Here is a 55,093-nt window from a genome sequence, read left to right on the forward strand (position 1 = left end):
CGGCAAGGGCGTGTGCGGCACGGCCGCGCAGACGCGCGAGACGCAGGTCGTGCGCGACGTGCATGACTTCCCCGGCCATATCGCGTGCGATGCGGCATCGGAATCGGAAATCGTCGTGCCGCTGGTGGCCGGCGACGGCACGCTGATCGGCGTGTGGGACGTCGACAGCCCGGTCGCCGCGCGCTTCGACGACGAGGACCGCAAAGGGATGGAAGCGCTGTGCCGCGTGTTCGTCGAACACGCATGGCAGAAGGCGCGCGGTTAAGCATCCCGCGGCCGGTCGCCGCGATCGCGCGTGAATCGCGCCGCGCGACCTCGAACGAAACGGGCCCGCGACGGGGCCCGATCAATTGCACCGCACCGCCGTGCGCGGCGCCTTGCTCGCGTCAGGCCGCGTGCGTGCCGGAAAGCGCCGCAAATGCCTGCGGCTTCGCATCGTCGGTCAGCACCTCGAAGCCCGTTTCCGTCACCACGACCATGTGCTCCCATTGCGCGGACAGCGAATGGTCCTTCGTGACGACCGTCCAGCCGTCCGGCAGCACGCGCGTGTCGCGCTTGCCCGCGTTGAGCATCGGCTCGATCGTGAAGATCATCCCCGGCCGCAGCGGCACACCGGTGCCCGGACGGCCGTAGTGAAGCACCTGCGGCTCGTCGTGATAGACGTCGCCGATACCGTGCCCGCAGTACTCGCGAACCACGCTGAACCCTTCGCGATGCGCGACCTGCTGGATCGCATAACCGACATCGCCCAGCGTCGCGCCCGGACGCACCGCGCGGATACCCGCATGCATCGCCTCATAGGTCGCCGCGACGAGGCGCCGCGCGAGCTCGCCCGGTTCGCCGACGAAATACATGCGGCTCGTATCGCCGTACCAGCCGTCCTTGATCACCGCGATGTCGAGGTTCACGATGTCGCCGTCGCGCATCGGCCGTGACGACGGAATGCCATGACAGACCACATGGTTGACCGACGCGCACAGGGTCTTCGGATAGCCGTGGTAGCCGATGTTCGCCGGTATCGCGCCAAGCACGTCGACGATGTATTCGCGGCAGCGCGCGTCCAGCTCGTCGGTGGAGACGCCCGGCTTCACATGCTCGGCGATCATCGTCAGCACCTGCGACGCGAGCTTCGCGGCCTCGCGCGACTTGGCGATTTCCGCATTGCCGCGGATCGGGATTTCGCGCTTCGCCATTACGCCACCTGCTCGATGCCGTGCGCGACCGGCTCCGCCGGCGCCACATCACCGCCCCGTGCTTCGGCCTCGATCAGCATCCGGCAAATGTCGCCATAGGACAGCGCCGGATTGAGTTCCGCCAGCATGCCGACGCGCAGCCAGTGTTCGGCCTGCGCGTTGATCGAACGGCTCAGCGCCGTGCTGGTCGAGCGCAGCCGTTCGTGCATGTGCTCGGAAATCTTGATGATACCCATATATCCCCAATTAAACGAAACGTAGTCGATTCGTATATTACGCTGCGCGCGACCGTCGGGCAAGCCGCGCGGATCCCGTCGAGCCATCGCCCGGCCACCGTGAATGTCGTTGACATCGAATTCCAGCTTGCTGGAAAATAAATCCACCATGCAAGAATCAGTAGCCATCCCTCCCGACGACACCGGCATCAACGAGCGCATCGCACGACGCGTGCGCGACCTGCGTACTACTCGAGGCTACACGCTCGATGCGCTGGCCGCGCGCTCCGGCGTCAGCCGTTCGATGATCTCGCTCATCGAACGCGCGTCGGCCAGCCCGACGGCCGTCGTGCTCGACAAGCTCGCGGCAGGTCTCGGCGTGTCGCTGGCCGGGCTGTTCGACGGCGACCGGGACGACACGCCCGCGCAGCCGCTGGCACGGCGCGCGCAGCAGGCCGAATGGCGCGATCCGGCGTCCGGCTATGTGCGGCGCAACCTGTCCCCGCCCGGCTGGCCGTCGCCGATCCAGCTCGTCGAGGTCGATTTCCCGCCCGGCGCGCGCGTCGCGTACGACAGCGGCGGACGCGAAAGCGCGCTGCATCAGCAGGTGTGGATCATCAGCGGCCGCGTCGACGTCACGTTCGGCGGCGAACTGCACGAACTTCACGAAGGCGACTGCCTGGCCATGCGACTCGATCAGCCGCTGATCTTCAGCAATCCGTCGTCGCATGCCGCGCGTTATGTCGTCGTGATCTGCGACGCGTCCGCGGCCGGCACGCGGAGCGCGTGATGCGCGCGCCGCCCCGTCATGCGATGCACGCGCCGTGTGCGCGACCCGTTCAATATCTACCGGAGCCGTTATGAATTCCCCGAAACAGCGCGACGACGTGCGCCTGATCGATTGCAGCGAGGCCGAACACGCAGCGGCCATCCTCGAGATCCTGAACGACGCGATCGCCAACTCGACCGCGCTGTACGACTACCGGCCGCGGCCGCCGGAAGCGATGGTCACGTGGTTTGCCACGAAGCGCGCGGGTGGTTTTCCCGTCGTCGGCGCGGTGGACGCGTCGGGCACGCTGCTCGGCTTCGCGAGCTGGGGCACGTTCCGCGCGTTCCCCGCGTACAAGTACACGGTGGAACACAGCGTCTACGTGCACCGCGACCAGCGCGGCCGCGGGCTCGGCGAGCTGCTGCTGCGCGAAGTGGTCCGGCGTGCGCGCGAAGCGCAGGTGCACGTGCTGGTCGGCTGCATCGATGCGACCAATGCCGGAAGCATCGCACTGCATACGAAACTGGGCTTCGTGCACTCGGGCACGATCACGGAAGCGGGATTCAAGTTCGGCCGCTGGCTCGATGCGGCGTTCTATCAGTTGAAGCTCGACACGCCGGCGCAGCCGGTGGATGGTTGATCGTCTGCACGCCGTTGCATGCGCAACGGCCGCGAAGCCATGCAGAAAAAGAAAAGCCCCGCCGAAGCGGGGCTTTTTCTCTTCCTACCTGGAGGCGCGAGCCGGAGTCGAACCGGCCTAAACGGCTTTGCAGGCCGCTGCATAACCGCTTTGCTATCGCGCCAAAAGCGGACTGTCCGGATGCCGTGAAGGCCAAGCGGCAGATTTTTTATTCGAGGACCGTAAGTCCATCAAATAAAAAGGGAAGCGTGGCTTCCCCATTACTTGGAGCGGGAGACGAGTCTCGAACTCGCGACCTCAACCTTGGCAAGGTTGCGCTCTACCAACTGAGCTACTCCCGCATTGTCCTGCATCTGCAGCGCTTTGCCGAACAACGCGCTGCCTGAAAAATCCTGGAGCGGGAGACGAGTCTCGAACTCGCGACCTCAACCTTGGCAAGGTTGCGCTCTACCAACTGAGCTACTCCCGCATTTGTCCTGCATCTGCAGCGCTTTGCCGACCAACACGCTGCCAGAAAAAATCTGGAGCGGGAGACGAGTCTCGAACTCGCGACCTCAACCTTGGCAAGGTTGCGCTCTACCAACTGAGCTACTCCCGCGTATTGCTGCGCTACTGCTTCCCTGCCGCACTTACTTCGCCGTGCAGCGGAGAAGCGAGATTATGTCGAAGGTACATTCGTGTGTCAAGGGCTTTTCCTGCCCTTTTTCCAAAAACCTGCGCCGACGAGTACGTGGCGCAGGTCACGCGCCGCCGCGTTCGCGAATCTGCGGCCACGCGAGCTTCATGTAGTACAGCATCGACCAGATCGTCAGCACCGCCGCGAGATACATCAGCCACTCGCCCCACACGCGCGTGTCGATCGTCGCGACGCCGAGCGGCAGCGGCCCGTAGAACAGCAGCATCGGGATCGCGACCATCTGGCACGCGGTCTTGAACTTGCCGAGCTGGTTCACCGCGACGCTCTTCGACGCGCCGATCTGCGCCATCCACTCGCGCAGCGCCGAGATCGCGATCTCGCGGCCGACGATCACGAGCGCGATTGCCGCGTCGACACGCGAAATCTGCACGAGGATCAGCAGCGCGGCCGTCACCATCAGCTTGTCCGCCACCGGATCGAGAAACGCGCCGAACGACGACGTCTGGTTCCACTTGCGTGCGAGAAACCCGTCGAACCAGTCGGTCAGCGCGGCGAGGATGAAGATCGCCGCCGCCGCGAGATTGCGGTGCGCGCCGCCCATCACCGTGTCCGGCAGATAGAACACGCCGACGACGAGCGGAATCAGCACGATCCGCACCCACGTCAGGAAAATCGGGAAATTGAACGGCATGGCATCCAGGACAGTAAAGGATTCGCAATTGTGCCGTGTCGACCGGCCTGCCACAAGAACGCGAAAACGCGGGCAAGGCAGCCGGCCGCACGGGCACGTCAGTGAAGCTGCTTGTAGATCTGCTCGGCGAGCGCGTGCGAGATGCCCTCGACGCTCGCGAGCTCCTCGACGCTCGCGGCAACGACACCGCGCAACCCGCCGAAACGCGCGAGCAGCCGCTGCCGGCGTTTCGCGCCGACGCCTTCGAGTTCCTCGAGGCGCGACGTCTGGCGCGCCTTCGCCCGCTTCGCGCGCATGCCGGTGATCGCGAAGCGGTGCGCCTCGTCGCGAATCTGCGCGACGAGCATCAGCGCGGCGCTCTCCTTGCCGAGTTCGAGCGGCGTGCGGCCGTCCGCGAACACGAGTGTCTCGAGGCCGACCTTGCGCCCCTCGCCTTTCGCGACGCCGACCAGCATCGACGTGTCGAGCCCGAGCTCGGTGAACACCTGGCGCGCGATTTCGACCTGACCCTTGCCGCCGTCGATCAGCACGAGGTTCGGCAGCAGGCTCGACGCCTCGGCCTGGCGCGTCGATTCGCCGTCGATGCCCGCCGCATCGTCGGCGGCGGCCGCCTGTGCGGCCTGTTCGACCATCTTCTCGTAGCGGCGCGTCAGCACCTGCCGCATCGCCGCGTAATCGTCGCCCGGCGTGATGCCGGCGATGTTGTAGCGACGGTACTCGCCCGACTGCATCTTGTGATGGTGATAAACGACGCACGACGCCTGCGTCGCCTCGCCCATCGTATGGCTGATGTCGAAGCATTCGATCCGCAGCATCGCGAGATCGTCGCATTCGTAGCTGAGCGTCTCCGCGAGCGCGCGCGTACGCGCCTGCTGCGAGCCCTGCTCGGACAGCAGCCGCGCGAGCGCGATCTGCGCGTTCTGCTCGGCCATCGACAGCCACGCGCGCCGCTGCCCCTGCGGCTGCCGTATCAGCGACACCTTGTGGCCGGCCTGCTCGGACAGCAGTTCGAGCAGGTCGCGGCTCGCGGGCGCATGACTCACGACGAGCACCGGCGGCACGCGGTTGCCGAGATAGTGCTGCGAGATGAATGCGTCGAGCACCTCGGCCTCGACCGACGCCACCACGTCGCCGCGCGCGCCGCCCCCCTCTTCCGCCGGCCGGTCGGACAGCACACCGTCAGTCGCGTCGGTCGCGTCGGCAATTTCCGCCACCTCGGCCTCGTCGCCGAGACCGCCTTCGGCGAGCGTCAGCGCACTTTCGACGTGCGTCGGGAAATACGCCTTGTCGCCGAGATGCCGGCCGCCGCGCACCATCGCGAGGTTCACGCACACGCGCCCGCCCTGCGCGACGACCGCCAGGATGTCGACGTCGCTGTCGCTGCCGACCTCGATCGCCTGCTGGTGCAGCACCGTCGCGAGCGAGCTCATCTGGTTGCGCACGGCCGCCGCCTGCTCGAATTTCAGCTCGGCCGCGAACGCGTGCATCTTCTGCTCGAGCTCCTTCATCACTTCGGACTGCCGGCCGAGCAGGAAGCGCGCGGCGTTCGACACGTCAACCGCGTAATCCTCGTCGGAGATCGCGCCGACGCACGGCGCCGTGCAGCGCCCGATCTGGTGCAGGAGGCAAGGCCGCGTGCGGTTGTTGAAGACCGAATCCTCGCAGGTCCGCAACTGGAACACGCGCTGTAGGATCTGGATGCTCTCGCGCACGGCCCACGCGCTCGGGAACGGCCCGAAATACTGGTTCTGCTTGTCGACCGAGCCGCGGTAGTAGGCCATCCGCGGAAAACGGTGCGCGGTGAGCTTCAGGTACGGATACGACTTGTCGTCGCGAAACAGGATGTTGTAGCGCGGCGCGAGCGCCTTGATCAGGTTGTTCTCGAGCAGAAGCGCCTCGGCTTCCGAGCGCGTGACTGTCGTCTCGATGCGCGCGATGCGCGTGACCATCATCGCGATGCGCGGCGACAGCTGCGTCTTCGTGAAATAGCTCGACACGCGCTTCTTCAGGTCGCGCGCCTTGCCGACATAGAGGACGGCGCCCGCCGTGTCGTAATAACGATAGACGCCCGGCATGTGCGGCAGCTGCGCAAGGATCTTCTTCGGTTCGAACGGAGTATCGGAGGCTTCTGGGGATGTCATGCGTGATCCGGGCGCCTTGTAACGCGGAACGGGTCTATTAGAATCGCCAGTTTAGAGCATTCACCGGCCCGCTTCGATGCCACGCACCACCGCTGTCCCCCAATCTACCGCGCCGCTCGCGCCGGGCGAACCGATCGCCTGCGACCTCTTCTGCACGGTGATCGACAATTTCGGCGACATCGGCGTGTGCTGGCGCGTCGCGCGCCAGCTCGCACACGAGCACGGCTGGCAGGTTCGCCTGTTCGTCGACGACCTGCGCACGTTCGCACACCTGCTGCCGGAGGTCGATCCCGACGCGGGACGGCAGACGGTCGACGGCATCGTGATCGAGCACTGGCACGCGGAAGCCGGCGACGCGCTCGAGATCGCCGATGTCGTGATCGAGGCGTTCGCGTGCGAGCTGCCCGGCGCGTATCTCGCCGCGATGGCGCGCCGCGCGCGTCGCCCGGTGTGGATCAACCTCGAATACTTGAGCGCCGAGGACTGGGTCGCCGATTTCCATCTGCGGCCGTCGCCGCATCCGCGCTACCCGCTGCTGAAGACGTTCTTCTTCCCGGGCCTGTCGGCCGGCACGGGCGGCGTCCTGAAGGAACACGACCTCGATGCGCGCCGCACCGCGTTCGAAACCGACGCGGCCGCGCGCGCCGCGTGGTGGCAGCGCGCGACCGGCGGCGCGCCGCCGGCGCCCGGCACGACTGTCGTCAGCCTGTTCGCGTACGAGAACCCGGCCGTCGACGCGCTGCTCGCGCAGTGGCGCGACGGCCCGTCGCCGGTCGTCGCGCTCGTGCCGGCCGGCCGCGTGTCGCCTGCCGTGGCTCGCTTTTTCGGGGTCGAGTCGTTCGGCGCGGGCGCGCATGCGAGCGGCGGCAACCTGGTCGCTCACGGGCTCGCGTTCGTTCCGCAGACCGACTACGACCCGCTACTGTGGGTCGCCGACATCAATTTCGTGCGCGGCGAGGATTCGTTCGTCCGTGCGCAGTGGGCACGCAAGCCGTTCGTGTGGCACATCTACCCGCAGGCCGACGATGCGCACCTGCCGAAGCTCGACGCCGCGCTCGCGCACCTGTCGGCCGGCCTCGCCGACGCGCCTCGCGCGGCGCTCGAGCGCTTCTGGCATGCGTGGAACGGCGTCGGCACGCCCGACTGGGCAGATTTCCTGCAACACCGTGCCGCACTCGACGCCAACGCGGCCCGCTGGGCCGATGCGCTCGCGGCCATCGGAGATCTCGCCGGAAAGCTGGCCGAATACGCAAAATCTCAGTTAAAATAAGCGGTTATCCGACGGCTGACCAGGCAAGCGCTCGCTTTTGGCGTCCACCGGAACGCGCCGCTTGCGCCGTCAGCCGTTGCGCAACGCTCAGGCACCTATTTATTTGATTTGATCAGGACAGTTTTTATGAAGACCGCACAGGAACTCCGCGTAGGCAACGTTGTGCAGATCGGCAGCGATGCTTGGGTCATCGCCAAGGCGGAATACAACAAGTCGGGCCGTAATTCCGCCGTCGTCAAGATGAAGATGAAGAACCTGCTGACCAACGCAGGCCAGGAATCGGTCTACAAGGCAGACGACAAGTTCGACGTCGTCGTGCTCGACCGCAAGGAAGTGACGTATTCGTACTTCGCCGATCCGATGTACGTGTTCATGGACGCCGACTACAACCAGTACGAAGTCGAAGCCGAAATGATGGGCGAAGCGCTGAACTACCTCGAAGACGGCATGGCGTGCGAAGTCGTGTTCTACAACGAGAAGGCGATCTCGGTCGACCTGCCGACGGTCCTCGTTCGCGAGATCACCTACACGGAACCGGCCGTCAAGGGTGACACGTCGTCGGGCAAGGTGCTGAAGAACGCCAAGCTCGCAACGGGCTTCGAACTGCAAGTGCCGCTCTTCTGCAACACCGGCGACAAGATCGAAATCGATACGCGTACGAACGAATACCGTAGCCGCGCGTAATCGTCAGCGATTCCCGCATCGAACAAAGCGCCCTTCGGGGCGCTTTTTGTTTGCCTGTCGCCAACAGCGGCCGCAAACCAGTGCCATATCAAGCACAAAATCCACCGGTAAAGATATTCAATTTGTATCATCGGTAACTGTTTTATAGCGCCGGAGAAATAATGCGCGTTACACGTTCAGCGGGGCATAAAATCAGTTTTTAATCTGACATGCGGCTGCGGCTCCGATGGCCGACAGCCCGCCTCTCTTGACTCGACTCGCGTCCACCATGCCACACGCCCTGATTGTCGAAGACGATCCCAACAGTCTCTCCGGCCTCACCGCGCTGCTCGCCGCAGACGGCTTCTCGGTCGACACGGCCACGTCGCTCGCCGAAGCGCGCACGGCGCTCGGCCGCTCGATTCCCGATGTCGTCCTCGTCGACCTGAACCTGCCGGACGGCAGCGGGTTCGACCTGCTCCAGCACCTGCCGCAGCAGCAGCCGAACGGCTCGCTGCCCGTCATCGTGCTGACGGGCAACGCGACGGTCGAAAGCGCAATCGAGGGCCTGCGTCACGGTATTTGGGACTACCTGCTGAAGCCGATCAACATTCCGCGCCTGCGCAGCCTGCTCGCGCGAATTCCCCGCCCGTACGAACTGATCGACGAAGTGCAGGCGCTGCGCGCATCGCTGCGCCATCTCGGCCGCTTCGGCGCACTGGTCGGCCGCAGCGACGCGATGCAGCACGTGTACGACATGATCGAGCACAACGCACGCACCGAAACGGCCGTGCTGTTCGCGGGCGAAGCCGGCACCGGCAAGAAGCTGGCCGCGCGCACGCTGCACGAACTGAGCCGGCGCCGCAAAGGGCCGTTCGTGTCGTTCGACTGCCGGACGATCACGCAGGCAGGCCGGCACGGCGCATCGCTCGACAGCGTGCTGTTCGGCCATGAGCGCGGCGCGTTCGACGGCGCCGAGCGCCGCGAATCGGGCCTGTTCGAACAGGCGGGCGGCGGCACGCTGTTCCTCGACGAGATCACCGCGCTGCCGCTCGTGCTGCAGGAAGCACTGCTGCAAGCGCTCGATTCGCAGAACTTCATGCGGATCGGCGGCACGAGTGCGATCACGAGCGATTTCCGGCTGATCGCGACCACGCGCCGCCCGGCGCGCGAAGCGGTCGCGAACGGCACGCTGCGCGAGGATCTGTGGCTGCGCCTCGACGCGGCATCGATCACGATGCCGCCGCTGCGCGAGCGCGACGGCGACGCGCTCGCGATCGCGGACGCGCTGATCGACGAACTGAACCGCGAAGCGCGCGCGACCGGCCGCAGCACGACCGACAAGCGCGCGGCACCGGGCTTCGTGCGCGAATGCGTTTCCTACGAATGGCCCGGCAACGTGCGCGAGTTGCAGGAGCGCGTGCGCTTCGCGTACGACGCATCGGGCGATTTCATCGAGACGCTGCGTGCAGGCGAGACCAGCTTCTCCGCCGGCGCCGCGCTGAACGGCAGCAGCGTGCAGATCAAGGTCGGCACGCCGCTGGCCGACGTCGAGGATCTGCTGATCCGCGCGACGCTCGACGCGGTCGGCGGCACGCGCCACCGCGCGGCGACGCTGCTCGGCATCAGCCCGAAGACGCTGTACAACAAGCTGCAGCGGATGAAGGTGAACTGAGCGGCCGGCGATGTATGCAGGCGCTGGCAGGATTTGACCGTTAGTTGCGTCATAAGGTTGCCGCGGCGGCATGCCTGATTTCCGCCGCAGTCCGGTTCATGCGTGCCGCACCTCATGCAAAAAGCCGCGCTATTGCGCGGCTTTTTGTTCCAGCGCCCGGAATGGCGCGGTACTGCGCGCGCCCTCCCCCGCTTACGCCAGTGCGCTGCTCAACAGCGCCTGCGCCTGCAGATACTCGGGCTGCACGATCAGCTTGTCCCACTTGAGCGCCTTGCCGCGCGCGCGCATCCGCTTGAGGCGTCGCACCGACTCCACCGATGCCTGCTCCTTCAGCTCGTTCAGCACGACCTCGGCCGCGTCCGGCTGGTTGCAGACGAGCACCATGTCGCACCCGGCGGCGAGCGCCGCTTCGGCCGCCTGCGTGAGCGTGCCGCCTTCGCGGGCAGCCTCCATCGACAGGTCGTCGCTGAAGATCGCGCCCGTGAAGCCGAGCCGGCCGCGCAGGATGTCCTGCAGCCACACGCGCGAGAAACCGGCCGGCCGCTTGTCGACCTGCGTGTAGATCACGTGCGCGGGAATCACCGCGGACAGCGACAAGCCGAGCCAGTCGTACGGCGCTACGTCCTGCTTGAGGATCGCGTCGAGCGCGCGTTCGTCGGTCGGCAGCGCGACGTGCGAATCGGCCTCCGCGAAGCCGTGCCCCGGAAAATGCTTGCCGCAGTTCGCCATGCCGGCAAGCGACAGCCCGTGGTTCAGGCTCTTCGCGAGCAGCGTGACGACGCGCGGGTCGCGATGAAACGCGCGATCGCCGATCACTTTCGAGTGCCCGTAGTCGAGATCGAGCACGGGCGTGAAGCTCATGTCGATCCCGCACGCGCGCAGCTCGGCAGCCAGGATGTAGCCGACGGCGGTCGCGACCTTCGTCGCGAGCAGCACGTCGCGATCCCACAGCTCGCCGAGGCGGCGCATCGCGGGCAGCACCGTGAAGCCGTCGGTGCGGAACCGCTGCACGCGCCCGCCTTCGTGGTCGACCGCAATCAGGATGTCTTCGCGCACCGCGCGGATCGAGTCGGTCAGCGCGGTCAGTTGCGCGCGATTCTGAAAGTGCCGCGCGAACAGGATCACGCCGCCGGTGTTCGGATGCGCGAGGCGCCGCGCATCGTCGCGCGACAGGGTCGTGCCGACGACGTCGAGCATGACCGGGCCGGGAGTCGTTTTCATCGAATCGGGAATTCCGTCAGGAGGGGGTTCGGGAAACAGGTGCAGGCGCGGCGTCCATCTCGGCGATCACGAACGACACCGCATAGTCGCGTTCGTCGCTGACCGTCACGCGCGCCGTGATGCCGCGCGCCGCAAGCCAGTCGGCCAGCTCACCCGACGCGACCACGTACGGCTCGCCGCTCGGGTGGTTGAGGGTCTGCAATGCACGCCACGTCATCGGCCAGTGCATGCCGAGCCCGATCGCCTTCGAGAACGCTTCCTTCGCGGAAAAACGCGTCGCGAGAAACGCGATGCCGCGCGCCTCCGAGCGTGCGCGGCGCGCATGGAACACGCGCAGTTCGTCGGGGCCCAGCACCTTCTCGGCAAACCGGCCGCCGGTGCGTTCGAGCACGGCCGCGACGCGGCTCACCTGGGCGATGTCGGTACCGATACCGTAGATCGCCATGTCAGTACGCGCCGGAGCGCCCCAGCGGGGCCGGGTGGCGAACGGCGCACGCGGCGCGATGGCATTTCATCTTCAGCGCGCGCCGCCATGCAATGCGGCAACGCGCGCGGCGACCATGATCGCCTTCATCTCGCGCACCGCGTTGTCCCAGCCCGCGAAGATCGCGTGCGCGACGATCGCGTGGCCGATGTTCAGTTCGACGATGCCGTCGATCGCGGCGATCTGCTGCACGTTCGTGTAATGCAGGCCGTGACCCGCGTTGACCTTCAGGCCGAGCTTCGCGCCGGCCTGCACGCCCGCGACGATGCGCTCGTATTCGCGCTGCTGCGCGGCTTCGTCGTGCGCCTCGGCGTAGCGGCCCGTATGCAGCTCGATCACCGGCGCGCCCGCTTCGTGCGCGGCGCGGATCTGCGTTTCGTCCGGATCGATGAACAGCGACACGCGCACGCCCACGTCGGCAAGCTGCTTGCACGCCGCGCGCACGGCCTCGAAGTGGCCGGCGACATCGAGGCCGCCTTCGGTCGTCAGTTCCTCGCGCTTCTCGGGCACGAGGCACGCGTCGTGCGGACGTACTTCGCACGCGATATCGAGCATCTCGGCGGTCACCGCGCACTCGAGGTTCATGCGCGTCTTCAGCAGCGGGCGCAGCTTGCGCACGTCCGCGTCGACGATGTGGCGGCGATCCTCGCGCAGGTGCAGCGTGATCGCGTCCGCGCCGGCCTCTTCGGCGGCAAGCGCCGCGCGGATCGGATCCGGATAGGCCGTGCCGCGCGCATTGCGCAGCGTCGCGACGTGGTCGATGTTCACGCCGAGGTCGATGGCGGTGGGCGTTGTCAGGAAGAAACTCATAGGTTTTGCAGGTCGATCAGGATCTGGCGCGTGGCGAGCGGCGTACCGCCGAGATAGGTGTTCAGCAGGAAGCGCATCAGCGTCTTGCTTTGCGCAACCGTCTGGGCTCGATGGTAATCGTCCTGCTCCATGTCGAGCAACGTCTGTCCGGTGATGACCGGCCAGTGCGACGGCACATCGTCGTCCGCATTGCGCACGCCGCGCTCGGGATCGAACACGTACCGGCGGTCGGGCTCGACCGCGCGACGCGCGACCGTGCGGTTCAGCGCCATCGCATAGCCGGTCTCGCGCAGCAGCACGCGCTCGAACGAGCGCAGCACCTGCACCGCGGGCTCGCCGTGCGCGAGGCGCGTGAGCGTCAGCACGTAATGATTGAACAGCGGCGGCTGCGGATCCTCGCGCGCGCAGAATTTCACGAGCAGTTCGTTCACGTAGAAGCCGCACAGCAGCCCGTCGCCGCCGAGCGGCAGCATCCCGCCGACCCACTCGGCGCCCGTCAGCGTGCGGACCTCGGATTTGCCCGACCAGGACAGCAGCAGCGGCTGGAATGTCTGCAGCACGCCGCGCAGCGCGGAGTGCGGGCGCTTCGCGCCCTTCGCGACGAGCGCGAGCCGGCCATGATCGCGCGTCAGCACGTCGACGATCAGGCTCGTTTCCCGGTACGGATAGCTGTGCAGCACGAACGCCGGCTGCTCGGCGACGCGGAAATCGGACGTGCGAGACGTCGCGCGCCGCGCCTTGCGCGGCGGTTCGGGCGGGGCCGGCAGCGGCGCGTCGTTCGCGCCGGCCGTCACCGCGTCTTCAGTCGACGTCAGCGCGTCATTCGTACCCATAGGCGCGCAGCCCCGCCTCGTTGTCGGCCCAGCCGCTCTTCACCTTCACGAAGGTCTCGAGGTACACGGGGCCGTCGAACAACTTCTCCATGTCCATCCGCGCCTCGGTGCTGATCTGCTTGAGCTTCTCGCCCTTCTTGCCGATCACCATCGCCTTGTGCGAATCGCGTTCGACGAGGATCGTCGCGAAGATGCGCTTCAGGCGCCCCTCCTCCTCGAACTTTTCGATGATGACGGTGCTCGTGTACGGCAGTTCGTCGCCGGTCCAGCGGAACACCTTCTCGCGCAGGATCTCGGCCGCGAGGAAGCGCGAGCTGCGATCGGTGAGTTCATCCTCGCCGTAGATCGGCTCGCCTTCCGGCAGGTACGGCTTGACCGTCTCCAGCAGGCGCTTGATGTCTTCCGGCCGCTGCGCCGACAGCGGCACGAGTTCGGTGAAGTCGCGCAGCGCGCTCATCTGCTGCATGAACGGGAACAGCGTCGCCTTGTCGGTCACGCGGTCGATCTTGTTCGCGATCAGCAGCGTCGGCATGCCGGGCGGAATCAGGTCGAGCACCTTCTGGTCGTCGGGCCCGAAGCGGCCCGCTTCGATCACGAACAGGATCACGTCGACCGACGTCAGCGTCGACGTGACCGCGCGGTTCAGCGAACGATTCAGCGCGGTGCTGTGACGGGTCTGGAAACCCGGCGTGTCGACGAACACGAACTGCGCGTCGTCGAACGTGTTGATGCCGGTGATGCGATGGCGGGTCGTCTGCGCCTTGCGCGACGTGATGCTGATCTTCTGGCCGACGAGTGCGTTCATCAACGTCGACTTGCCGACGTTCGGGCGGCCCACGATCGCGATCATGCCGCAACGGAAACCGGTAGGAGCGGGAGTGTTCATATCGTTTGGGAGACAGGTTCGGAAACGGCCGCGCGACGCGCGGCACGATCGATGGGCAATTCAGTGGTCGGCATCGGCCACGCGCGCCTGCGTGGCTGCGAGGCTCGCACCGCCCGGCGGCGTATCGGCATCGGGCGCCGCGGCATCGCGAGCGCGCACGGCTGCACGCGAAGCGGGGTCGGAGCCGGCGGACGGCTTGTCGGCGGACGGCTTGTCGGCGGACGGCTTGTCGGCGGACGGCTTGTCGGCGGACGGCTTGTCGGCGGACGACGATGCCGGATCGGCTGCGTGGCCGGCCGGCTTGTCGGCTGCGCGCGGCGTGCTCTCCGCGGGCCTTTCCGCAACTTTGTCGGTGCGCTCGACCGGCTTTTCGGCAACCTTGTCGGTCGCCGGCTTGGCCGCCCGTTCGCCCTTGTCGGCAGCCGCCTCGACGTGTGCCGCGCGAATCGCGGCCATCGGCGCCGCGGCGGGCTCCGCACCGGCACCGGTCGCAGCGGTTGCCGCGGGCACCCCACCGGCCGCCTTGGCCTCACGCGCCGCCGCACGTTCCTTCCGCTCCGGCGAGCGCAGGTCGAGCGCTTCCTGCACGCCCTTCACGCCCGGCACGATTTCGGGTTCGACATGCTTCGACCCGCGCGCGTTTTTCGAGCGCTTCGGCTTCGCGGCCAGCATCGGTGCGGCCGCCATGACCTCGTCGAGCGCCTTCTTCGCCGCTGCCTGCTCGGCCGCGCGCCGGCTCGCACCGGAGCCCGACACCTTCACGTCAAGCTTCGGCACCGTGCATTCGACCTCGAATTGCTGATTGTGCGCCGCACCATGCGTCGCGACGACCGTGTAGGTCGGCAGCGCGATCTTGTGCCCCTGCAGGTATTCCTGCAGCAGCGTCTTCGCGTCCTTGCCGAGCGTGCGCGGATCGATGTGGTCGAGAATCGGGATGTAGAGGCGCTTGATGACCCCTTGGGCGGCTTCGAAGCCGCCATCGAGGAACACGGCCCCGATGATGGCTTCGAACGCGTCCGCGAGGATCGACGGGCGGCGGAAACCGCCGCTGCGCAACTCGCCCTCGCCCAGCCGTAGCCCGTCCGAGATATTCAGGGCCTGAGCAATTTCGTACAGCGACTGCTGTTTGACGAGGTTGGCGCGTACGCGCGACAGGTCACCTTCGTCCAGCTTGCTGAAACGCTGGAACAAAAGGGCGGCCACCGCGCAATTCAGAACGGAGTCGCCGAGAAACTCGAGCCGTTCGTTGTGCGTGGCACTGTGACTGCGATGGGTCAAAGCCTGGCGCAACAATTCCGCATTGCGAAATTCGTAGCGCAGCCGGCTTTCCAACTGGGATAGGGGCATGTGCAGGAGTATAACGCGGGCGCCGGTCGGGCCGAAACGGCACAGCCGGACACGAAAAGGCGTGACGAGGCGGTGTTACCGCCGGTTCTTAAAGTAGTTCGGCAATACGCGATGCGGCCCGTGCGTCGCGTATTGCGTGTGCGTCGAATGCGATCAGTTGAAGGAACCGATGCGCTTCAGGTCGCTGAAGTTCATCCAGATGAAGAACGCGCGGCCGACGATGTTCCGGTCCGGCACGAAACCCCAGTAGCGGCTGTCCGCACTGTTGTCGCGGTTGTCGCCCATCATGAAGTAGTGACCGGGCGGCACCTTGCAGATCACGCCGCGGCTGTTGTACGTGCAGTTGTCGCGATACGGATAGTCGTATGCGCCCATCACGAACGGCGGCACCGCGGGGTTGTTGAGGATCGCGTTCTTCTTGTTGCCGATCGTCTCCTCGAACTGCTTCGCGTAATTCTGGCGCTCGTCGTCGAAGAAATCGGGCAGCGGCGTTTCGGGCACCGGCTGGCCGTTGATCGTGAGTTGCTTGTCCTGGTACGCGACCGTGTCGCCCGGCAAGCCGATCACGCGCTTGATGTAGTCGACCGACTCGTCCTTCGGATAACGGAACACGACGACGTCGCCGCGCGACAGCGGGCTGCCCTGCGTGATCTTCGTGTTCGTTACCGGCAGGCGCAGCCCGTACTCGAACTTGTTGACGAGGATGAAGTCGCCGACGAGCAGCGTCGGCACCATCGAACCCGACGGAATCTTGAACGGCTCGACGATGAACGAACGCACGACGAACACCGCCAGGATCACCGGGAAGAAGCTCGCGGTGTACTCGAGCCACCACGGCTGGCGCAGCTTCTCGTCGCGCAGCTTCGAACGCGTCTGCACGGCGTTTTCGTCCGCGAAACGCTTGTCGATGCGCGACTGCTGGCGATCGAACTCCTCGATCGCCGAGTCGGCCGCCAAGCGTCGCCGCGGCATGAACACCAGTTTGTCCAGCACCCACGCTACACCCGTCACGACGACGAGCACAAAAAGAATCAGCGCAAAATTCATAAAAGGAACAGTCCTGTTATTTGTCTTCGACGCGCAAGATCGCAAGGAACGCTTCCTGCGGGATCTCGACCGAACCCACCTGCTTCATGCGTTTCTTACCTGCTTTCTGCTTTTCGAGCAGCTTCTTCTTGCGCGTGATGTCACCGCCATAACACTTCGCCAGCACGTTCTTGCGCAGCGCCTTGATGTTCTCGCGGGCGATGATGTGCGCACCGATCGTGGCCTGGATCGCCACGTCGTACATCTGGCGCGGAATGATCTCGCGCATCTTCGCCGCCACTTCTCGGCCGCGATACTGCGATTGCGACCGGTGGACGATCACCGACAGCGCATCGACCTTGTCGCCGTTGATCAGCATGTCGACCTTCACGACGTCCGCCGACCGGTATTCCTTGAACTCGTAGTCCATCGACGCGTAGCCGCGCGACACCGACTTCAGGCGGTCGAAGAAATCAAGCACGATCTCGGCCATCGGGATTTCGTAGGTCAGCTGCACCTGGCGGCCGTGATACTGCATGTTGATCTGCGAGCCGCGCTTCTGCGTGCACAGCGTGATCACCGAGCCGACGTAGTCCTGCGGCATGTAGAGATTCACCGTGACGATCGGCTCGCGGATCTCCTCGATCTTCGGCGGCTCCGGCATCTTCGCGGGATTCTCGACCATCACGATCGAGCCGTCGCTCATCAGGACCTCGTAGACCACGGTCGGCGCCGTGGTGATGAGGTCCATGTCGAATTCGCGCTCCAGCCGCTCCTGCACGATCTCCATATGCAGGAGACCCAGGAAGCCGCACCGGAACCCGAAGCCGAGCGCCTGCGACACTTCCGGCTCGTACTGCAGCGACGCGTCGTTGAGCTTCAGCTTCTCGAGCGATTCGCGCAGCGCGTCGTACTGGTTCGCTTCCACCGGATAGAGGCCGGCGAACACCTGCGGCTTCACTTCCTTGAAGCCCGGCAGCGCTTGCGCCGCCGGCTTGGCCACGTGCGTGACGGTATCGCCGACCTTCGCGGCCGTCAGTTCCTTGATGCCGGCGATGATGAAGCCCACCTGCCCCGCCGACAGCGAATCGAGATTGCGCGACTTCGGCGTGAACACGCCGATGTGCTCGACCGGATACTGCGCACCGGTCGCCATCATCTTGATCTTGTCCTTCGGGCGCAGCGTGCCGTTGACGATGCGAACCAGCATCACGACGCCGACGTAGTTGTCGAACCACGAATCGATGATGAGCGCCTGCAGCGGCGCGTCCGGATCGCCCTTCGGCGGCGGCACCTTCGCGATCAGCGCTTCGAGCACGTCCTCGACGCCGAGGCCCGTCTTCGCGCTGCAGCGCGTCGCGTCGGTCGCGTCGATGCCGATTACGTCCTCGATCTCCTCGATCGCGTTCTCGGGGTTCGCGGCCGGCAGGTCGATCTTGTTCAGCACCGGCACGACCTCGACGCCGAGCTCGATCGCCGTGTAGCAGTTCGCGACCGTCTGCGCCTCGACGCCCTGGCTCGCGTCGACGACCAGCAGCGCGCCTTCGCACGCGGACAGCGAACGGCTGACCTCGTACGAGAAGTCGACGTGCCCCGGCGTGTCGATCAGGTTCAGGTTGTAGACCTTGCCGTCGCGCGCGCGATAGGACAGTGCAGCCGTCTGCGCCTTGATCGTGATGCCGCGCTCGCGCTCGATATCCATCGAGTCGAGCACCTGCGCTTCCATTTCACGGTCGGCGAGACCGCCGCAGACCTGGATGATGCGATCCGCGAGCGTCGACTTGCCATGGTCGATGTGCGCGATGATCGAGAAATTGCGAATATGATCCATTCAGTGCCGATCAAGCGAAAAAGGCGCGCTCGACGACTGCGGAGCACGCCTTGTGTAAGTCGGTGAAAAAACAGCCTATTTTAGCCGAAAAGGCCTTCACCGGGCGGTATTTCGGACGCCTGGCCGCGCGGCACCCGGCCGGGGCGCCTGCCGGGCGAAGTCCCGTGCGACGCGACGCCGGCCAGCGACAGGCTCAGCGCCGGGCCGCGAGCGCGTCGCGCACCCTCGCGTCGTCGAACCGGTGGCGGCACACTTCCGCGCCGTCCAGCAGCAGCACCGGCACGTCCTCGTCGTAGCGGGCGACGAGCGCCGCATCGGTGTCGATGTCGACATAGTCGACCGCAACGCCGAATTCGGCCGCCACCGGCGCCAGTGCGTCGCGCATGTCGTCGCACAGGTGGCACCAGCCACGGCCGTAGAGCGTGAACATCGGCGCGTTACTTCTGGCGCGGCCGCACGGGCACGAACTGCGTGTTGTCGCCACGCCGCACCAGCACCGCGACTGCCTTCTGCGGATCGAGCTGCGCGGTCACTTCGGCAAGCTGCTTCGCGCTCGTGATGTCGGTATCGCCGACGCGCAGCACGATGTCGCCGCGCTGCAGCCCCGCACGGGCGGCCGGGCCGTCGACGCCGTCGATCTGCACGCCGTTCTTCAGCTTCAGCGTCTTCAACTGATCGGCCGTCAGGTCGCTGACCGTCAGACCGAGCGAATTGGTCTGGCGCGGCTTCTGCGGCGCGTTCTTGCGCTGCTCGGCCTTGGCCGTCGACTCGACCGGCGTCTCCGCGATCGTGATCGGCAGATCGCGCGCCTGACCCTTGCGCCACACGCTGACGGTCGCCTTCGTGCCGGGCTTCGTGTCGCCGACCATGCGCGGCAGGTCCGACGCCGCGTCGACCGGGCGGCCGTTGAACTTCAGGATAATGTCACCCGGCTGGATGCCCGCCTTGTCGGCCGGGCCGCCCGGCTCGACGCTGCTGACGAGCGCGCCCTCGGCCTTCGGCAATCCGATCGAGTCGGCCACATCCTTCGTCACCTCGCCGATCGCCACCGCGATCCGGCCACGCGTGACCTTGCCCGTCGCCTTCAACTGGTCGGCCACGCGCATCGCCTCGTCGATCGGAATCGCGAACGAGATGCCCATGAAGCCGCCGGTACGGCTGTAGATCTGCGAGTTGATGCCGATCACCTCGCCTTGCATGTTGATCAGCGGGCCGCCCGAGTTGCCAGGGTTCACGGCGACGTCGGTCTGGATGAACGGCAGATAGTCGCCCGTGTTGCGGCTCTTCGAGCTGACGATGCCGGCCGTCACCGTGTTGTCGAGGCCGAACGGCGAACCGATCGCGACGACCCACTCGCCGACGCGCACCTTGTTCGAGTCGCCGACCGCGACGACAGGCAAGTTCGACGCCTGGATCTTGACGACCGCGACGTCCGTGCGATCGTCGACGCCGATCAGCTTCGCCCTGAATTCGCGCTTGTCGGTCAGCGTCACGTAGATGGTGTCCGCATCGTCGACGACGTGCGCATTGGTCATCACGTAACCGTCGGCCGACACGATGAAGCCCGAGCCGACACCGCGGTTCTGCTCGGTGTCGGGCGGATTGTCCGGCGCGGGCGCGTTCTTCGGGTTGCCATTGCCGCCACCGTTGCCGGGTGCCTGTGGCAGCGGAATGCCGAAGAAGCGCCGGAAGAATTCCGACATGTCGCCGTTGTCGAAGCCCGGCGGGAGCATCCCGCGCGGGCCGCTGCTCGTCGGCACGTTGGCAGTGGTCCTGATGTTCACGACGGCCGGCCCGACCCTTTCGACCAGATCGGCGAAGTCGGGCAGGCTGGCAGCGGGAGCCGTCACCGCGAACGCGGTATGCGGCACGAGCGGCAGGCAGGCAGACAGCGCCGCCGCCGCGAGCCATTTGCGCAGCGTGTGTTTCATCATGTCGGAAGCCGTAGCGTTACTTGGAAGCCTTGTATTCTATGGCAGACGCGAACTGCTGCAACGTAGCCGGCGGCACTTCGCCGAGCACGGTGATCCAGTAGTCGCCGCGACGCTTCACGAGGACGTGCGTCGCACCGGTGCTGCCCGCGCCTTCCTTGCGCGTATTCTTTTCGGCCGGCTCGATGAAAACGGAGATCGTCGCGAGACCGTCGGTGAAGACGGCCTGATCGACCGGAATCGGCGGATCGCCCGCATCGCGCGCAGCCATCGGCCGGCGCACTTCGCGGATCTTCTGGAAACCGGCGACGCTCGGCGCGAGCTGCCAGCCAGCCGCCTCCATGTCGACCGTCGCGACCGGCGGACGCACGACGGTCCAGCCGCTCAGGTTGCGCATGCCGGCCGCGATCGCGGCCTTGTCGCCGCTCGCACCGCCCGTCTGCAGTTGCGAGAACGCAATCTGTTCGAGCACGTGATCGTTCGCATCGAGCGTCTGCGAACGCAGCAGCAGCCCCGTGCGCGCGTCGGCCCAAAGCTTGTACGTGAAACGGTAGGCATCCTTCGGCACGAGCTCGACGACCTGCGCGTCGATCCCGGCCACGCGATCCTTGCCGAGCGACTTCGCGTCGTAGACGGACATCACGTGTTCGCCGCTCGCGCCGAGCAGCGCGGGGAACGAGTCGCGCGTCTGACGGCGCTCGACCACGCACAGCTTGCGCTCGGGCACGAACGTGTACAGCTCGTCGTTATGCCGCAGCAGCTTGCGCGGCTTGCCGTCGAGCGTCTCGATCCGCTCGAACTCGCCGTCGCGGGACGCGACGTGCGCGATGCGCGACGACTGCACATACCCGCCGCGCTGGTAGACGAACGTGCCCTCGTAGCTCTGCTGCTGCGCCGCCTGCTGGACGCGGTCGAGCCAGTCCGCGGCGCCCTTGCGGGTCGCGACGGGATCGTCCGGTTGCTGAGCGCTGGCAGGAAGGGATTGAACGGACAACAGGGCGGCTGCGCAAAGCAGGAGGGCCGGCAGCCGCTTCCATCCGGAGATGGCGTGATTCAACTGCAATGTCCGCATCGGGTTTATTGGCCTGGCGTGGTGGTCACGGCAGCGCGGATCAGCGGCATCGAACCCGTGACGACGGGCTGCTGCGCGAATTGCTGGTGCGCTTCAAGGTATTGGTCGAGACTGGCGTCGCGAATGATGTTGACGTCCTGCAGCCCCGGCTGGGCCGACGCCTGCGCGACCGTCACGCGCTGCAGGTTGCCGCTTTGCGGCGCACCGACCGACGCGACCTGGACGGCGCCCGGCGTGCCGGCCGTCTGTAGTTGCGGAACGACGATCCACGTCAGCGTGGCCGCGGCGGCGGCCACCGCGAACGCGGGCACGACGCGCCGGCGCAGCGACAGCAGCTTGCGCGCGACCGGCGCGGCCGCCGGCGCGAGCAGGTGCGGCTCGCTCTCGAGCGCGGCCGACATGCGCGCGGTGAACGCGACGCTCAGCGCGGGCGACAACGCGAGCTCGTCCGAGCGCAGCGCATCGCCGATCAGGTGGTAGTGGGCCCACGCAGCGCGATCCGCGCGGTCGAGCTCAGCCAGAAACTGCCCGTGATCCGGGCCATCGAACATTTCGCCGTCGACCAGCGCGGAAAGGCGCTCGCCGCGCGAGCACGCGTGCGACTGCGTATTGACCGAACCCATGATGCTCCCCATCTTGCACACCCCGTCGTGACTTCACGACTCTATCCGTAACTAGACCCCGACCCGCGTCGCTCCGCCTGTCGCGCTTACCAGCGCTTGCCTTCGGGCGTATCGAGCAGCGGACGCAATTTGGCAGCGATTGCCTCGCGAGCACGGAAGATCCGCGACCGGACCGTCCCGATCGGACAGCCCATCATTTCCGCGATCTCTTCGTAGCTCAGGCCCTCGATCTCGCGCAGCGTAATCGCCTGGCGCAGTTCCTCGGGCAAGGCGGCCATTGCTGCGTTGACCGTCTCGGCAATCTGCTTGCTCATCAACATCGACTCAGGCGTGTTGATATCCCTTAGTTGGTCTGCGTCGGAGAAAGTTTCCGCTTCCTCCGCATCGGCCTCGGTCGAGGTCGGTGCGCGGCGACCCTGCGTCGCAAGGTAGTTCTTCGCCGTATTGACGGCAATCCGGTACAACCACGTGTAGAACGCGGACTCGCCGCGAAATTGCGGCAGCGCACGATACGCCTTGATGAACGCGTCCTGGGCTACATCCTCGACCTCGGCGGGATCCCGCACGAGGCGCGAGATCAGCCGAATGATCTTGCGGTGGTATTTGGAGACCAGGAGTTCGAACGCTGCCTTGTCGCCCTTCTGTACGCGCTCGACCAGAACCTGATCAATTTCTTTTTCACTCACCTGACAAATCCATTAACTAGGGATGCAACGCGGAGCGCTATTGTAGCGTTCCCGCGCCGGCCGCTGGTTACGGTCGGTAACCGCGCCGCCGTCATGCCCGCCCCGCCGCGCCCGCGGTTCTCGCCAGCACGGACAGCGCGCTGAACGACGCGGCGTCGAGCGCATCGGCCGGAATCAGCAGCGGCCTGGCCCGCCGGGCGCCTTGCCCGACCGACAGCACGAGCAACAGGCTGCTCCAGTGCGCATGGCCCGTCACACGGCCGCGGGCCAGCAGCCGCCCGGTGCGGCCAAACGCCGCAACTTCCCCGAACGCGTCGATCTGCAGCTCGGCCGGCAGCCGGCGGGCGCAGGCCCGCGCGGCGCACACGGCCAGCAGCGCGGCCGTCGCGGCCGACACGCATGCGCCGGCGGCTGCGCCCGCGCGCGGCGCCCAGAACAGGTATACCGACGCGGCAGCCGACGCGACGAACGCGGCCAGCACGACATACGACACGGCCGAGGCCCGCAACGCAAAGCGCTGCGGACGCCCGGCCGGAGCATCGAATGGACTCGTCAAGCGATTCAGCGTCAAACGCGCTTGAACACCAGCGTGCCGTTGGTACCGCCGAAGCCGAAGTTGTTCTTCACGGCCACGTCGATCTTCATGTCACGCGCGGTGTTCGCGCAGTAATCGAGATCGCACTCGGGGTCCTGGTTGAAGATGTTGATGGTCGGCGGCGACACGTTGTTGTGCAGCGCCAGCACCGTGAACACCGACTCGAGGCCGCCCGCGCCACCCAGCAGGTGGCCCGTCATCGACTTCGTCGAGTTCACGACGAGCTTGTACGCGTGCTCGCCGAACGCCGCCTTCACCGCGTCGGACTCGTTCTTGTCGCCCAGCGGCGTCGACGTGCCGTGCGCGTTCAGGTACTGGACCTCGTCCGCGTTCACGCCGGCATCGCGCAGCGCCGCGACCATGCAGCGGCGCGGGCCGTCCATGTTCGGCGCGGTCATGTGGTACGCGTCGCCGGTCATGCCGAAGCCCGAGACTTCCGCGTAGATCTTCGCGCCGCGCGCCTTCGCCGCCTCGTACTCTTCCAGCACCATCACGCCAGCGCCCTCGCCCAGCACGAAGCCGTCGCGATCCTTGTCCCACGGACGGGACGCGGTGGCCGGATCGTCGTTGCGGGTCGACAGCGCGCGCGCGGCCGCGAAACCGCCGATACCGAGCGGCGATACCGTCGATTCGGCACCGCCCGCGACCATCACGTCCGCGTCGCCGGCCTGGATCAGGCGTGCCGCGAGGCCGATGCTGTGCAGGCCGGTCGTGCAGGCCGTCACGGCCGCGAGGTTCGGGCCCTTCAGGCCGAACATGATGCTCAGGTGACCCGAGATCATGTTGATGATCGAACCCGGCACGAAGAACGGCGAAATCCGGCGCGCGCCGCGATCCACGTAGGTCTGGTGCGTGTCTTCGATCATCGGCAGGCCGCCGATGCCGGAACCGACCAGCACGCCGATGCGTTCCGCATTGGCTTCGGTCACTTCCAGCCCGCTGTCCTTGACGGCCTGGACGCCGGCGGCGATGCCGTAATGGATGAACGTATCCATGTTGCGGGCTTCCTTCGCCGGGATGTACTCCTCGGCGCTGAAACCCTTCACCTCGCCCGCGAAATGCACGGCGAGATTCGACGGATCGAACTTCGTGACGGTGGCGATACCGGACTTGCCGGCGACGAGATTGGCCCAGCCGTCGGCAACATTATTGCCAACAGGCGAAATCAGCCCCAGGCCTGTAACGACAACACGACGGCGGCTCACGGTAACCTCTTTTCCATTATTGGATGACAAAAACAAAAGCCACAGTGGCCACAGGAACCAGCCCTGCGAGCCCTGTGGCTGTTAGTCCGTCCGGCGCGAAGCCGGCAGAATGGCGCGTCAATCGCGAAGATCGCGGCGACGTGGCGGACAAGCGCGAAAGGCGCTTACGCCTTGACGTTTGCGCGAGCGTAGTCGATCGCTTGCTGAACGGTCGTGATCTTCTCTGCTTCTTCGTCCGGGATTTCCATGCCGAACTCGTCTTCGAGAGCCATCACCAGTTCGACCGTGTCGAGCGAGTCGGCACCCAGATCGTTCACGAACGAAGCTTCGTTCTTGATCTCGGCTTCCGCGACGCCCAGTTGTTCAGCGACGATCTTCTTGACACGTTGTTCGATGTTGTCCATTACCCCTCCGAGGGAAAGTTCAGATTTACAAGTGCGCGCATTTTATCAGGTTTGCTGACGCCAAAACGCGCGTTGGCTTGATGGCCGATCAAGCGCCGATCCGCCTGAAAAACGGGATACGGCGCGGATAGTAAACGAAAATCGTTACGACATGTACATGCCGCCGTTCACGTGCAGCGTCGTGCCGGTGATGTAACCGGCCTGCGGCGATGCGAGGAACGCGACGGCATGGGCGATGTCTTCCGGGCTGCCGAGGCGGCCGAGCGGAATCTGGGTCTTGAGCGCGGCCTGCTGTTCTTCCGGCAGCGTCTTCGTCATGTCGGTGTCGATGAAGCCCGGCGCGACGCAGTTCACGGTGATGCCGCGGCTGCCGATTTCGCGCGCAAGCGCACGCGTCATGCCCGCGACGCCGGCCTTCGCGGCCGCGTAGTTGACCTGACCCGGGTTGCCGGCCGAGCCGACCACCGACGTGATGTTGATGATACGTCCGCCGCGCGCCTTCATCATCGGGCGCAGCACCGCGCGCGACAGGCGGAACACCGACTTCATGTTGGTGTCGATCACCGCGTCCCAGTCCTCGTCCTTCATCCGCATCGCGAGCTGGTCCTGCGTGATGCCCGCGTTGTTGACGAGCACGTTCAGCGCGCCGAATTCCTTCACGGTCGCGTCGATCAGTGCCTCGGCGGCCGCCGCGTCGTTGACGTTCAGCACCGCGCCGCGGCCCGTGACGCCCGCTTCCGCGAACGCCGCGGTGATCGCGGCAGCGCCCGATTCGCTCGTCGCCGTGCCGATCACCGTCGCGCCCAGGCGCGCGAGTTCGAGCGCGATCGAGCGGCCGATACCGCGCGACGCGCCGGTCACGATCGCAACCTGTTTATCGAGAGTCTTTTCCATGAATCGAATATCCGTCTCTTGAGAAAAGGCGCCGCGTCAGGCGGTCACCAGCTTGAGCGCTTCGTCGAGCGACGCCGGATCGAACACCGACGCACCCGTCAGGTTGCCGTCGATGCGCTTCGTCAGGCCGGCGAGCACCTTGCCCGGACCGCATTCGATCACGTGCGTGACGCCCGTGCCGGCAACGTGCTGCACGCATTCGACCCAACGCACCGGGCCCGCGGCCTGGCGCACCAGCGCGTCCTTGATCGCGGCCGGATCGCTGACCACGGCGACGTCGATGTTGTTGACGACCGGAATCTGCGGCGCCTTCACGTCGACGTTCACGAGATAGTCGCGCAACTGGTCCGATGCCGGCTTGAGCAGCGACGAATGAAACGGTGCCGACACGGGCAGCGGCAGCGCGCGTTTCGCGCCCTTCGCCTTCGCGATCTCGCACGCCTTCTCGACGGCGGCCTTGTTGCCTGCAATCACGACCTGCGCAGGCGCATTGAAGTTCACCGCTTCGACGACGCCCGCTTCCGCGGCTTCGGCGCACACCGCGCGCACCGTGTCGTCGTCGAGGCCCAGGATCGCGGCCATGCCGCCCTGGCCGACCGGCACGGCCGTCTGCATCGCCTGCGCGCGGAAGCGCACGAGCGGCACTGCGTCCTTGAACGCGAGCGCGCCCGCCGCGACGAGCGCCGTGTATTCACCGAGGCTGTGGCCGGCGACGATCGACGGCGCCGGGCCGCCCGCCTGCTGCCACGCGCGATAGCACGCGTACGCGGCGGTCAGCATCACGGGCTGCGTGTTGGTGGTCAGATTCAGCTCTTCGGCCGGGCCTTCGGCGATCAGCTTGCCGAGATCCTGATTGAGTGCATCGGAGGCCTCCCGGAGCGTCTCGCGCACGACGGCCAGATCGGCGAATGCGTTGAGCATGCCGACCGCCTGCGAGCCCTGCCCCGGAAAAACGAATGCAAATTTCATATCGTCCCCAATTGAATCGATTCGGACGGCGCGCACGAACGGCGCGCCGATGGGATCCGCGCGCAGCAGTCGCGCGCCGCGGATCAGAAGCGGAAGACCGACGCGCCCCAGGTAAAGCCGCCGCCCACACCTTCGATCAGCACGTGCTGGCCGCGCTGGATGCGGCCGTCGCGCACCGCGGTGTCGAACGCCAGCGGGATCGACGCGGCCGACGTGTTGCCGTGCTGGTCGACCGTCACGACCATGCGCTCCTGCGGCAGGCCGAGCTTGCGGCAGGTGCTGGTCATGATGCGGATGTTGGCCTGGTGCGGAATCAGCCAGTCGATTTGTTCGGGCGCGAGATTCGCCTTTGCAAGCGCCTCGATCGCAACCTTCTCGAGCACGTTGACCGCGAGCTTGAACACGGCCTGCCCATCCATGTACAGGAATGCACTGCCCTCGATCACGCCGCGATTCACGTTGCCCGGCGTGCAGAGGATGTGCGAATAGCTGCCGTCCGCGTGCAGCGCGCTGCCGAGTACGCCCGGCTCTTCCGACGCGGAAAGGATCACCGCGCCCGCGCCGTCACCGAACAGCACGCAGGTCGTACGGTCCTTGAAGTCGAGAATGCGCGAGAACGTCTCCGCGCCGACCACGAGCGCCGTGCGGTGCTGGCCGCTGCGGATGAAGCTGTCGGCCGTCGCCATCGCGTACGCAAAGCCCGAACACACGGCCTGCACGTCGAATGCCGCGCCGCCGTTCTTGATCCCGAGCTTGTTCTGCAGCAGGCACGCGGTGCTCGGGAACACGAAATCGGGGGTCGAAGTCGCGACGATGATCAGGTCGATCGACTGCGGATCGATACCGGCCATTTCGATCGCACGACGCGACGCCTCGAGCGCGAGGTCGCTCGTCGTGACGTCCGGTGCGGCGAAATGGCGCGCATGGATACCCGTGCGCGCAACGATCCATTCATCGCTCGTCTCGATGCCTTCCTTCGCGAGACGATCGGTCAACTGCTGGTTCGTGACGCGGTCGGGCGGCAGATAGCTGCCCGTGCCGAGCACGCGGGAATAGAGAGTCGATTGGGCCATTTAAGCTTTAGAAGATTGCGCAGCGGAAGGTTCGGCGTGATGGCCTGCGGCCGGGCTTGCATGGCCCGCGCCGCCCGCGTCGTGTTCGCCGTCGCCGAGCGACGCCGAATTGTCCGCCATCGCGCGCGTAAGGCGCTCCAGCACGCCGTTTTTGACGGCATCATACCCGCGTTTGATCGCCCACTCAAACGCGTAGGCATCGGCCGAACCGTGGCTCTTGATCACGAGGCTCTTCAGCCCCAGCAGCGCCGCACCGTTGTACTGGCGGTGGTCGACGCGCTTCTTGAAACGCATCAGGACAGGCAGCGCGAGCAGCGCCATCAACCTCGACATCAGCGAACGGCCGAACTCCTCGCGGATGATGTTGGACAGCATCTGCGCGAGCCCCTCGGACGTCTTCAGCGCGACGTTGCCGACGAAGCCGTCGCACACGATCACGTCGACGGTGCCCTTGTAGATGTCGTTGCCTTCCACGTTACCACGGAAATTCAGCGTGCTGGCGCGCAGCAGCTCGCCTGCGCGCTTGATCGTGTCGTTGCCCTTGATGACCTCTTCGCCGATGTTCAGCAGGCCGATCGTCGGCCGCTCCTTGCCTTCGAGCGCGGCCACCAGCGCGTGCCCCATCTCCGCGAACTGCAGCAGGTGCTGCGGCTCGCAGTCGACGTTCGCGCCGAGGTCCAGCATCATCGTGTAGCCGGTCGGGTTCGGCAGCGCCGACGCGATCGCGGGCCGCTCGATGCCGGGCAGCGTCTTGAGTACGTAACGGGAGACGGCCATCAGCGCGCCGGTATTGCCGGCGGAGATGCAGGCCTGCGCGGCGCCTTCCTTGACGTGGTTGAGCGCGACGCGCATCGAAGAATCTTTCTTCTTGCGCAGCGCCACCTCGACAGGGTCGTCCATCGCCACGACTTCGGTGGCGGGCACGATGGTCAGCGCGGGATCGTCGAGGGCTTTCAGCTTCTTGAGCTGAGCGCGGATCGCGCCTTCGATGCCGACGAGCATCAGGTGCGCATCGGGATGCGCGCGGACGAACTTGACTGCCGCGGGAACGGTCACGGACGGGCCGTGGTCGCCTCCCATGCAATCGATTGTGAGCTTTACGGTCATGGAATGCGACGAATTTCAGGCACAAAAAAGCGGCAGTTGAATGCCGCCTTTTTGTTGCGCCAGGAAAGTGTCAAGCGAACCAGTTGTCACGCGAACGGCGAACGTAGCGCGCAACGCGTGACTTGACGCTTAGTCGTTCTTCGTCTTGACGACTTTCTTGCCGCGATAGTAGCCGTTCGGGCTGACGTGGTGACGCAGGTGCACTTCACCCGTGCTCGGCTCGACTGCCAGCGGCGCTGCCGTCAGGAAATCGTGCGAACGATGCATGCCGCGCTTCGACGGCGACTTCTTGTTTTGCTGGACTGCCATGACTAACTCCTAAATAATTTTCCGGATTCTAACACAGCCCGATCCGGCGCTTAACTACCCTGGCCCAAAGCCCTTACGCCTTCCCGCGCCACAACTGCTTAGTGTTTCTTGGTGCCGTCACCGTCCTTCTTCAGCGCTTGCAGCGCTGCAAACGGATTCGGCCGTTTGCCTTCGTCCCCGGCTTCCTCGGACTCTTCGCCCGCCTCTTCCTCAGGACCGCTCGCACCCGACACGAGGCTTTCGTGAACTGCCGGGCAAACCTCGTGCTTGGGCACGAGCGGCAACGAAAGCAGCAACTCCTCTTCGATCAAGTCGACGAGATCGAACTGGCGCGAGCCCACGATCACATCGGCTTCATCGTCGTCGAGCGGAAATTCTTCAGCTTCTTCTTCGGTCGCGACGACGCGGTACACCATGTCGACGCCGAACGTCTGGTCGTACGGGGTCATGCAGCGCTGGCACGTGAGCCATGCCTGGCCATGCACCGCGAGGCGCAGATACGGCTGCTGCCCATCGGCTCCGTCGTCCTGCAATTCCTTCTGCGTGAACCCTTCCGCCTGCCACGTGAAGACCGTGTCGCGATCTGGCGCGTCCGCCGGCACTTCGTTTAACATGCGCGGCAGTTGCGAGAGGCGCACCGCCCCTGCCGCCTGCCGCCCGCTGCGGGCGAACTCGAACAGGTCGACTGCGTGCGGATCAAGCGGCGCCGCAGGTTTGCCAGAAGAAGTGTTCATGTGCGCTCCTGCCTACAGGCTGACTTGCGGATCCGGCTTGGCGCCGCCCACTCACGTACGGGTACGTACTTTACTTCCGAAGACCCGACAGGCGCCACCACGGAAGCCTGCCGACGAAAAGCGGGAAAGCATACCTGTTTTACCTTTTGCGGTCAATCACTTAAGCTTGCGTCCGCGCAACGCCGCGCAACACCTGACGACTCACCGATCCAACCGACCATGCCGGATACCGTTTGCCGCCCGCCGCGGCTGATTCTTGCCTCCAGTTCCCGCTACCGCCGCGCGCTCCTCGAGCGCCTCGGCGTGCCGTTCGACGTCGTGTCGCCCGACCTCGACGAAACGACGCTCGACGGCGAAACCCCGGCCGCGACCGCCCTGCGCCTCGCCGCCGCGAAAGCGCGCGCCGTCGCCGCGACGATCGACGCGCCGGACGGCGTGCTCGTGATCGGGTCGGACCAGGTCGCGACCTTCGACGGGCTCCAGATCGGCAAGCCCGGCACGCATGAGCGCGCACTCGCGCAACTCGTGTCGATGCAGGGCCGCGAAGTCGAATTCCACAGCGCACTCTGCCTGTACGATAGCCGCACGGGCGAAGCGCAGGTCGAGGACATCGTCACGCGCGTACGCTTCCGCTCGCTGCCCGAGGCCGAACTCGACGCGTACCTGCGCGCGGAAACTCCGTACGACGTCGCCGGCAGCGCGAAATCCGAAGGGCTCGGCATCGCGCTGCTCGATGCGATCGACTCCGACGATCCGACCGCGCTCGTCGGCCTGCCGCTGATCGCGCTCACGCAGATGCTGCGCGCCGCCGAATATCCGCTGTTTGCAACCACCCGCGGAGACCGCGCATGACGGCCGGTACGCTCTATCTCGTCCCGAACACGCTCGGCGAAGGCGACGAATCGATGCTCGCCGCCGTGCTGCCCGCGGCCGTGCAGGCACGGGCCGGCACGCTCGGCTATTACATCGGCGAGAACGCGAAGACGACGCGCGCCTTTCTGAAGAAGATCGGCACGACGCGCCCGATCCAGGAAATCGAGATCCGCGAGTTGAACGTCAATACGCCTGCCGGACAAATCGACCGGCTCCTCGCGCCCGTGCTGGCCGGCGCGAATGCCGGCCTCGTGTCCGAGGCCGGCTGCCCGGCCGTCGCCGATCCCGGCGCATTGCTGGTACGCCGCGCGCACGAGCGCGGCGTGAAGGTCGTGCCGCTCGTCGGACCGAGTTCGATCCTGCTCGCGCTGATGGCGTCGGGCCTGAACGGGCAGAGCTTCGCGTTCAACGGCTACCTGCCGGTCGATGCGGCCGCGCGCGCGAAACGCCTGCGCGAACTCGAGCAGTTGTCGCGCAAGGCGCGCCAGACGCAGATCTTCATCGAGACGCCGTACCGGAATCACGCGATGCTCGACACGCTGATTGCGACCTGCGCGCCGTCGACGCAGATCTGTGTCGCCGCCGACCTGACCCTCGCGACCGAGACGATCGCAAGCCGCACCGTGGCGGACTGGAAAAAGGCGCCTGCGCCGAATCTGCACAAGCGCCCCGCGATCTTCCTGCTGCTCGCGAACTGAAGCCGCGGCCGGCGGCCGGCCAGCGGGCCCTCGCGGCCCGCCGGACGCCCGTCGCCCGCGCCGGTCAGCGCAGGCTGAACGACGCGCCGCCGGCCGTCAGCGCCTTCATCGCGGCGCCGCCGACGGCCGCGCCGAACTTGCGCGCGACACGGTTCGTCAGGCTTTCCTTCACCGTATAGTCGACGAGATCGGGCGCCTTCAGCACGTCGCGCGCGACCGTGTCGGTCGTGCCGTAGCCGTCGGCAAGCCCGAGCTCGATGCTCTTCTCGCCGGTCCAGAACAGGCCGGAGAACATGTCGGGCGTCTCATGCAGCCGCTTGCCGCGGCCCTCCTTCACGGCCTTGATGAACTGCGCGTGCACCTGGTCGAGCAGCGCCTGCGCATGTGCGTCCATCTTCGGCGTCTCCGGCGAGAACGGATCGTAGAAACCCTTGTTTTCGCCTGACGTGTGCAGGCGCCGATCGACACCGAGCTTGCCCATCAGCCCGGTGAAGCCGAAACCGTCCATCAGCACGCCGATCGACCCGACGATGCTCGCCTTGTCGACGAAAATCTTGTCGGCCGCGGCCGCGATGTAATAGCCGCCCGATGCGCACATGTCGGTCACGACGACGTACAGCGGCTTGTCCGGGTGCTTCGCGCGCAGCCGCCGGATCTCGTCGTAGACCATGCCGGCCTGCACCGGGCTGCCGCCCGGGCTGTTGATCCGCAGCACGACGCCGGCCGTGCCGTCGTCGTCGAACGCGGCGTCGAGCGCCGTGTTGATGTCTTCGGCGTTCGCATTGACGCCGGCCGCGATCTCGCCGTCGATCGTCACGAGCGCCGTATGCCGCCCGCTCGTCGAGAATTTCGAATCGCTCGAAAAATCGATCAGCGCGAACGCGAGCAGCACGAACACGCCAAGGAACGCGAAGCGGAAGAAAATCTTCCAGCGCCGCGCCGCGCGCTGTTCCTTCACGGCCGCAAGCGCGATCCGCTCGAGCGCCGCGCGCTCCCAGTTCGGTTCACGGCTGTCGGGACGGGAGGAGGAATCGGGGGAATTCGGTTGGTCGGCCATGCAGTATTGTCGTCAATCGTTCGTGGCGGGAGCGGCAGGACGCAGGTCGGCGTCGGGCACCCAGAATACCGCACGCCCGTCGGGCGTGTCGCGTTCGTCGACCTCGACCGGCCGCAGGCGGCCGCCGCGGCACGGCCCGCCGACGCACTTGCCGGTATCCGGCGCGTAGATCGCGCCGTGCGTCGCGCACATCAGGTACAGGCCCGACGACTCGAAGAACTGCCCTTCGGACCAGTCGAGCTCCATCGGCACGTGCGCGCAGCGATTCAGGTAGCCGTAGGCGCGACCGTCGTAGCGCACGAAGAATACGACGGCCTGCTCGCCGCGCAGCGTCGCGTCGACCCGCACGCCGGCGCCGCCGTCGGCCAGCGCGTCCGATGCGCACACGCGCACGGCGTCCTGCGCCGCGCTCATGCGTGCTCCCGCAGCCACGCGGCCAACGCGTCGACGTCCGGCGCAACGAAGCGCGGCGCGAGCGCAGCCAGCGCATCGGCCGTGTGCGCGCCGTATGCGACGCCAACGCCCGCCGCTCCGGCGCTCGCGGCCATCTGCAGGTCGTGCGTCGTGTCGCCGATCATCACGGTGCGCGACAGGTCCTGCCCCAATTCCCGGGACAGCTCGTGCAGCATCGCCGGATGCGGCTTCGAGAACGTCTCGTCCGCACAGCGCGTCGCGTCGAACACACTCGTCAGCTTCGACTGGTCAAGCACGCGATTCAGCCCGACCCGACCCTTGCCTGTTGCAACGGCCAGCAGGTAGCCCGTATCGCGCAACTCGGCGAGCAGTTCGCGCACGCCGGCGAACAACTCGATGCGCTGGTCGTCGAGCAGATAGTGATAGCGGTAGCGCTCGGCCAGCCGCGGATAGTCGGATGGATTGAGGGTCGGAGCGGTAATCTGCAGCGCGTCGCGCAAGCCGAGGCCGATCACGTAGCGCGACGCCTCGACGGACGGCGTGGGCAAGCCGAGATCGCGGCATGCGGCCTGGATGCTGTGCACGATATGCGCAGTCGAATCCATCAGCGTGCCGTCCCAGTCGAAGACGATCAGGTCAAATTGCTGTCGTGCCATGCGGTTCAGGCGGTATCGCGCAGTGCGCTGAGTTGGTCGAGGAAGCGCCGGCATTCGTCCGGCAGCGGCGCATCGAACTGCAGCGCCTCGCCGGTCAGCGGATGGTTGAGCCGCAGCCGGTGCGCGTGCAGGAACATCCGTTTCAACGCCGGCTGCGCGTTCGCGCGCGCCAGCGCCTTGTTCAGTGCGAAATCGCCATACTTGGCGTCGCCGGCGATCGGCAGGCCGAGATGCGCGAGGTGCACACGAATCTGATGGGTCCGACCCGTTTTGAGTTCCGCTTCGACGAGCGCGTAGTCGGGCCAGCGGTCGACGAGGTTGAACACCGTATGCGACGGCAGCCCGTCGTCCTGCACGCGCACGCGGCGCTCCCCTTCCGGGGTCGAATACTTGAACAGCGGCGCCTTCACCGCGCGGCGGCGCCCCCAGTCGGGCTGCCATTCGCCGTGGACACACGCGAAATAGCGTTTGTCCATCCGGTTCTCGCGGATCTGCTCGTGCAGGCCCACGAGCGCCGTGCGCTTCTTCGCGAGCATCAGGATCCCGGACGTCTCGCGGTCGAGCCGGTGCACGAGTTCGAGGAACTTCGCGCGCGGGTGCGCCTGGCGCATCTGCTCGATCACGCCGAACGCGACGCCGCTGCCGCCGTGTACCGCAACGCCGGCCGGCTTGTCGATGACCAGCATCGCGTCATCCTCGTACAGCACGTCGAAATTCGCGGGCGGCACGATCGGCGTGTCGGCGCGCGCGAGGTCCGCCGCCGCCACGCGCACGGGCGGCACGCGGACGATGTCGCCAAGCGCTAGGCGGTACTGCGCGTCGATCCGGCCCTTGTTCACGCGCACTTCGCCGCTGCGGAGGATCCGGTAAATATGGCTTTTCGGCACGCCTTTACAGACGCGCAACAGGAAGTTGTCGATCCGCTGACCGACCGAGTTTTCGTCGATCTCGATCATCGATACCTGGCCGCTTGCGACCGAATTCTGGGATATTTTGCCTAACTCATTCATACTGAATATAATTTTGCCCAGCCTGACGTTGAGGGTGGCCTGACCGGCCGGCCCCGACCGAGTCGGGCAAGGCGCAAGCGGAAACCGTTATTTTACTTGCGCCGGGGGTCCGCTGCTCGCCCCTAATCAAAGAGATGCAGCAAGTTGCACGCACGGCGCCGCCCGTCGGCAAGGATCGCGCCCACAGGCGGATTCGGTCGGCAAGGCGCCGCGGTAACGGAAAGTTGGTTGAAAAGAATTTGATCGGCAGCCCGACGGCGCGAAGTGCGTCCGCAGGCTGCCGGTTGCGAATATTACGGCGTTGCGCCCGATTTGGCCCCGCGAAGCGTGCGGGGCTTGGCGACGTCAAACCAGGGAAGTACACCCCAAGCGGGAAAGTCGGGCTGGATTCGATACTCCCCGCTGCGGCCCAAGCCGCAGCATCTGCCGCCCGTCGGCGCGCGCGACGCATTGCGCGCGCCCGTGGCAATGCCCGGACTCAGGCTTAGCGCGCTTTTTTGCAGCGTGCGGTGTGTGAACGCCGTGCTTTGAAGCCGTATTCGCAGGTGCCCTACGGCCGCCGGCCCTGTCTATCGGGCCCAAGCGCCTCTTCAGGCAATTCTCCCCGCCATCGTTCCCGCTCCAGCGTGCTCGTGACAACACAACAAGGTGCGGCCTGCCGTCGTTCCCGCTCTCGCGACTGACAACCGCGAAGCGCCGGCGCGGAGCCGCCTGGAGTCGTTCATGAAACGCATGCTGTTCAATGCGACGCAGCAGGAGGAGCTGCGCGTCGCCATCGTCGATGGGCAAAAGCTCATCGACATCGACATCGAGACAGCCGGGCGCGAACAGCGCAAAGGCAATATCTACAAGGGTGTCATCACCCGCATCGAGCCGTCGCTCGAAGCGTGTTTCGTCAACTATGGCGAAGACCGCCACGGCTTCCTGCCGTTCAAGGAAGTCGCCCGCCAGTACTTCAAGGAAGGCATCGACATGCGCTCCGCGCGCATCCAGGATGCCCTGCGCGAAGGCCAGGAGCTGATCGTCCAGGTCGAGAAGGAAGAGCGTGGCAACAAGGGCGCCGCCCTCACGACCTTCATCTCGCTCGCCGGCCGCTACCTGGTGCTGATGCCGAACAATCCGCGCGGCGGTGGTGTGTCGCGCCGGATCGAGGGCGACGAGCGCCAGGAACTGCGCGAGACGATGGCGCAACTGCAGATTCCGGACGGCATGAGCATGATCGCCCGTACCGCGGGCATCGGCCGCAGCGCCGAGGAACTGCAGTGGGACCTGAACTACCTGCTGCAACTGTGGCGCGCGATCGAAGCGGCGTCGCAAAGCGGCAACTCCGGCCAGCCGATGCTGATCTACCTGGAATCGAGCCTCGTGATCCGCGCGATCCGGGACTATTTCCAGCCCGATATCGGCGAAATCCTGATCGACACGACCGAGATCCACGATCAGGCCCGTGCGTTCATGGACATCGTGATGCCGGACAACGTGTCGAAGGTGAAGCGTTACCACGACGACGTGCCGCTGTTCTCCCGCTTTCAGATCGAGCACCAGATCGAAACGGCCTACTCGCGCACGGTGCCGCTGCCGTCCGGCGGCGCGATCGTGATCGACCACACCGAAGCGCTCGTCGCGATCGACGTGAACTCGGCGCGCGCGACCAAGGGCGCGGACATCGAGGAAACGGCAACCCGCACCAACCTCGAAGCGGCCGACGAAGTCGCCCGCCAGCTCCGCCTGCGCGACCTCGGCGGCCTGATCGTGATCGATTTCATCGACATGGAATCGGCGAAGAGCCAGCGCGAAGTCGAGCAGCGCCTGAAAGACGCGCTCAAGCATGACCGTGCGCGCGTGCAGATGGGCAAGATCTCCCGCTTCGGCCTGATGGAGCTGTCGCGCCAGCGCCTGCGCCCGGCCCTGTCGGAAGGCAGCCACGTGACCTGCCCGCGCTGTAACGGCACCGGTCACATCCGCGACACCGAATCGTCCGCGCTGCAGGTCCTGCGGATCATTCAGGAAGAGGCGATGAAGGAAAACACCGCGGCGATCCACTGCCAGGTGCCGGTCGAGGTGACCGCCTTCCTGCTCAACGAAAAGCGTCAGGAAATCAACAAGATCGAGTCGCGCTTCAAGGTCGGCATCGTGCTGATCCCGAACAAGCACCTCGATACGCCGCACTACAAGCTCGAGCGCCTGCGCCACGACGACGCGCGCCTCGACGATCCGCGCGCGTCCTGGAAGATGGCCGAGGAAGCTGCCCGCGAACTCGAGTCGGAAACCGGCTACAGCAAGCGCACGGCAGAAGTGAAGCCGAAGCAGGAAGCCGCGGTCAAGGGCATCACGCCCGAGCGCCCGGCCCCGAGCCCGGCGCCGCAGCGCCCGGTCGAGCCCGTTCCGGCCCCGGCACCTGTCGCCGCGGCAAGCGGTGGCTTCATCGGCTGGCTGAAGGGCCTGTTCGGCATGTCGCCGGCTCCGGCCCCCGCACCGGTTGCTCCGGCACCGACGAAGGAACAGGCGGCCCGCCCGGCTCGCGAGCGTACCGAGAAGACCGAGCAGCGCGGCGGCGATCGCAACCGCAACCGTCGCGGCGGCGCCCAGCAGGCGCAAGGCGGCCGCGACCAGGCAGCAGCAGGCCGCGGCCAGCCGCAACGCCAGGAGCGCGAAGGCAAGGAAGTGCGCGAACCGCGTGAAGGCCGTGAGCCGCGTGAAGGTCGCGAAATCCGTGAAGGTCGTGAGGGCCGCGAAGGTCGCGAGGGCCGTGGCCAGCGCGAAGGTCGCGAACCGCGCGAGCCGCGTGAAAGCCGTGAGCCGCGTGAACCGCGCGAGAACCGCGAACCGCGCGAGCGCGCCGAGCAGCCGGAAGGCGTCGACGCAGCCGGCCGTGGCGAGCGCCAGGAACGCGGTGAGCGTCGCGAGCGCGGCGAACGCCGCAAGCCGACCCAGCATGCGGCCACGCTCGAGACCGTCACCCGTGGCGAAAACCATCCGGAACCGGACGCCGACAAGGCCGCTGCGGAAGCCCTGCCCGGCGCCGAGCTGGCAGCCGATGCGGAAGCCGGCGCGCGTGACGGCGAGGAACGTCGCCGTCGCCGTCGCGGCCGCCGCGGCGGTCGTCGCGAGCGCGACGAAGACGGCGCAGTCGTCGACCAGGCCGAACAAGGCCCGGATGGCGAAGCCGCAGCGCAAACCGTGACGCCGCAAGCACCGGCCGCTGCCGAATCGGCCCACACGGCCGCACCGGCAGTCGTCGCGGCCGTCGCCGCGGCAAGCGCCGTCGCCGTCGAGGCGTCCGTCGAGCAGCCTGCCGCACCGGCCGCTGTCGAAGCTCAGCCGGCACCGGCACACGTCGAAGCGGCTCCGGCCGCTCCGGTCGAGCCCGCGGTCGCCGTCGCGGCAGCAGCAGAACCGGCACCGGTCGCACCGGCTGTCGACACGGAAGCCGGTCCGGCTCCGGTCACGGTTTCGCCGACCGACGCGTTCGAAGTGCCGGCAGTACCGGCAGCGGCCCCGGCCGCTGTCGAGGCGCCGCAGCCCGCGCCCGTCGAGCAGGCCGCACCGGCCGTGACGACCGAAGCCGCTCCGGTGGCTATCGAGCCGGCACGTGTCGAAGCGGCACCGGTCGAGGCCGTTGCAGCACCGGCACCGGCTCCTGCCCCCGCCCAACCGGCAGCCGCGCCCGCTTCGGCGAGCCTGGATGTCGTGCTGGAGCAGGCCGGTCTCGTCTGGGTGAACACGGACGCAGACAAGTTCGCCGCTGCACAGGAAGCCGCGTCGCGCCTCCCGCGTCCGGCCCGCGTGCCGCGCGAACGCAAGGTGCTGCCGCCGGCCGATACGGCCCCGATGCAGCAGGTCGAAACGACGCACCACTAATCGGCGCATCGCCCGACCAGGAAAAGCCCGCCTCCGGCGGGCTTTTTCGCGTCCGCACCGCGGGTTTCCGCCCACCGGCCCGGTCGGCCGCTTGCGGCTAAAATACAGGTCTGGCTCGCACTTCTTTCAACATGTCCCGACGCATCATTCCTCTTGCCGACGTCAGCGGGGTGCCGGACGTCTCCGGCGTCGCGCACGCCCCCGACGGCACGCTGGCCGACACGCTCGCCAGGCCGCTGCGCGACCTGCGCATCTCGGTGACGGACCGCTGCAATTTCCGCTGCGTGTACTGCATGCCGCGCGCGGTCTTCGACAAGAACTACCCGTTCCTGCCGCACAGCGCGCTGCTCACGCACGAAGAAATCGAACGCGTGGCGCGGCTCTTTGTCGCACACGGCGTCGAGAAGATCCGCATCACGGGCGGCGAGCCGCTGCTGCGCAAGAACCTCGAATTCCTGATCGAGCGCCTCGCGCGCCTGACAACGCATGACGGACGCCCGCTCGACCTGACGCTGACGACCAACGGCTCGCTGCTCGCACGCAAGGCGCGCGCGCTGAAGGACGCCGGGCTCACGCGCGTGACGGTCAGCCTCGACGCGCTCGACGATACGCTGTTCAAGCGCATGAACGACGCCGAGTTCGCGAGCGCCGACGTGCTCGACGGCATCTTCGCGGCCCAGGCCGCGGGCCTCGCGCCGGTCAAGGTCAACATGGTCGTGAAGCGCGGTACCAACGACAGCGAGATCCTGCCGATGGCCGAGCGTTTCCGCGGCACCGGCGTGATCCTGCGCTTCATCGAATACATGGACGTCGGCACGTCGAACGGCTGGAACATGACCGAGGTGCTGCCGTCGGCGGACGTCGTTGCACGGATCGCCGAACATTTCCCGCTCGTGCCGCTCGACGCGCACACGGCGGCCGAAACCGCGCAGCGCTGGGGCTATGCGGACGGCGGCGGCGAGATCGGCGTGATCTCGAGCGTCACGCAGGCCTTCTGCGGGGACTGCTCGCGCGCGCGGCTGTCGACCGAGGGCAAGCTGTACCTGTGCCTGTTCGCGTCGACGGGCCACGACCTGCGCGCGCTCGTGCGCGGCGGTGCAAGCGACGCCGAGATCGCGACCGCGATCGCCCGCATCTGGCAGGCGCGCACCGACCGCTATTCGCAACTGCGCGGCAGCGCGTCGGCCGAAGCCTCGCCCGACGGCGCCGGCAAGCGCGTCGAAATGTCGTATATCGGCGGCTGACGCACGCCACCCATTCCACCCGCGCACGATGCCCGTTTCCGCCTCTCCTTCGATCGCCGGCCTGCTGCTCGCGGGCGGCCGCGCCACGCGCATGGACGGCGTCGACAAGGGCCTGCAACTGCTCGACGGTACGCCGCTCGCGCTGCACGTGCTGCGCCGGCTGTCGCCGCAGGTCGACGAGATGCTGATCAGCGCGAATCGCCACGCCGATCGTTATGCGGAGCTCGGTGCGCCGTTCGACGCGCGAATCGTCGCGGACGAAACGCCCGATTTCCCCGGCCCGCTAGCGGGCCTGCTCGCCGGCATGCGGGCGGCGCGCGCGCCGCTCGTCGTGTGCTCGCCGTGCGATACGCCGTTTCTGCCCGCCGACCTCGTCACGCGGCTGCACGAGGCGCTCGATGCGCAGCAGGCCGACATCGCGATGGCTGTAACCGTCGACGCGCAGCAGGCGCGCTCGCCGCAGCCGACGTTCGCGCTGCTGCGCACGGCGCTGGCCGACGATCTCGCCGCCCGGCTCGCGGCAGGCGACCGCAAGGTGCGTGCGTGGTACGCACGCCACAAGACGGTCGAAGTCGAGTTTCGCGACGAGCGTGCGTTTTACAATGCCAACTCCTGGCAGGAACTCGCCGCGCTGGCCCGTCGCTGACGGCCCCGCGCCGCTCCCGCCCGGCGCCCGCCGCACGCGAAACCCGCGCCCACGCACCCTCCTCGCGCCACCGGCCACAAACCCGATACGCCTCGCGGCGCAGTCCGACTGATGATCACGCAATCCTCGCCCGCCTCCCGAACCGCACCCGACTCCGATGCCACGCTGTCGCTTGCCGACGCGCAGGCGCTCGCGTGCCGCTTCGTGGTGCCCGTCGACGCGTGCGACACGGTGGCGCTGCGCGACGCGCTCGACCGCGTGCTTGCGGCCGACGTAAGCGCGCCGTTCGACATTCCGGCGTACGACAACTCGGCGATGGACGGCTATGCGTTCGACGGCGGCGCCGGCGCGCCCGCGTCGCCGACCGGGGACATCGCGCTGACGGTCGCCGGCACCGCGTTCGCGGGCCATCCGTTCGACGGCGCCGTGGCGGCCGGTTCATGCGTGCGCATCATGACGGGCGCGCCGATGCCGGCCGGATGCGATACGGTGATTCCGCAGGAACGCGTGCACGTCGACGGCGACGCGATCCGCTTCGCCGCGCACGACGTCGCGCGCGGCGCGAACTGCCGCAAGGCCGGCGAGGATCTCGCGCGCGGCGCCTGTGCGCTCGCCGCAGGCCGCATCCTGCGGCCGTCCGATCTCGGCCTGCTCGCGTCGTTCGGCCTCACCGACGTCACGGTGCGCCGGCGCGTGCGCGTCGCCGTGTTCTCGACCGGCGACGAACTGCGCGAGCCCGGCGAACCGCTCGGCCGCGGCGCGCTGTACGACAGCAATCGCGGGATGCTGATCGCGATGCTCGAAAGGCTGCACGTCGACGCGATCGATCTCGGGATCGTCCGCGACGACCCGGCCGCGCTCGAAGCCGCGTTGCACGACGCCGTCGCCGCGCAGGCCGACGCGGTGATCACGTCGGGCGGCGTATCGGTCGGCGAAGCCGACTTCACGCGCGACGTGATGGCGCGGCTCGGCGACGTCACGTTCGCGAGCCTCGCACTGCGGCCCGGCCGGCCGCTCGCGTGCGGCACGCTCGCACGAGCGGCCGACGGCGCCGGTCACGCACTGTTCTTCGGGCTGCCCGGCAATCCGGTCGCGTCCGCCGTAACGTTCTACGCGATCGTGCGCCCCGCGCTGCTGACGCTGGCCGGCGCGCAGACGCCGCCGCCGGCAATGTACACGGCGCTCAGCACGCATGCGCTGAAGACGCGTCCGGGCCGCACCGAATACCTGCGCGGCGTCGCGACGCGCGCCGCCGACGGCCGCTGGCACGTCGCGCCGGCCGGTTCGCAGAGTTCCGCATCGCTGAGCGGCCTCGCGGCCGCCAACTGTTTCATCGTCCTGGGCCACGATACCGCGGCAGTCGACGCGGGCACCCCGGTCGACATCCTGCCGCTCGACGGCCTGATCTGAATTCCACTATCGGTATATCTCTACGGGGGCAATCCGCACATGAAGAAACAAATTTCGTCGATCGCCGCGGGGCAGACCGCAAAGGCGCTGATCCTCGTCTACCTGACGTTCAGCGTGCCGATCGTGCTGCTCGGCATTCTCGTCGCGTACATCCGCTACGGGATGGTCGAACTGAGCACGATCCTGAGCGCGCTGCTGCTGAACGCAATCCTCGGCTTCGTGCTGCTGTGGATCGCATGCCACGCATACAACTGGGTCGCGTCGCGCTTCGGCGGCATCGAGATCGTGCTGTCCGATCCGCCGGAGGAAGCGTGAGCGATGCGCCGCTGATCCGCGCGGCCGAAGCGCGCGACGTCGGCGCGATCCTCGCGCTGATGCGCGAGCTGGCTGAATTCGAAAAGCTCACGCACCTGTTCGTCGCGACCGAAGCAGATCTCGCCGACGCACTGTTCGGCGAGCGGCCTGCCGCCGAAGCGCTCGTCGCCGAGCGCAACGGCGCGATCGTCGCGTACGCGCTGTTCTTTCACAACTATTCGACGTTCCTCGGCCGTCGCGGCCTCTATCTCGAGGATCTTTACGTGCAGCCGTCGCAGCGCGGCACCGGCCTCGGCACCGCGATTCTGCGCCACCTCGCGGCGCTGGCCGTCGAGCGTCGTTGCGGGCGTTTCGAATGGTCGGTGCTCGACTGGAACCAGCCCGCGATCGATTTCTACGAGAAGATGGGCGCGACCGTGCTGCCCGAATGGCGCATCGTCCGCGTGACGGGCGACGCGCTGGACACGCTCGCCGGGCGCTGAGCGTCGGCCTGCGCGAGCCGCGGCCGAACTACCCTGCTGCAAAAGGAAACGGGCGCCGACGGCGCCCGATTTCATTGCGATCCGCACTCAAGCGGCCGAAGCCGTCAAGCGTCGTCGGTATCGGCGCCGTCCGCGCCGTCCGAACCGAGCAAGCCGGCCGCCGTGTCGCCCGGCAACGCCTCGACCTGCTTCAGTTTGCGGCTCATCACGCGCGTACGCTGCTCGGCGGACTCGATTGACCGCGTGACCGTTTCGAGCTGCGCCTTGGTGCGCGCGAGCACGTCGCCGAACTTGCCGAACTCCGTCTTCACCGCGCCGAGCACCTGCCAGACCTCACTCGAGCGCTGCTCGATCGCGAGCGTACGGAACCCCATCTGCAGGCTGTTCAGCAACGCGGTGAGCGTCGTCGGCCCCGCGACCGTCACGCGGTAGTCGCGCTGCAGCAGGTCGGTCAGCCCGGGCCGGCGCAGGATTTCCGCGTAAAGCCCTTCGGTCGGCAGGAACAGCAGCGCGAAATCGGTCGTGTGCGGCGGCGCGACGTACTTCTCGGCGATCGTGCGCGCCTCCAGCCGCACGCGCGCTTCGAGCGCGCGAGCCGCTTCCTCGACCGCCGCCGCATCGGCGCGCTCCTGCGCGTCGATCAGCCGCTCGTAGTCTTCGCGCGGGAATTTCGCGTCGATCGGCAGCCACACCGGCGGTGCGTCTCGCGTGCCCGCATCGCGGCCCGGCAGTCGGATCGCGAACTCGACGCGCTCGGTGCTCTTCGGCACCGTCGCGACGTTCTTCGCATACTGATCGGGTGTCAGCATCTGTTCGAGCAGCGCCTCGAGCTGCACCTCGCCCCAGGTGCCGCGCGTCTTCACGTTGGTCAGCACCTTTTTCAGATCGCCGACGCCCGCCGCCAGCGTCTGCATCTCGCCGAGCCCGCGATGGACCTGCTCGAGCCGGTCTGACACGAGCTTGAACGATTCGCCGAGCCGCTGCTCGAGCGTCGCATGCAGTTTCTCGTCGACGGTGCGGCGCATCTCCTCGAGCTTCGCCGCGTTGTTCGTCTCGATTTCCTTCAGCCGCTGTTCGAGCGTCGCGCGCACTTCTCCGATCCGGCGATCGTTCGCTTCGGTCAGTTGCGTGAGCTGCCGGTTCAACGTATCGCCGAACAGCCTGAGCGCGGCCGTCTGCTCCTCGCGCGCCTGCTGCGCCTGGCGCTGCACGCTCTCGCGCATCGCGTCGAACTGCTGCGCATTGCCGGCGACGAGCTTGCCGAGCTGCTGAGCGAAACCCTCGATCTGATTGTTCTGCACGGTCGCCACGCTCGTCAGTTGCGCGGCGAGCGTCTGCTGAAGCTGCGAGAAGCTGCCGGCCAGCTCGGTGCGCGAACCGCGCGCGTTCTCGACGATCTCGCCGCGCAATTCGCGTTCGAGCCGCTCGACCGCGCGCGCCTGCGCATGCGCGGCATCCTCGATCTGGTCGCCGAGCACCGCCGCATCGTCGTGGCGGCCACCGCCGCGCACGATCGCGACGATCGCCACCGCGAGCGCGACGGCCAGCACGACAACGGCCGCAAGCAACAACGTCATCGTCATGCGCGCGGCTTCCCGATCACGTCAGGGTTGATCGGATTCGGTGGCTGCCCCGCGCGCGGCCCCTCGCCCAGTGCGGCGATCAGGTTGTCGGCGGCGAGGTTCGCCATCGCGCGGCGCGTCTTTTCGGTCGCGCTCGCGATATGCGGCGTCAGCACGACGTTCGGCACCTCGAGCAGCGCCGGATGCACGGCCGGCTCGCCTTCGTACACGTCGAGGCCGGCCGCGGCGATCGTCCCGTCGCGCAGCGCGGCGGCCAGCGCCGCGTCGTCGACGATCCCGCCGCGTGCGATGTTGGTCAGCGTCGCGGTGGGCTTCATCTTCGCGAGTTCGGCCGCGCCGATCGTGTGATGGTTTTCCTTCGTGTACGGCAGCACGAGCACGACGTGATCGGCGCGCGCGAGCAGCGCATCCTTCGACACGTATTCGGCGTTCAGCTCGGCCTCGATCTCGGGCGCGACCCGCGACCGGTTGTGATAGATCACCTGCATCCCGAAGCCGCGCGCGCGGCGCGCGAGCGCCTGGCCGATGCGGCCCATCCCGATGACGCCGAGCGTCGATCCGTAAATGTCGGTGCCGAGGAAACCGTCGTACGCCCACTTCTGCCAGTGACCGGCGCGCAGCCAGTGCTCGGATTCGGCGATCCGGCGCGCGGCGGCCATCATCAGCGCCCAGCCGAAATCGGCGGTCGACTCGTTCAGCACGTCGGGCGTGTTGGTGCCGAGCACGTTCGCCGCGTTGAACGCGGCCATGTCGAAGTTGTTGTAGCCGACCGCCATGTTCGACACGACGCGCAGGCGCGGCGCAGCAGCGAGTGCCGCCGCGCCGACCGGGTCGCCGGCCGTCAGCGCGCCGTCCTTGTCGGCCAGACGCGCGGCGAGCGCATCGGGGCCGAGCGCGTCGCCGTCGTTCCAGTCGACTTCGAAATACTGCTCGAGGCGTTCGATCACGTCCGGAAAGATCGGACGCGCGACCAGGATCTTCTGCATCGCCATCTCCGTATGCCGCAGGCCGGTCGCGGCGCGCATCGCGCCGCCGGGATCGCCCGCGCTTGGTTGAAAGTTGTCAGGTTACGCCGGGAAGAAGATCAGCGACGTCAGCAGGAACACGGGCACCAGGATGACGAGCGCCCAGCCGAGGTATGCGAAGAAGCTCGGCATCTTCACGCCGCGCGACTCCGCGATCGCCTTCACCATGAAGTTCGGCGCGTTGCCGATATAGCTGTTCGCGCCCATGAACACCGCGCCCGCGGAAATCGCGGCGAGCGTCGACGCGCCCGCCGTCATCAGCGTCTGCGCATCGCCGCCCGCGAGGTTGAAGAACACCAGATAGGTCGGCGCATTGTCGAGGAACGACGACAGCAGGCCCGTCGCCCAGAAGTACATCGCGTCGATCGGCTTGCCGTCCGGCCCCGTGACGAGATGGACGATCTGCGCGAACGCGCCGTCCGCGCCCGCGCGCAGGATCACGATCACCGGCGCGATCGTCACGAAGATCCCCGCGAACAGCTTCGCGACCTCCTCGATCGGCGCCCAGTTGAACGCGTTGCCTTCACGTGCGGAACGCGGCGTCAGCGCGAGCGACGCGAGCGTCACGACCACGAGCGCGACGTCGCGCGCGAGGTTCTGCAGCGCGACGTGCGTGCCCCACACGTCGAACGCGATGTCCGGCTTCCAAATGCCGCTCATCAGCACGAGCGCGACCACGGCTGCGAGCAGCACGAAATTGATCTTGCCGTCGATCGACAGCGCTGTGTCGTCGGGCGTCGGGTCGAGCGCGGCCGGCCGCTCCTCGCCACCCTTCCGGTAGAAATACGTGTCGAGCACGAAGAACAGCGCCAGCAGCACGACGCAGATGAACAGCATCGGCAGCGCGAGATGGGTAGTCGTCCAGAAGAAGCTCACGCCGTTCAGGAAACCGAGGAACAGCGGCGGATCGCCGAGCGGCGACAGCGAGCCGCCCGCGTTCGCGACGAGGAAGATGAAGAAAATCACGACGTGCACGACATGCTTGCGGTTGTCGTTCGCGCGCAGCAGCGGCCGGATCAGCAGCATCGCCGCGCCCGTCGTGCCCATCACGCTCGCGAGCAGCGTGCCGAGCGCGAGGATCGCGGTGTTCAGCTTCGGCGATCCGTGCAGGTTGCCGTTCACGCAGATGCCGCCTGCCACCGTATAGAGCGCGGTGAGCAGCACGATGAACGGAATGTATTCCTCGAGCAGCGCATGCACGAGCGTGCCGAACGCGGTACCCGCGCCGAACGCGAAGGCGAACGGGACCAGGAACACGACCGCCCACCCGGCTGCAATCTTGCCGAAGTGGTGATGCCAGAACACCGGGGCGACGAGCGGAAACAGCGCGATGGACAGCAGGATCCCGGCAAACGGGATGCCCCAGAGTGCGGACAGCGTGGCACCGTCGAGCGTTGCGGCCGATGCAAGCGCGGGAACGGCGCCAAGCGCGACTCCCGACGCCATGCCCGCCCAGGCGGCATGTCGTTTCATGCAGAACTTCCTTGTTCGAGTGGTAGTGGATGCGGCGGGCGCGTCATGCGCCCCGTACGACGATCGCGTGCACGCGGTACGGGCCGTGCGCGCCCAGTACGATGGTTTGCTCGATGTCGCCCGTGCGCGACGGGCCCGACACGAAATTGACCGCACGCGGCAATTCGCCGCGTTCCGCGCGGATCAGCGCGAACGCGTCTTCATGGCCGGCGACGATCCGCGAAGCGGGCACGATCGCGATGTGCGTCTCAGGCAGCAGGCCGGCCGACGCATAGGTATCGGGACCGGACAGCAGCACCAGCGAACCCGTTTCGGCGGTCGCGCAAAAGCAGCCCGTGAGGCCGACGAGATCGCTGTCGCGCGGCTTGCGGCACTCGACCGACAGGCCGGCGCCGGCCCAGTCGAGATCCGCCAGCGTGCGCCAGGCGACGGCCTGCGTCGGCAGGCCGTGAGCGGAAAGATAGCGGGCAGCGGCGGCAGGGGCGTCGGCGAGCGTCGCGACTTCGTCGACCGTCGTCGACAGGCGCGCCGCTTCGTCGACGAATGCGGCGACGAGATCGGCCGGCACAGGCGGGCGCGGGCCCTGCGGATGACGGGCGAGATAATCGGTGACGCCGTCGCGCTCCGCTGCATCGGGCTCGGCCGCGCGCCCCTGCGCCGCGCGAATGCGCGCGAGGATCTGGCGACGGGCAGCAGAAGTGTCCATGAACGGTCCTCGTGACGTTGGCGTGCAATACCGTCGGATTATACCGGCCGCCCCTGCCGCCACGCACCTTCGACCGAACGGCCGACGCCTACTTCGACGCGTCTTCCTCGACCGGTTGCGCGATGCCGAACACCTGGCGCAGGTAAGCGAGATAGGCTTTGTCGTCGCACATGCTCTTGCCCGGCGAATCCGACAGCTTCGCGACCGGCTGGCCGTTGCAGCGCACCATCTTGATCACGATCTGCAGCGGCACGTAGCCGAGGTCGTTGGTGAGGTTCGTGCCGACGCCGAACGCGAGCTTGCAGCGGCCGCGGAACCGTTCGTACAACTGCATGACCTTCGGGATGTCGAGCGCGTCCGAGAACACGAGCACCTTCGTGCGCGGGTCGCACCGGTTCGCCTCGTAATGGCGCAGCATCCGCTCGCCCCAGTCGAACGGATCGCCCGAATCGTGGCGCGCGCCGTCGAACAGCTTGCAGAAGTACATGTCGAAGTCGTTCAGGAACGCGTCCATCCCGTAGACGTCCGACAGCGCGATCCCGAGGTCGCCGCGGTATTCCTTCGCCCACATCTCGAAGCCGTAGATCTGCGAGTCGCGCAGCCTCGGGCCGAGCGCCTGGCACGCCTGCAGGTATTCGTGAGCCATCGTGCCGAGCGGCGTGATGTCGTGCTTCATCGCGTACAGCACGTTGCTCGTGCCCGCGAACTGCGGGCCGAGGCCGTCGCGCAGCGTGAGCGCGACTTCCTCGTGCCACACCTTCGAGAAGCGCCGGCGCGTGCCGTAGTCGGCGATCTTGCAGTCGGCGAACTCGGGCTTCGCGCCGAGCAGCTTGATCTTCTCGCGCAGCCGCTCGCGGCCTTCGCGATAGTCGGGTTCGCGCTGCGTGTTGCGGAAATAGACTTCGTTGACGATCGCGAGCACCGGGATCTCGAACAGGATCGTATGCAGCCACGGCCCCTTGATCTCGATGTCGATCTCGCCGTTGCCCTTCGGCGAAGGCGTGATCGAGATGTACTTCTCGTTCAGGTGGAACAGCGCGAGGAAGTCGACGAAATCGCTCTTGATGAAGCGCATCCGCCGCAGGTAGTCGAGTTCGACATCGGAAAAACGCAGCGCGCACAGGCCGCGCACCTCGTCGCGGATCTCGTCGATGTACGGCACGAGATCGACGCCTTGCGTGCGGCACTTGAAACGGTATTCGACGTTTGCGGCCGGGAAGTGATGCAGGACGACCTGCATCATCGTGAACTTGTAGAGATCCGTGTCGAGCAGCGAAGTGATGATCATGTTTGCGGCACCGCCAATATCGTGACAGGGCCCCGGCGCACAGCGCGCCGCCCGGTCTGTCGGCCATGTTACCCGAATGCGGGCCCGACCATCGCGAAACCGCCTGCCGCGCTGTCCCGTCGCGCCGACGCGCCGTATCCGGGTTCCCGTTGGCGGCCCCCTGGGCGCCCCCCATAAACTAATCACGAAACGATATAAGCCGGAAAGCCGACCATGCCATGCGGGTTTTGCGCTTCAGTTACAATGCCGCTTTTGGCGCAAACGCCACCCCATATATACCGCCAAGCAGGAGCGTTTTAATGACTCACGTTGTGACCGAAGGCTGCATCAAGTGCAAATACACGGATTGCGTGGATGTGTGCCCGGTGGATTGCTTCCGTGAAGGTCCCAACTTTCTCGCCATCGATCCGGACGAGTGCATCGACTGCGCCGTGTGCGTCGCCGAGTGCCCGACCAATGCGATCTATGCCGAAGAAGACGTTCCCGGCGACCAACAGCAGTTCACCGAGCTGAATGCCGAGCTGGCAAAGGGCTGGCCGTCGATCACGAAGACCAAGCCGGCACCGGCCGACGCGGACGAGTGGAAGGACGTGCAGGACAAGCTGCACCTGCTCGAACGCTGATCGCGCGGCCGCCGCAGAAATTTTTTGTGCGCCGCGGCCCAAAAGTATTGACAGCTTAGCCGACACTCCATACAATCTCGTTTCTCTGCTGTTTGTTCCCCGATAGCTCAGTCGGTAGAGCGCCGGACTGTTAATCCGTAGGTCCCTGGTTCGAGCCCAGGTCGGGGAGCCAAAAACGCATAGGCCCGTTGAAATTGGACGGGCTTTTTGCTGGTAACCGAACACGCAGATGTACCGATTTATTCCCCGATAGCTCAGTCGGTAGAGCGCCGGACTGTTAATCCGTAGGTCCCTGGTTCGAGCCCAGGTCGGGGAGCCAGACAGCGAAAGGCCCGTCATTCGACGGGCCTTTTGTTTTTCCGGCTGTCTTTTCGCCTTTCGTGGCCCGGCCCCGCGCATGCTAGAGTCTCTGTCCCGCATTCGCATCCGGTTCCGTCGATGAAGCACCGCCTCCTCCGCGCCGCACCCCTCGCCGCCCTGCTCACCGTTTTCGCCGCCGCGCCGCTCGCGCATGCGGAGGAAGTCGGCAGCGTCAACACCCACTTCCGCGTAACGGGCTCCGACCGCGTCGTCGTCGAGGCGTACGACGATCCGGTCGTGAACGGCGTGACCTGCTACGTGTCGCGCGCACGCACGGGCGGCATCAAGGGCACGCTCGGCGTCGCCGAGGATCCGAGCGAGGCGTCGATCGCGTGCCGGCAGGTCGGCCCGATCACTTTCAAGGAACCGCTCAAGCAGCAGACCGACGTGTTCAGCGAACGCATGTCGTTCATCTTCAAGACGCTGCACGTCGTGCGCGTGGTCGACAAGAAGCGCAACACGATCGTCTACCTGACCTACAGCGACCGCATCGTCAGCGGCAGCCCGAAGAACGCCGTCACCGCGGTGCCGATGCCGGCCGGCACGACGATTCCGGTCAAGTAAGGCCCGCACCCGCCGGGCGCGCGAGCGATACACTGTCGGTTCGACCGCTCCCGCGCCCAATCATGTCCGCCACCCGCCTTCCAGACTCCGCACGCTACTGGCGCACGCCGCTGCTGCCGGACGCGGATCTCGTCACGGCGACCTATCGCGACCACACGTTCGCGCCCCACTGGCACGACGCATACACGATCCCCGTGATTCTCGAAGGCGCGGAACGTTTCACCTACCGCGGCAGCGGCCATGTCGCCGAAACGGGCACCGTGCCCGTGATCAATCCCGGCGAAGTGCATACGGGCTCGCGTGCGGCGGACGAAGGCTGGTGCTATCGCGTCAGCTACGTGCCGGTCGAATTCATCCGCGAACTCACGAGTGTGATAGCCGGCCGCCCGCAGGACGCACCGTGGTTTGCCACCGACGTGATTCGCGACGCCGATCTCGCGGCCCGGCTCGCGCTGGCGCACCGGATGATGGAGGCAGGCAGCGAGCGCGCACTGTCCTCCCATGCGCACGGGCAGCCGGCCGACGATGCGGCGGCCGGCGATCCGGCCTCCGGCGCATCGCGCATCTATGATCCGCTCGCCGCCGAAACGGCGATGCTCGACGCACTGTCGACGCTGATCGTACGCCATGCCGATGCGCAGCCACGACCGGCGCCGCTCTCGGCGGACGAACCGCGCGTCGAAGCAATGCGCGAGCGGCTCGCCGGCGATCTCACATGCACGGTGACGCTCGACGAAGTCGCTCAGGCAGCCGGCCTGTCGCCGTTCCACGCGGCGCGCCTGTTCACGCGTACGACCGGCATGCCGCCGCACGCGTGGCGCAACCAGCTGCGATTGCAGCGCGCGCTGGCACCGCTGCGCGCGGGCATGCCCGTCGCCGACGTCGCGGCGGCCAGCGGCTTCGTCGACCAGAGCCACTTCACGCGGCATTTCAAACGGATGTTCGGCGTGCCGCCCGGGCGCTGGCAGGCGAGCTGACGCGCGGTTTCCCGCATCCGGCCGCTCGCTTGCCGCCGCGCCGGCAAACGCCCGGGCGGCCACCCCGCTCGCGACCGCAAGAACATACAAGCCCGCAAACCACCGGCCCGCTATCCTCCAACGCATGGAGGAGCGCGCTTTGAACCCGACACCCGCATCACCCCCTCGCCGTCCGCTCAACGAATGGCTGGACGGCGCGCGCGACACGATCCCGATGATGATCGGCGCGGCGCCGTTCGGCGTGATTTTCGGCACGCTCGTCGGCGGCGGCCCGCTTGCCGCGTGGCACGGCGTGCTGATGTCGCTCGCCGTGTTCGCAGGCTCCGCGCAGTTCATCGCGCTCGGCCTGATCGCGGGCAGCGCGAGCTTCGTCGTCGTACTCGCGACGACGCTGATCGTGAATCTGCGCCACCTGCTGTACAGCGCAACGCTCGCGCCCTATGTCGCGCACCTGCCGCTGCGCTGGCGCGCCACGCTCGGCGCGCTGATGACCGACGAGGTGTTCGCGGTCGCCTACGCGCACTACCGGCACTTCCCGCCCGGCACGATCGGCCCCCACTACTTTTTCGGCTCCGGGCTCGCGATGTACCTGAACTGGCAGGTCTGGACGCTCGCGGGCATCGGCTTCGGCGCGGCATTCCCGGGCCTGCAGTCGCTCGGCCTGGATTTCGCGATGGCGGCGACCTTCATCGCGATCGTCGTCCCGCAGCTCGGCACGCTGCGCTATTTCGCGGCAGCCGCGACAGCCGGCACGCTCGCGTACTTCTGGCAGGGCTGGCCGTACAAGCTCGGGCTGCTCGGCGCGGTTGCCGCCGGCGTCGCGATCGGCGTCGCGCTCACGCTGCGGCACGAGCGCTCACGCGCGCGGTCACGCACGGAGGCCGCATCGTGAGCTACGCGCTGCTGATCCTCGGGATGGCCGTCATCACGTACGCAATCCGCACGACGCTGTTCCTGTTCGGCGAGCGGCTGACCTTCCCGCCGCTGGTGCGGACCGCACTCGGCTTCGTGCCCGTCACCGTATTGACCGCGATCATCGTGCCGATGACCGTCTCGCCGCATGGCGGCACGGCCGAACTGACCTGGCGCAATCCGCAGCTCGTCGGCGCGCTCGCCGCCGTGCTCGTGTCGGCGACGACCCGCCGCCCGCTCGTGACGATCGCCGCAGGGCTCGCGGTGTTCTTTTTCTGGCAAGGGATCGTGCTGCCGCACTGGCTGCCCGCCTGAGCGAACGCTCGACCACGCGCACTCAAGTTTCCGCCCGGCTTGCCGATAAAGGGAATGAAAACCCGCCACCGACCTCGGCGCGCACCGGTCAGTCGACGCTGCGCCCGCACCGGTGCGCCGTGCCGGCCGCCGGCTTGCGCGGCCCGCCATCGAGACGATTCATGGGCCAGATCACCCTTTCCCTCAAGGACGACACGCTCGAGTCCCTGCGCAAGGACTACGACGCGTTCGTCCGCGTGTCGCTGAAACTCGACCCGCAGTTCGCGACGCCGTCGTTCGAGGATTTCCTGCGCGCGAAGCTGCTCGACAACATGGTGCCGCTGACCGAGCACGCAGTGCAGCGGATGCTGCAGGGCGGCCAGTACGCGTGGGCCAAGCGCACGCTCGACAAGGAATTTCCGGACGTCGTCGCGATCCTGATGCGGCAGGCCGGCGAATTCGGCTTCGGCTTCGCGTCGCGCTCCGAATGGACGCCCGACGAACTCGCGAAGGCTTGCCGCGACTGGGCGAAGGCGATCGTCGCCGAAGCGCAGGGCGACCCGTCGCAGATCGACCCGCTCGCGTCGCAAATCAAGGGCGCGGCACAGGACATCCAGGCGCTCGAGGAACTGATGCAGACGCCCGCGTGGCGGCTCGCGGAATCGCTGCGGCAACGGATCTACGAGGCCAAGCTCGCGTGCGAGATGAGCGTCGGCAGCACCGCGCGCGACAAGCTCGGCGAACTGCGCGGGCTGCTGCGGCTCGGGCTCGCACACGGCTCGTTCCAGAAACAGGAAGCGCAGCAAATCATGGAATATCTGCGGCTGCTGAAACCGGAGATCTTCGTCGAAGAGCCGTACGACGTCTTCGCGCGGCTCGCCGTGTGGCTGCGCAGCGTATTCACGCCGGCTGCCGCGCGCCCCGCGCAGGGCCAGGGACAAGGGCAAGGACAGCGCCGGCCGTGACCGCGCGCCCGCCCTGCTGAAAGCATGAACTCATGAGAACGGCCCGGTTCGCACGAAGCGAACCGGGCCGCCGGACGGCCGCCGTCACGACGCGCCGTCCGCGGCGAGCGTCGCGCGGCGCCAGGCACCGCTTACTGCGTGGCGCCCTGGGCCGATGCACCGCCCTCCGCGCCGACCGATGCGCCGCCTTCGGTCGCTTCGCCAGCCTTCGCCTTGGCCGAGCCGACATGGCTCTTGGCCGACTTCGCGGCGTGCTTCGTGTGCTTCTTGGCCGAGTGGACGGCCGACGACGCCGTATCCTTCGCGCCGTCGGCTGCCGCGCCGACCGCATCGGTTGCGCCGCCGACCGCATTGCCCGACGCGTTCGCGCCGGCGCTGCCCTGCACGCCCGCGCCGACACCCGCCGCCGGGGTCTGCGCCTGCACGCCGGCACCTGCCGCGCCCTGCGCCGCCGTACCAGTCTGGGCAAACGCGGCCGAAGTGGCGAACGCCGTCAGCGCGGCACCGATCAGCATCGTACGAATCTTGGACATGACAATCCTCCTCAAGAAGTTGTGGGCGCGAACCGCAGCGATGCGGTCCGTCGCGTCCCCCGCCGCAACACGCAGCAGGTACGACAAAAGACCCGCGGCCCGCCCCCCCGGTTCTCGAATCTCTCAGACTGTTACCCACCGTTTCATTTGCTGACGAATCGCTCACAGTCCTTAACAACTGCGTGCCGCGGCCGCCCGCGCTCGCGCGCCGGCCCCCGGTGCCGTATGATGCGAGGCGATTCCTTCCGCGCTTTGCGCACCTTCTTCGTCATGCCCAACCTGGATTTCACGCTGACCGGCGAATACGTCGAGCTGCACAACCTTCTCAAGATCACCGGCCTCGCGGACAGCGGCGGCACCGCGAAGCTGATCGTCGCGTCCGGCGCGGTGAAAGTCGACGGCGCGGTCGAACTTCGCAAGACCTGCAAGATCCGCGCGGGTCAGGTCGTGCTGCTCGGCGACACGCGCATCGCGGTGCGCGAGGCTTAGGGCCTGTTCCCCCTGTCCGCGACATGGCCATCGGCGCGCGCGTTCGACACCGTACGAATAAAGCCGTAAGCTAGCCGTCTCTCAAAATAAATACAGACAGCGCGGGCCCGCACCCGCGCGAGCGCCCATTCCATGTCGCATTCCGGTCTCACGCGGACGGCCGCCGCGCCGCCGTCCCTGTCCAGTCACGCCGCCGATACCGCGCGCCTCGCCGCACCTCTCGCGATCGCGCAACTTTCACAAATGGCGATGAGCGTCACCGACACGGTGCTGCTCGGTTCGCTCGGCCCCGATTCGCTCGCGGCCGGCGGTCTCGGCGCGAACTTCTTCTTCGTCATCGTCACCATCCTGCAAGGCGTGCTGTCGTCGGTCAGCGTGAGCGTCGCGCATGCGCGCGGCGCCCAGGCCGAGGACCGCGTGCCGCATATCTACTGGACGGGCTTCGCACTGTCCGTGCTGCTCGCGATTCCGGCGATCGTCGCGCTGTCGCTGGCCGAACCGATCCTGCTGATGTTTCACGAGCCGCCGCTGCTCGCGCATCACGTCGGCGAATACACGGGCATCCTGCGCTTCGCGGCGCTCGGCAGCCTGATCGGCGTCGGGCTGATGCGCGCGTTCCTGCCCGCGATCGGCGCCGCGCGACGGCTGCTGTGGGTGTCGATCGGCGGCGTCGGCGTCAACGGCGTGCTGAACTACGGGCT

At 67.0% G+C, this 55,093-nt stretch carries 58 protein-coding genes and 6 tRNA genes (2 of these 64 running past the window's edge); 24 read left to right on the forward strand and 40 right to left on the reverse strand.

Annotation, left to right across the window (positions count from 1 at the left end; translation table 11 throughout):
* On the forward strand, positions 1–265 hold the 3' portion of the coding sequence (locus tag GD429_RS01290; protein WP_152855336.1) for a GAF domain-containing protein. It extends 239 nt beyond the left edge of the window; the window shows 265 of its 504 coding nt (coding positions 240–504); its start codon lies beyond the left edge, outside the window; it ends in the stop codon at positions 263–265.
* 121 nt (positions 266–386) lie between these two features.
* On the opposite strand, the gene map is transcribed toward GD429_RS01290, so the two are convergent.
* Both map and GD429_RS01300 read right to left on the reverse strand, forming a co-directional pair.
* Positions 387–1,193, reverse strand: a complete 807-nt coding sequence (map, locus tag GD429_RS01295) for a type I methionyl aminopeptidase (protein WP_152855337.1) — start codon at positions 1,191–1,193, stop codon at positions 387–389.
* Positions 1,193–1,429, reverse strand: coding sequence for a ParD-like family protein (locus tag GD429_RS01300; protein WP_034183118.1), 237 nt, complete (start codon positions 1,427–1,429; stop codon positions 1,193–1,195). The genes map and GD429_RS01300 overlap by 1 nt, the downstream gene beginning before the upstream one ends.
* 148 nt (positions 1,430–1,577) lie before the next feature.
* On the opposite strand from GD429_RS01300, the gene GD429_RS01305 reads away from it, so the two are divergent.
* Both GD429_RS01305 and GD429_RS01310 read left to right on the forward strand, forming a co-directional pair.
* On the forward strand, positions 1,578–2,198 hold the full coding sequence (locus GD429_RS01305; RefSeq protein ID WP_152855338.1) for a helix-turn-helix domain-containing protein: 621 nt from the start codon (positions 1,578–1,580) through the stop codon (positions 2,196–2,198).
* Between the two features lie 70 nt (positions 2,199–2,268).
* A complete protein-coding gene (locus GD429_RS01310) occupies positions 2,269–2,817 on the forward strand; it encodes a GNAT family N-acetyltransferase (RefSeq protein ID WP_152855339.1) in 549 nt (182 codons plus the stop codon).
* 89 nt (positions 2,818–2,906) lie between these two features.
* Here GD429_RS01310 and GD429_RS01315 read toward each other — a convergent pair.
* The 6 genes from GD429_RS01315 to uvrC all read right to left on the reverse strand — a co-directional run bounded on the left by GD429_RS01315 (position 2,907) and on the right by uvrC (position 6,286).
* Positions 2,907–2,980: transfer RNA gene (locus GD429_RS01315), tRNA-Cys, on the reverse strand.
* 102 nt (positions 2,981–3,082) lie between these two features.
* Positions 3,083–3,158, reverse strand: a tRNA-Gly gene (locus GD429_RS01320).
* Between the two features lie 52 nt (positions 3,159–3,210).
* Positions 3,211–3,286: transfer RNA gene (locus GD429_RS01325), tRNA-Gly, on the reverse strand.
* A gap of 53 nt (positions 3,287–3,339) precedes the next feature.
* Positions 3,340–3,415, reverse strand: a tRNA-Gly gene (locus tag GD429_RS01330).
* 142 nt (positions 3,416–3,557) lie between these two features.
* On the reverse strand, positions 3,558–4,145 hold the full coding sequence (pgsA, locus tag GD429_RS01340; protein ID WP_034183114.1) for a CDP-diacylglycerol--glycerol-3-phosphate 3-phosphatidyltransferase: 588 nt from the start codon (positions 4,143–4,145) through the stop codon (positions 3,558–3,560).
* Between the two features lie 98 nt (positions 4,146–4,243).
* Positions 4,244–6,286 (reverse strand): excinuclease ABC subunit UvrC, encoded by a 2,043-nt coding sequence (uvrC, locus tag GD429_RS01345; RefSeq protein ID WP_152855340.1) that lies wholly within the window; start codon positions 6,284–6,286, stop codon positions 4,244–4,246.
* A gap of 76 nt (positions 6,287–6,362) precedes the next feature.
* Here uvrC and earP point away from each other — a divergent pair, with 76 nt between their 5' ends.
* From earP to GD429_RS01360, 3 genes are all read left to right on the forward strand, one after another.
* Positions 6,363–7,556 carry an elongation factor P maturation arginine rhamnosyltransferase EarP gene (gene earP / locus GD429_RS01350; RefSeq protein ID WP_152855341.1) on the forward strand — a complete coding sequence of 398 codons (1,194 nt, stop codon included), beginning with the start codon at positions 6,363–6,365 and terminating at the stop codon, positions 7,554–7,556.
* Between the two features lie 126 nt (positions 7,557–7,682).
* Positions 7,683–8,240 carry an elongation factor P gene (gene efp, locus GD429_RS01355; RefSeq protein ID WP_047900193.1) on the forward strand — a complete coding sequence of 186 codons (558 nt, stop codon included), beginning with the start codon at positions 7,683–7,685 and terminating at the stop codon, positions 8,238–8,240.
* A 268-nt stretch (positions 8,241–8,508) separates the two neighbouring features.
* A complete protein-coding gene (locus GD429_RS01360; protein WP_152855342.1) occupies positions 8,509–9,894 on the forward strand; it encodes a sigma-54-dependent transcriptional regulator in 1,386 nt (461 codons plus the stop codon).
* A gap of 192 nt (positions 9,895–10,086) precedes the next feature.
* On the opposite strand, the gene nagZ is transcribed toward GD429_RS01360, so the two are convergent.
* From nagZ to GD429_RS01470, 22 genes are all read right to left on the reverse strand, one after another.
* Positions 10,087–11,115, reverse strand: coding sequence for a beta-N-acetylhexosaminidase (nagZ, locus tag GD429_RS01365; RefSeq protein ID WP_152855343.1), 1,029 nt, complete (start codon positions 11,113–11,115; stop codon positions 10,087–10,089).
* A 16-nt stretch (positions 11,116–11,131) separates the two neighbouring features.
* Complete coding sequence (gene acpS / locus GD429_RS01370) at positions 11,132–11,560, reverse strand: holo-ACP synthase (RefSeq protein WP_152855344.1); 429 nt, start codon at positions 11,558–11,560, stop codon at positions 11,132–11,134.
* Between the two features lie 72 nt (positions 11,561–11,632).
* Positions 11,633–12,409, reverse strand: coding sequence for a pyridoxine 5'-phosphate synthase (pdxJ, locus tag GD429_RS01375; RefSeq protein ID WP_072435991.1), 777 nt, complete (start codon positions 12,407–12,409; stop codon positions 11,633–11,635).
* Entirely contained in the window at positions 12,406–13,242 is an 837-nt protein-coding gene (gene recO / locus GD429_RS01380) for a DNA repair protein RecO (protein WP_152855345.1), read from the reverse strand. The genes pdxJ and recO overlap by 4 nt, the downstream gene beginning before the upstream one ends.
* Positions 13,229–14,128: a GTPase Era gene (gene era, locus GD429_RS01385; protein ID WP_152855346.1), complete on the reverse strand. Its 900-nt coding sequence runs from the start codon at positions 14,126–14,128 to the stop codon at positions 13,229–13,231. Before era ends, recO begins: the two co-directional genes overlap by 14 nt.
* A 60-nt stretch (positions 14,129–14,188) precedes the next feature.
* Positions 14,189–15,475, reverse strand: a complete 1,287-nt coding sequence (rnc, locus tag GD429_RS01390) for a ribonuclease III (RefSeq protein WP_152855347.1) — start codon at positions 15,473–15,475, stop codon at positions 14,189–14,191.
* Positions 15,476–15,628: 153 nt separating this feature from the next.
* Positions 15,629–16,522 (reverse strand): signal peptidase I, encoded by an 894-nt coding sequence (lepB, locus tag GD429_RS01395; protein WP_152855348.1) that lies wholly within the window; start codon positions 16,520–16,522, stop codon positions 15,629–15,631.
* Positions 16,523–16,538: 16 nt separating this feature from the next.
* Positions 16,539–18,332, reverse strand: coding sequence for a translation elongation factor 4 (gene lepA / locus GD429_RS01400; RefSeq protein ID WP_152855349.1), 1,794 nt, complete (start codon positions 18,330–18,332; stop codon positions 16,539–16,541).
* Positions 18,333–18,525: 193 nt separating this feature from the next.
* Positions 18,526–18,762 (reverse strand): glutaredoxin family protein, encoded by a 237-nt coding sequence (locus GD429_RS01405; RefSeq protein WP_152855350.1) that lies wholly within the window; start codon positions 18,760–18,762, stop codon positions 18,526–18,528.
* 7 nt (positions 18,763–18,769) lie between these two features.
* The gene (locus GD429_RS01410) at positions 18,770–20,266 is read right to left on the reverse strand and encodes a DegQ family serine endoprotease (protein ID WP_152855351.1); all 1,497 of its coding nucleotides are present in this window, start codon (positions 20,264–20,266) and stop codon (positions 18,770–18,772) included.
* A gap of 16 nt (positions 20,267–20,282) precedes the next feature.
* Positions 20,283–21,335, reverse strand: a complete 1,053-nt coding sequence (locus GD429_RS01415; protein WP_152855352.1) for a MucB/RseB C-terminal domain-containing protein — start codon at positions 21,333–21,335, stop codon at positions 20,283–20,285.
* 5 nt (positions 21,336–21,340) lie between these two features.
* Positions 21,341–21,958, reverse strand: a complete 618-nt coding sequence (locus GD429_RS01420) for a sigma-E factor negative regulatory protein (RefSeq protein WP_152855353.1) — start codon at positions 21,956–21,958, stop codon at positions 21,341–21,343.
* 86 nt (positions 21,959–22,044) lie between these two features.
* The gene (gene rpoE / locus GD429_RS01425; RefSeq protein ID WP_034183098.1) at positions 22,045–22,644 is read right to left on the reverse strand and encodes an RNA polymerase sigma factor RpoE; all 600 of its coding nucleotides are present in this window, start codon (positions 22,642–22,644) and stop codon (positions 22,045–22,047) included.
* 91 nt (positions 22,645–22,735) lie between these two features.
* Positions 22,736–23,200, reverse strand: a complete 465-nt coding sequence (locus GD429_RS01430) for a protein YgfX (protein WP_152855354.1) — start codon at positions 23,198–23,200, stop codon at positions 22,736–22,738.
* Between the two features lie 11 nt (positions 23,201–23,211).
* Positions 23,212–24,444, reverse strand: coding sequence for a beta-ketoacyl-ACP synthase II (gene fabF / locus GD429_RS01435; protein ID WP_174417696.1), 1,233 nt, complete (start codon positions 24,442–24,444; stop codon positions 23,212–23,214).
* A gap of 164 nt (positions 24,445–24,608) precedes the next feature.
* Positions 24,609–24,848: an acyl carrier protein gene (acpP, locus tag GD429_RS01440; protein WP_004197638.1), complete on the reverse strand. Its 240-nt coding sequence runs from the start codon at positions 24,846–24,848 to the stop codon at positions 24,609–24,611.
* A 144-nt stretch (positions 24,849–24,992) separates the two neighbouring features.
* Positions 24,993–25,742, reverse strand: coding sequence for a 3-oxoacyl-ACP reductase FabG (gene fabG / locus GD429_RS01445; RefSeq protein ID WP_152855356.1), 750 nt, complete (start codon positions 25,740–25,742; stop codon positions 24,993–24,995).
* Positions 25,743–25,778: 36 nt separating this feature from the next.
* Positions 25,779–26,711 carry an ACP S-malonyltransferase gene (fabD, locus tag GD429_RS01450; RefSeq protein ID WP_152855357.1) on the reverse strand — a complete coding sequence of 311 codons (933 nt, stop codon included), beginning with the start codon at positions 26,709–26,711 and terminating at the stop codon, positions 25,779–25,781.
* Positions 26,712–26,794: 83 nt separating this feature from the next.
* A complete protein-coding gene (locus GD429_RS01455) occupies positions 26,795–27,784 on the reverse strand; it encodes a beta-ketoacyl-ACP synthase III (protein WP_047900176.1) in 990 nt (329 codons plus the stop codon).
* Complete coding sequence (gene plsX, locus GD429_RS01460; RefSeq protein ID WP_152855358.1) at positions 27,785–28,891, reverse strand: phosphate acyltransferase PlsX; 1,107 nt, start codon at positions 28,889–28,891, stop codon at positions 27,785–27,787.
* 129 nt (positions 28,892–29,020) lie between these two features.
* Positions 29,021–29,200 (reverse strand): 50S ribosomal protein L32, encoded by a 180-nt coding sequence (gene rpmF, locus GD429_RS01465; RefSeq protein WP_006051932.1) that lies wholly within the window; start codon positions 29,198–29,200, stop codon positions 29,021–29,023.
* Between the two features lie 98 nt (positions 29,201–29,298).
* Complete coding sequence (locus GD429_RS01470; protein WP_152855359.1) at positions 29,299–29,934, reverse strand: DUF177 domain-containing protein; 636 nt, start codon at positions 29,932–29,934, stop codon at positions 29,299–29,301.
* Positions 29,935–30,153: 219 nt separating this feature from the next.
* Between GD429_RS01470 and GD429_RS01475 the strand changes: the two genes are divergently transcribed.
* Together GD429_RS01475 and GD429_RS01480 are read left to right on the forward strand one after the other, a co-directional pair.
* On the forward strand, positions 30,154–30,786 hold the full coding sequence (locus GD429_RS01475) for a Maf-like protein (protein ID WP_152855360.1): 633 nt from the start codon (positions 30,154–30,156) through the stop codon (positions 30,784–30,786).
* A complete protein-coding gene (locus tag GD429_RS01480) occupies positions 30,783–31,505 on the forward strand; it encodes an SAM-dependent methyltransferase (protein ID WP_152855361.1) in 723 nt (240 codons plus the stop codon). Before GD429_RS01475 ends, GD429_RS01480 begins: the two co-directional genes overlap by 4 nt.
* A 64-nt stretch (positions 31,506–31,569) precedes the next feature.
* Here GD429_RS01480 and GD429_RS01485 read toward each other — a convergent pair whose 3' ends face one another.
* From GD429_RS01485 to GD429_RS01500, 4 genes are read right to left on the reverse strand one after another with little or no spacing between them, the layout of a single operon-like run.
* Positions 31,570–32,562 (reverse strand): S49 family peptidase, encoded by a 993-nt coding sequence (locus GD429_RS01485; protein WP_152855362.1) that lies wholly within the window; start codon positions 32,560–32,562, stop codon positions 31,570–31,572.
* 12 nt (positions 32,563–32,574) lie between these two features.
* Positions 32,575–32,976, reverse strand: coding sequence for a Rieske (2Fe-2S) protein (locus GD429_RS01490; protein WP_152855363.1), 402 nt, complete (start codon positions 32,974–32,976; stop codon positions 32,575–32,577).
* Complete coding sequence (locus GD429_RS01495) at positions 32,973–33,632, reverse strand: HAD-IA family hydrolase (RefSeq protein ID WP_152855364.1); 660 nt, start codon at positions 33,630–33,632, stop codon at positions 32,973–32,975. The genes GD429_RS01490 and GD429_RS01495 overlap by 4 nt, the downstream gene beginning before the upstream one ends.
* A 5-nt stretch (positions 33,633–33,637) precedes the next feature.
* Positions 33,638–34,642, reverse strand: coding sequence for an RluA family pseudouridine synthase (locus GD429_RS01500; RefSeq protein ID WP_152855365.1), 1,005 nt, complete (start codon positions 34,640–34,642; stop codon positions 33,638–33,640).
* A gap of 723 nt (positions 34,643–35,365) precedes the next feature.
* Here GD429_RS01500 and GD429_RS01505 point away from each other — a divergent pair.
* The 6 genes from GD429_RS01505 (at position 35,366) to GD429_RS01530 (ending at position 42,600) form a co-directional block, all read left to right on the forward strand.
* On the forward strand, positions 35,366–38,503 hold the full coding sequence (locus GD429_RS01505; protein ID WP_152855366.1) for an Rne/Rng family ribonuclease: 3,138 nt from the start codon (positions 35,366–35,368) through the stop codon (positions 38,501–38,503).
* A 131-nt stretch (positions 38,504–38,634) separates the two neighbouring features.
* Entirely contained in the window at positions 38,635–39,747 is a 1,113-nt protein-coding gene (gene moaA / locus GD429_RS01510) for a GTP 3',8-cyclase MoaA (protein WP_152855367.1), read from the forward strand.
* A gap of 28 nt (positions 39,748–39,775) precedes the next feature.
* Positions 39,776–40,393 carry a molybdenum cofactor guanylyltransferase MobA gene (gene mobA, locus GD429_RS01515; RefSeq protein WP_152855368.1) on the forward strand — a complete coding sequence of 206 codons (618 nt, stop codon included), beginning with the start codon at positions 39,776–39,778 and terminating at the stop codon, positions 40,391–40,393.
* 111 nt (positions 40,394–40,504) lie between these two features.
* On the forward strand, positions 40,505–41,803 hold the full coding sequence (glp, locus tag GD429_RS01520) for a gephyrin-like molybdotransferase Glp (protein ID WP_152855369.1): 1,299 nt from the start codon (positions 40,505–40,507) through the stop codon (positions 41,801–41,803).
* 39 nt (positions 41,804–41,842) lie between these two features.
* Positions 41,843–42,118 (forward strand): hypothetical protein, encoded by a 276-nt coding sequence (locus GD429_RS01525; RefSeq protein WP_006476519.1) that lies wholly within the window; start codon positions 41,843–41,845, stop codon positions 42,116–42,118.
* Positions 42,115–42,600: a GNAT family N-acetyltransferase gene (locus tag GD429_RS01530; protein ID WP_321574337.1), complete on the forward strand. Its 486-nt coding sequence runs from the start codon at positions 42,115–42,117 to the stop codon at positions 42,598–42,600. Before GD429_RS01525 ends, GD429_RS01530 begins: the two co-directional genes overlap by 4 nt.
* Positions 42,601–42,704: 104 nt before the next feature.
* Here GD429_RS01530 and rmuC read toward each other — a convergent pair whose 3' ends face one another.
* The 5 genes from rmuC to pncB all read right to left on the reverse strand — a co-directional run bounded on the left by rmuC (position 42,705) and on the right by pncB (position 48,675).
* Entirely contained in the window at positions 42,705–44,183 is a 1,479-nt protein-coding gene (gene rmuC / locus GD429_RS01535; protein ID WP_152855370.1) for a DNA recombination protein RmuC, read from the reverse strand.
* Positions 44,180–45,169 (reverse strand): 2-hydroxyacid dehydrogenase, encoded by a 990-nt coding sequence (locus GD429_RS01540; RefSeq protein WP_152855371.1) that lies wholly within the window; start codon positions 45,167–45,169, stop codon positions 44,180–44,182. The genes rmuC and GD429_RS01540 overlap by 4 nt, the downstream gene beginning before the upstream one ends.
* An 81-nt stretch (positions 45,170–45,250) precedes the next feature.
* The gene (locus GD429_RS01545) at positions 45,251–46,681 is read right to left on the reverse strand and encodes a sodium:proton antiporter (protein ID WP_152855372.1); all 1,431 of its coding nucleotides are present in this window, start codon (positions 46,679–46,681) and stop codon (positions 45,251–45,253) included.
* 43 nt (positions 46,682–46,724) lie between these two features.
* Positions 46,725–47,387, reverse strand: a complete 663-nt coding sequence (locus GD429_RS01550; protein WP_152855373.1) for a LutC/YkgG family protein — start codon at positions 47,385–47,387, stop codon at positions 46,725–46,727.
* An 88-nt stretch (positions 47,388–47,475) separates the two neighbouring features.
* A complete protein-coding gene (gene pncB, locus GD429_RS01555) occupies positions 47,476–48,675 on the reverse strand; it encodes a nicotinate phosphoribosyltransferase (protein ID WP_152855374.1) in 1,200 nt (399 codons plus the stop codon).
* Positions 48,676–48,974: 299 nt separating this feature from the next.
* Between pncB and fdxA the strand changes: the two genes are divergently transcribed.
* From fdxA to GD429_RS01600, 8 genes are all read left to right on the forward strand, one after another.
* A complete protein-coding gene (fdxA, locus tag GD429_RS01565) occupies positions 48,975–49,298 on the forward strand; it encodes a ferredoxin FdxA (RefSeq protein ID WP_034183076.1) in 324 nt (107 codons plus the stop codon).
* Positions 49,299–49,394: 96 nt separating this feature from the next.
* Positions 49,395–49,470: transfer RNA gene (locus GD429_RS01570), tRNA-Asn, on the forward strand.
* A 71-nt stretch (positions 49,471–49,541) separates the two neighbouring features.
* Positions 49,542–49,617: transfer RNA gene (locus tag GD429_RS01575), tRNA-Asn, on the forward strand.
* Positions 49,618–49,736: 119 nt separating this feature from the next.
* Complete coding sequence (locus GD429_RS01580) at positions 49,737–50,222, forward strand: CreA family protein (RefSeq protein ID WP_152855375.1); 486 nt, start codon at positions 49,737–49,739, stop codon at positions 50,220–50,222.
* A 62-nt stretch (positions 50,223–50,284) separates the two neighbouring features.
* Positions 50,285–51,199 carry an AraC family transcriptional regulator gene (locus GD429_RS01585; RefSeq protein WP_152855376.1) on the forward strand — a complete coding sequence of 305 codons (915 nt, stop codon included), beginning with the start codon at positions 50,285–50,287 and terminating at the stop codon, positions 51,197–51,199.
* Positions 51,200–51,323: 124 nt separating this feature from the next.
* Complete coding sequence (locus tag GD429_RS01590) at positions 51,324–52,091, forward strand: AzlC family ABC transporter permease (protein ID WP_152855377.1); 768 nt, start codon at positions 51,324–51,326, stop codon at positions 52,089–52,091.
* Positions 52,088–52,426, forward strand: coding sequence for an AzlD domain-containing protein (locus tag GD429_RS01595; protein ID WP_175918909.1), 339 nt, complete (start codon positions 52,088–52,090; stop codon positions 52,424–52,426). Before GD429_RS01590 ends, GD429_RS01595 begins: the two co-directional genes overlap by 4 nt.
* 161 nt (positions 52,427–52,587) lie before the next feature.
* Positions 52,588–53,370, forward strand: a complete 783-nt coding sequence (locus GD429_RS01600; RefSeq protein WP_152855378.1) for a DUF4088 family protein — start codon at positions 52,588–52,590, stop codon at positions 53,368–53,370.
* A 131-nt stretch (positions 53,371–53,501) separates the two neighbouring features.
* Here the strand turns inward: GD429_RS01600 and GD429_RS01605 are convergent, their stop codons facing one another.
* Entirely contained in the window at positions 53,502–53,903 is a 402-nt protein-coding gene (locus GD429_RS01605; protein ID WP_152855379.1) for a hypothetical protein, read from the reverse strand.
* Between the two features lie 270 nt (positions 53,904–54,173).
* On the opposite strand from GD429_RS01605, the gene GD429_RS01610 reads away from it, so the two are divergent.
* Complete coding sequence (locus GD429_RS01610) at positions 54,174–54,392, forward strand: RNA-binding S4 domain-containing protein (protein ID WP_006486208.1); 219 nt, start codon at positions 54,174–54,176, stop codon at positions 54,390–54,392.
* 132 nt (positions 54,393–54,524) lie between these two features.
* On the forward strand, positions 54,525–55,093 hold the beginning of the coding sequence (gene norM / locus GD429_RS01615) for a multidrug efflux MATE transporter NorM (RefSeq protein WP_034183069.1). It continues 820 nt past the right edge of the window; the window shows 569 of its 1,389 coding nt (coding positions 1–569); the start codon lies at positions 54,525–54,527; the stop codon falls past the right edge of the window.

The sequence above is a fragment of the Burkholderia sp. BE17 genome (assembly GCF_009362305.1).
Lineage (GTDB): Bacteria > Pseudomonadota > Gammaproteobacteria > Burkholderiales > Burkholderiaceae > Burkholderia > Burkholderia pyrrocinia_C.

Excerpts from the sequence above, each read along its gene's own strand:
- GD429_RS01525 (WP_006476519.1), top strand. The coding sequence starts at position 41,843 with ATGAAGAAACAAATTTCGTCGATCGCCGCGGGGCAGACCGCAAAGGCG.
- GD429_RS01410 (WP_152855351.1), bottom strand. The coding sequence starts at position 20,266 with ATGATGAAACACACGCTGCGCAAATGGCTCGCGGCGGCGGCGCTGTCT.
- glp (WP_152855369.1), top strand. The coding sequence starts at position 40,505 with ATGATCACGCAATCCTCGCCCGCCTCCCGAACCGCACCCGACTCCGAT.
- mobA (WP_152855368.1), top strand. The coding sequence starts at position 39,776 with ATGCCCGTTTCCGCCTCTCCTTCGATCGCCGGCCTGCTGCTCGCGGGC.
- fabD (WP_152855357.1), bottom strand. The coding sequence starts at position 26,711 with ATGAAATTTGCATTCGTTTTTCCGGGGCAGGGCTCGCAGGCGGTCGGC.
- rmuC (WP_152855370.1), bottom strand. The coding sequence starts at position 44,183 with ATGACGATGACGTTGTTGCTTGCGGCCGTTGTCGTGCTGGCCGTCGCG.
- rpmF (WP_006051932.1), bottom strand. The coding sequence starts at position 29,200 with ATGGCAGTCCAGCAAAACAAGAAGTCGCCGTCGAAGCGCGGCATGCAT.
- GD429_RS01610 (WP_006486208.1), top strand. The coding sequence starts at position 54,174 with ATGCCCAACCTGGATTTCACGCTGACCGGCGAATACGTCGAGCTGCAC.
- GD429_RS01500 (WP_152855365.1), bottom strand. The coding sequence starts at position 34,642 with ATGAATGAGTTAGGCAAAATATCCCAGAATTCGGTCGCAAGCGGCCAG.
- uvrC (WP_152855340.1), bottom strand. The coding sequence starts at position 6,286 with ATGACATCCCCAGAAGCCTCCGATACTCCGTTCGAACCGAAGAAGATC.
- pgsA (WP_034183114.1), bottom strand. The coding sequence starts at position 4,145 with ATGCCGTTCAATTTCCCGATTTTCCTGACGTGGGTGCGGATCGTGCTG.
- rnc (WP_152855347.1), bottom strand. The coding sequence starts at position 15,475 with ATGCCCCTATCCCAGTTGGAAAGCCGGCTGCGCTACGAATTTCGCAAT.
- fabG (WP_152855356.1), bottom strand. The coding sequence starts at position 25,742 with ATGGAAAAGACTCTCGATAAACAGGTTGCGATCGTGACCGGCGCGTCG.
- efp (WP_047900193.1), top strand. The coding sequence starts at position 7,683 with ATGAAGACCGCACAGGAACTCCGCGTAGGCAACGTTGTGCAGATCGGC.
- GD429_RS01590 (WP_152855377.1), top strand. The coding sequence starts at position 51,324 with ATGGAGGAGCGCGCTTTGAACCCGACACCCGCATCACCCCCTCGCCGT.
- plsX (WP_152855358.1), bottom strand. The coding sequence starts at position 28,891 with ATGACCGTAAAGCTCACAATCGATTGCATGGGAGGCGACCACGGCCCG.
- GD429_RS01580 (WP_152855375.1), top strand. The coding sequence starts at position 49,737 with ATGAAGCACCGCCTCCTCCGCGCCGCACCCCTCGCCGCCCTGCTCACC.
- GD429_RS01485 (WP_152855362.1), bottom strand. The coding sequence starts at position 32,562 with ATGGCCGACCAACCGAATTCCCCCGATTCCTCCTCCCGTCCCGACAGC.
- GD429_RS01455 (WP_047900176.1), bottom strand. The coding sequence starts at position 27,784 with ATGGCCCAATCGACTCTCTATTCCCGCGTGCTCGGCACGGGCAGCTAT.
- acpP (WP_004197638.1), bottom strand. The coding sequence starts at position 24,848 with ATGGACAACATCGAACAACGTGTCAAGAAGATCGTCGCTGAACAACTG.
- GD429_RS01305 (WP_152855338.1), top strand. The coding sequence starts at position 1,578 with ATGCAAGAATCAGTAGCCATCCCTCCCGACGACACCGGCATCAACGAG.
- GD429_RS01475 (WP_152855360.1), top strand. The coding sequence starts at position 30,154 with ATGCCGGATACCGTTTGCCGCCCGCCGCGGCTGATTCTTGCCTCCAGT.
- GD429_RS01300 (WP_034183118.1), bottom strand. The coding sequence starts at position 1,429 with ATGGGTATCATCAAGATTTCCGAGCACATGCACGAACGGCTGCGCTCG.
- recO (WP_152855345.1), bottom strand. The coding sequence starts at position 13,242 with ATGGGTACGAATGACGCGCTGACGTCGACTGAAGACGCGGTGACGGCC.
- GD429_RS01550 (WP_152855373.1), bottom strand. The coding sequence starts at position 47,387 with ATGGACACTTCTGCTGCCCGTCGCCAGATCCTCGCGCGCATTCGCGCG.
- GD429_RS01480 (WP_152855361.1), top strand. The coding sequence starts at position 30,783 with ATGACGGCCGGTACGCTCTATCTCGTCCCGAACACGCTCGGCGAAGGC.
- GD429_RS01605 (WP_152855379.1), bottom strand. The coding sequence starts at position 53,903 with ATGTCCAAGATTCGTACGATGCTGATCGGTGCCGCGCTGACGGCGTTC.
- lepA (WP_152855349.1), bottom strand. The coding sequence starts at position 18,332 with ATGGATCATATTCGCAATTTCTCGATCATCGCGCACATCGACCATGGC.
- GD429_RS01540 (WP_152855371.1), bottom strand. The coding sequence starts at position 45,169 with ATGCAGAAGATCCTGGTCGCGCGTCCGATCTTTCCGGACGTGATCGAA.
- lepB (WP_152855348.1), bottom strand. The coding sequence starts at position 16,522 with ATGAATTTTGCGCTGATTCTTTTTGTGCTCGTCGTCGTGACGGGTGTA.
- GD429_RS01585 (WP_152855376.1), top strand. The coding sequence starts at position 50,285 with ATGTCCGCCACCCGCCTTCCAGACTCCGCACGCTACTGGCGCACGCCG.
- nagZ (WP_152855343.1), bottom strand. The coding sequence starts at position 11,115 with ATGAAAACGACTCCCGGCCCGGTCATGCTCGACGTCGTCGGCACGACC.
- GD429_RS01490 (WP_152855363.1), bottom strand. The coding sequence starts at position 32,976 with ATGAGCGCGGCGCAGGACGCCGTGCGCGTGTGCGCATCGGACGCGCTG.
- GD429_RS01545 (WP_152855372.1), bottom strand. The coding sequence starts at position 46,681 with ATGAAACGACATGCCGCCTGGGCGGGCATGGCGTCGGGAGTCGCGCTT.
- GD429_RS01405 (WP_152855350.1), bottom strand. The coding sequence starts at position 18,762 with ATGTTCACGCTCTACGGCCGTGGCTGGTGCCACCTGTGCGACGACATG.
- GD429_RS01310 (WP_152855339.1), top strand. The coding sequence starts at position 2,269 with ATGAATTCCCCGAAACAGCGCGACGACGTGCGCCTGATCGATTGCAGC.
- moaA (WP_152855367.1), top strand. The coding sequence starts at position 38,635 with ATGTCCCGACGCATCATTCCTCTTGCCGACGTCAGCGGGGTGCCGGAC.
- GD429_RS01495 (WP_152855364.1), bottom strand. The coding sequence starts at position 33,632 with ATGGCACGACAGCAATTTGACCTGATCGTCTTCGACTGGGACGGCACG.
- GD429_RS01360 (WP_152855342.1), top strand. The coding sequence starts at position 8,509 with ATGCCACACGCCCTGATTGTCGAAGACGATCCCAACAGTCTCTCCGGC.
- earP (WP_152855341.1), top strand. The coding sequence starts at position 6,363 with ATGCCACGCACCACCGCTGTCCCCCAATCTACCGCGCCGCTCGCGCCG.
- acpS (WP_152855344.1), bottom strand. The coding sequence starts at position 11,560 with ATGGCGATCTACGGTATCGGTACCGACATCGCCCAGGTGAGCCGCGTC.
- pncB (WP_152855374.1), bottom strand. The coding sequence starts at position 48,675 with ATGATCATCACTTCGCTGCTCGACACGGATCTCTACAAGTTCACGATG.
- GD429_RS01505 (WP_152855366.1), top strand. The coding sequence starts at position 35,366 with ATGAAACGCATGCTGTTCAATGCGACGCAGCAGGAGGAGCTGCGCGTC.
- GD429_RS01470 (WP_152855359.1), bottom strand. The coding sequence starts at position 29,934 with ATGAACACTTCTTCTGGCAAACCTGCGGCGCCGCTTGATCCGCACGCA.
- pdxJ (WP_072435991.1), bottom strand. The coding sequence starts at position 12,409 with ATGAGTTTCTTCCTGACAACGCCCACCGCCATCGACCTCGGCGTGAAC.
- GD429_RS01420 (WP_152855353.1), bottom strand. The coding sequence starts at position 21,958 with ATGGGTTCGGTCAATACGCAGTCGCACGCGTGCTCGCGCGGCGAGCGC.
- fdxA (WP_034183076.1), top strand. The coding sequence starts at position 48,975 with ATGACTCACGTTGTGACCGAAGGCTGCATCAAGTGCAAATACACGGAT.
- GD429_RS01600 (WP_152855378.1), top strand. The coding sequence starts at position 52,588 with ATGGGCCAGATCACCCTTTCCCTCAAGGACGACACGCTCGAGTCCCTG.
- GD429_RS01415 (WP_152855352.1), bottom strand. The coding sequence starts at position 21,335 with ATGCGGACATTGCAGTTGAATCACGCCATCTCCGGATGGAAGCGGCTG.
- map (WP_152855337.1), bottom strand. The coding sequence starts at position 1,193 with ATGGCGAAGCGCGAAATCCCGATCCGCGGCAATGCGGAAATCGCCAAG.
- era (WP_152855346.1), bottom strand. The coding sequence starts at position 14,128 with ATGAACACTCCCGCTCCTACCGGTTTCCGTTGCGGCATGATCGCGATC.